The sequence below is a fragment of the Mycobacterium sp. NPDC003449 genome (genome assembly GCF_053588415.1).
Window position 1 is genome coordinate 1 of the sequence record NZ_JBSFPX010000003.1, and the last position, 55,830, is coordinate 55,830.

Annotated in this window: 59 protein-coding genes (1 of these 59 only partly in view); 26 read left to right on the forward strand and 33 right to left on the reverse strand. The window is 65.9% G+C overall.

Annotated elements, in window-relative coordinates:
• The 7 genes from lhgO to ACWDTP_RS01570 form a co-directional block, all read right to left on the reverse strand.
• Nucleotides 1–703: L-2-hydroxyglutarate oxidase (gene lhgO, locus ACWDTP_RS01540; RefSeq protein ID WP_450015868.1), on the reverse strand; the 703-nt coding region annotated here is incomplete at its 3' end.
• Between the two features lie 34 nt (nt 704–737).
• Entirely contained in the window at nt 738–1,874 is a 1,137-nt protein-coding gene (locus ACWDTP_RS01545; protein WP_450015870.1) for an Ldh family oxidoreductase, read from the reverse strand.
• The gene (locus ACWDTP_RS01550; RefSeq protein WP_450015872.1) at nt 1,871–3,214 is read right to left on the reverse strand and encodes an MFS transporter; all 1,344 of its coding nucleotides are present in this window, start codon (nt 3,212–3,214) and stop codon (nt 1,871–1,873) included. The genes ACWDTP_RS01545 and ACWDTP_RS01550 overlap by 4 nt, the downstream gene beginning before the upstream one ends.
• Before the next feature lie 76 nt (nt 3,215–3,290).
• The gene (locus ACWDTP_RS01555; protein ID WP_450015874.1) at nt 3,291–3,908 is read right to left on the reverse strand and encodes an RraA family protein; all 618 of its coding nucleotides are present in this window, start codon (nt 3,906–3,908) and stop codon (nt 3,291–3,293) included.
• Nucleotides 3,909–3,938: 30 nt separating this feature from the next.
• Complete coding sequence (locus ACWDTP_RS01560; RefSeq protein ID WP_450015876.1) at nt 3,939–4,943, reverse strand: tripartite tricarboxylate transporter substrate binding protein; 1,005 nt, start codon at nt 4,941–4,943, stop codon at nt 3,939–3,941.
• Nucleotides 4,944–4,976: 33 nt separating this feature from the next.
• Nucleotides 4,977–6,482 (reverse strand): tripartite tricarboxylate transporter permease, encoded by a 1,506-nt coding sequence (locus tag ACWDTP_RS01565; RefSeq protein WP_450015878.1) that lies wholly within the window; start codon nt 6,480–6,482, stop codon nt 4,977–4,979.
• A 5-nt stretch (nt 6,483–6,487) separates the two neighbouring features.
• Nucleotides 6,488–7,021 (reverse strand): tripartite tricarboxylate transporter TctB family protein, encoded by a 534-nt coding sequence (locus ACWDTP_RS01570; RefSeq protein ID WP_450015880.1) that lies wholly within the window; start codon nt 7,019–7,021, stop codon nt 6,488–6,490.
• 164 nt (nt 7,022–7,185) lie between these two features.
• On the opposite strand from ACWDTP_RS01570, the gene ACWDTP_RS01575 reads away from it, so the two are divergent.
• The gene (locus ACWDTP_RS01575; protein ID WP_450015882.1) at nt 7,186–8,172 is read left to right on the forward strand and encodes a phosphoglycerate dehydrogenase; all 987 of its coding nucleotides are present in this window, start codon (nt 7,186–7,188) and stop codon (nt 8,170–8,172) included.
• A 53-nt stretch (nt 8,173–8,225) separates the two neighbouring features.
• Nucleotides 8,226–8,960: an IclR family transcriptional regulator gene (locus ACWDTP_RS01580; RefSeq protein ID WP_450015884.1), complete on the forward strand. Its 735-nt coding sequence runs from the start codon at nt 8,226–8,228 to the stop codon at nt 8,958–8,960.
• 123 nt (nt 8,961–9,083) lie between these two features.
• Here ACWDTP_RS01580 and ACWDTP_RS01585 read toward each other — a convergent pair whose 3' ends face one another.
• Together ACWDTP_RS01585 and ACWDTP_RS01590 are read right to left on the reverse strand one after the other, a co-directional pair.
• The gene (locus ACWDTP_RS01585; protein WP_450015886.1) at nt 9,084–9,923 is read right to left on the reverse strand and encodes an SDR family NAD(P)-dependent oxidoreductase; all 840 of its coding nucleotides are present in this window, start codon (nt 9,921–9,923) and stop codon (nt 9,084–9,086) included.
• A complete protein-coding gene (locus tag ACWDTP_RS01590; protein ID WP_450015888.1) occupies nt 9,920–10,270 on the reverse strand; it encodes a nuclear transport factor 2 family protein in 351 nt (116 codons plus the stop codon). Before ACWDTP_RS01590 ends, ACWDTP_RS01585 begins: the two co-directional genes overlap by 4 nt.
• 142 nt (nt 10,271–10,412) lie before the next feature.
• On the opposite strand from ACWDTP_RS01590, the gene ACWDTP_RS01595 reads away from it, so the two are divergent.
• The 3 genes from ACWDTP_RS01595 to ACWDTP_RS01605 are packed head-to-tail and all read left to right on the forward strand — an operon-like array spanning nt 10,413 to nt 12,145.
• Nucleotides 10,413–11,240: a MerR family transcriptional regulator gene (locus tag ACWDTP_RS01595; protein WP_450015890.1), complete on the forward strand. Its 828-nt coding sequence runs from the start codon at nt 10,413–10,415 to the stop codon at nt 11,238–11,240.
• Nucleotides 11,241–11,294: 54 nt separating this feature from the next.
• Nucleotides 11,295–11,837, forward strand: coding sequence for a hypothetical protein (locus ACWDTP_RS01600; RefSeq protein WP_450015892.1), 543 nt, complete (start codon nt 11,295–11,297; stop codon nt 11,835–11,837).
• A complete protein-coding gene (locus tag ACWDTP_RS01605; RefSeq protein WP_450015894.1) occupies nt 11,831–12,145 on the forward strand; it encodes a hypothetical protein in 315 nt (104 codons plus the stop codon). The genes ACWDTP_RS01600 and ACWDTP_RS01605 overlap by 7 nt, the downstream gene beginning before the upstream one ends.
• Nucleotides 12,146–12,215: 70 nt before the next feature.
• Here the strand turns inward: ACWDTP_RS01605 and ACWDTP_RS01610 are convergent, their stop codons facing one another.
• From ACWDTP_RS01610 to ACWDTP_RS01640, 7 genes are read right to left on the reverse strand one after another with little or no spacing between them, the layout of a single operon-like run.
• On the reverse strand, nt 12,216–13,778 hold the full coding sequence (locus ACWDTP_RS01610) for an AMP-binding protein (protein ID WP_450015896.1): 1,563 nt from the start codon (nt 13,776–13,778) through the stop codon (nt 12,216–12,218).
• Between the two features lie 10 nt (nt 13,779–13,788).
• Nucleotides 13,789–15,393, reverse strand: a complete 1,605-nt coding sequence (locus ACWDTP_RS01615; protein WP_450015898.1) for a class I adenylate-forming enzyme family protein — start codon at nt 15,391–15,393, stop codon at nt 13,789–13,791.
• Entirely contained in the window at nt 15,386–16,183 is a 798-nt protein-coding gene (locus ACWDTP_RS01620) for a cyclase family protein (RefSeq protein ID WP_450015900.1), read from the reverse strand. The genes ACWDTP_RS01615 and ACWDTP_RS01620 overlap by 8 nt, the downstream gene beginning before the upstream one ends.
• A gap of 27 nt (nt 16,184–16,210) precedes the next feature.
• On the reverse strand, nt 16,211–17,170 hold the full coding sequence (locus tag ACWDTP_RS01625) for a fumarylacetoacetate hydrolase family protein (RefSeq protein WP_450015902.1): 960 nt from the start codon (nt 17,168–17,170) through the stop codon (nt 16,211–16,213).
• A 33-nt stretch (nt 17,171–17,203) separates the two neighbouring features.
• A complete protein-coding gene (locus ACWDTP_RS01630) occupies nt 17,204–18,241 on the reverse strand; it encodes an NAD(P)/FAD-dependent oxidoreductase (protein WP_450015904.1) in 1,038 nt (345 codons plus the stop codon).
• Nucleotides 18,234–18,467 (reverse strand): ferredoxin, encoded by a 234-nt coding sequence (locus ACWDTP_RS01635; RefSeq protein ID WP_450015906.1) that lies wholly within the window; start codon nt 18,465–18,467, stop codon nt 18,234–18,236. The genes ACWDTP_RS01630 and ACWDTP_RS01635 overlap by 8 nt, the downstream gene beginning before the upstream one ends.
• Nucleotides 18,464–19,714, reverse strand: a complete 1,251-nt coding sequence (locus ACWDTP_RS01640; RefSeq protein WP_450015908.1) for a cytochrome P450 — start codon at nt 19,712–19,714, stop codon at nt 18,464–18,466. The genes ACWDTP_RS01635 and ACWDTP_RS01640 overlap by 4 nt, the downstream gene beginning before the upstream one ends.
• Nucleotides 19,715–19,888: 174 nt before the next feature.
• Here ACWDTP_RS01640 and ACWDTP_RS01645 point away from each other — a divergent pair, with 174 nt between their 5' ends.
• Nucleotides 19,889–20,572, forward strand: a complete 684-nt coding sequence (locus ACWDTP_RS01645; RefSeq protein WP_450015910.1) for a TetR/AcrR family transcriptional regulator — start codon at nt 19,889–19,891, stop codon at nt 20,570–20,572.
• Nucleotides 20,573–20,820: 248 nt separating this feature from the next.
• On the opposite strand, the gene ACWDTP_RS01650 is transcribed toward ACWDTP_RS01645, so the two are convergent.
• Nucleotides 20,821–21,354 (reverse strand): TetR/AcrR family transcriptional regulator, encoded by a 534-nt coding sequence (locus ACWDTP_RS01650; RefSeq protein WP_450015912.1) that lies wholly within the window; start codon nt 21,352–21,354, stop codon nt 20,821–20,823.
• A 50-nt stretch (nt 21,355–21,404) separates the two neighbouring features.
• Here ACWDTP_RS01650 and ACWDTP_RS01655 point away from each other — a divergent pair, with 50 nt between their 5' ends.
• Nucleotides 21,405–22,157 (forward strand): SDR family NAD(P)-dependent oxidoreductase, encoded by a 753-nt coding sequence (locus ACWDTP_RS01655; protein WP_450015914.1) that lies wholly within the window; start codon nt 21,405–21,407, stop codon nt 22,155–22,157.
• An 8-nt stretch (nt 22,158–22,165) separates the two neighbouring features.
• Here the strand turns inward: ACWDTP_RS01655 and ACWDTP_RS01660 are convergent, their stop codons facing one another.
• The 4 genes from ACWDTP_RS01660 to ACWDTP_RS01675 all read right to left on the reverse strand — a co-directional run bounded on the left by ACWDTP_RS01660 (nt 22,166) and on the right by ACWDTP_RS01675 (nt 24,840).
• A complete protein-coding gene (locus ACWDTP_RS01660; protein WP_450015916.1) occupies nt 22,166–22,852 on the reverse strand; it encodes a class I SAM-dependent methyltransferase in 687 nt (228 codons plus the stop codon).
• Nucleotides 22,853–23,117: 265 nt separating this feature from the next.
• Nucleotides 23,118–23,273 (reverse strand): NAD(P)-binding domain-containing protein, encoded by a 156-nt coding sequence (locus tag ACWDTP_RS01665; protein ID WP_450015918.1) that lies wholly within the window; start codon nt 23,271–23,273, stop codon nt 23,118–23,120.
• Nucleotides 23,274–23,372: 99 nt separating this feature from the next.
• Nucleotides 23,373–24,140, reverse strand: coding sequence for an SDR family NAD(P)-dependent oxidoreductase (locus ACWDTP_RS01670; protein ID WP_450015920.1), 768 nt, complete (start codon nt 24,138–24,140; stop codon nt 23,373–23,375).
• A gap of 25 nt (nt 24,141–24,165) precedes the next feature.
• Nucleotides 24,166–24,840 (reverse strand): NADPH-dependent F420 reductase, encoded by a 675-nt coding sequence (locus ACWDTP_RS01675; protein ID WP_450015922.1) that lies wholly within the window; start codon nt 24,838–24,840, stop codon nt 24,166–24,168.
• A 194-nt stretch (nt 24,841–25,034) separates the two neighbouring features.
• On the opposite strand from ACWDTP_RS01675, the gene ACWDTP_RS01680 reads away from it, so the two are divergent.
• Nucleotides 25,035–25,451 (forward strand): nuclear transport factor 2 family protein, encoded by a 417-nt coding sequence (locus ACWDTP_RS01680; RefSeq protein ID WP_450015924.1) that lies wholly within the window; start codon nt 25,035–25,037, stop codon nt 25,449–25,451.
• A complete protein-coding gene (locus tag ACWDTP_RS01685) occupies nt 25,361–25,942 on the forward strand; it encodes a pyridoxamine 5'-phosphate oxidase family protein (RefSeq protein WP_450015926.1) in 582 nt (193 codons plus the stop codon). The genes ACWDTP_RS01680 and ACWDTP_RS01685 overlap by 91 nt, the downstream gene beginning before the upstream one ends.
• A gap of 74 nt (nt 25,943–26,016) precedes the next feature.
• On the opposite strand, the gene ACWDTP_RS01690 is transcribed toward ACWDTP_RS01685, so the two are convergent.
• The 4 genes from ACWDTP_RS01690 to ACWDTP_RS01705 are packed head-to-tail and all read right to left on the reverse strand — an operon-like array spanning nt 26,017 to nt 31,280.
• The gene (locus ACWDTP_RS01690) at nt 26,017–26,619 is read right to left on the reverse strand and encodes a TetR/AcrR family transcriptional regulator (RefSeq protein WP_450015928.1); all 603 of its coding nucleotides are present in this window, start codon (nt 26,617–26,619) and stop codon (nt 26,017–26,019) included.
• Nucleotides 26,620–26,660: 41 nt separating this feature from the next.
• Nucleotides 26,661–27,836: an acyl-CoA dehydrogenase family protein gene (locus ACWDTP_RS01695; protein WP_450015930.1), complete on the reverse strand. Its 1,176-nt coding sequence runs from the start codon at nt 27,834–27,836 to the stop codon at nt 26,661–26,663.
• A gap of 16 nt (nt 27,837–27,852) precedes the next feature.
• Nucleotides 27,853–29,892, reverse strand: a complete 2,040-nt coding sequence (locus tag ACWDTP_RS01700) for an acetate--CoA ligase family protein (RefSeq protein ID WP_450016095.1) — start codon at nt 29,890–29,892, stop codon at nt 27,853–27,855.
• The gene (locus ACWDTP_RS01705; RefSeq protein WP_450015932.1) at nt 29,889–31,280 is read right to left on the reverse strand and encodes a flavin monoamine oxidase family protein; all 1,392 of its coding nucleotides are present in this window, start codon (nt 31,278–31,280) and stop codon (nt 29,889–29,891) included. The genes ACWDTP_RS01700 and ACWDTP_RS01705 overlap by 4 nt, the downstream gene beginning before the upstream one ends.
• Before the next feature lie 129 nt (nt 31,281–31,409).
• On the opposite strand from ACWDTP_RS01705, the gene ACWDTP_RS01710 reads away from it, so the two are divergent.
• Both ACWDTP_RS01710 and ACWDTP_RS01715 read left to right on the forward strand, forming a co-directional pair.
• Nucleotides 31,410–31,574, forward strand: coding sequence for a hypothetical protein (locus ACWDTP_RS01710; protein ID WP_450015933.1), 165 nt, complete (start codon nt 31,410–31,412; stop codon nt 31,572–31,574).
• On the forward strand, nt 31,574–33,010 hold the full coding sequence (locus ACWDTP_RS01715) for a cytosine permease (RefSeq protein WP_450015935.1): 1,437 nt from the start codon (nt 31,574–31,576) through the stop codon (nt 33,008–33,010). Before ACWDTP_RS01710 ends, ACWDTP_RS01715 begins: the two co-directional genes overlap by 1 nt.
• Nucleotides 33,011–33,038: 28 nt before the next feature.
• On the opposite strand, the gene ACWDTP_RS01720 is transcribed toward ACWDTP_RS01715, so the two are convergent.
• Nucleotides 33,039–34,670: an Nramp family divalent metal transporter gene (locus tag ACWDTP_RS01720; protein WP_450015937.1), complete on the reverse strand. Its 1,632-nt coding sequence runs from the start codon at nt 34,668–34,670 to the stop codon at nt 33,039–33,041.
• Here ACWDTP_RS01720 and ACWDTP_RS01725 point away from each other — a divergent pair.
• The gene (locus ACWDTP_RS01725) at nt 34,624–35,343 is read left to right on the forward strand and encodes a ribonuclease activity regulator RraA (protein ID WP_450015939.1); all 720 of its coding nucleotides are present in this window, start codon (nt 34,624–34,626) and stop codon (nt 35,341–35,343) included. The genes ACWDTP_RS01720 and ACWDTP_RS01725 overlap by 47 nt on opposite strands.
• Before the next feature lies 1 nt (nt 35,344).
• Here ACWDTP_RS01725 and ACWDTP_RS01730 read toward each other — a convergent pair whose 3' ends face one another.
• Complete coding sequence (locus ACWDTP_RS01730; RefSeq protein ID WP_450015941.1) at nt 35,345–36,040, reverse strand: GntR family transcriptional regulator; 696 nt, start codon at nt 36,038–36,040, stop codon at nt 35,345–35,347.
• Nucleotides 36,041–36,171: 131 nt separating this feature from the next.
• On the opposite strand from ACWDTP_RS01730, the gene ACWDTP_RS01735 reads away from it, so the two are divergent.
• Nucleotides 36,172–37,863 carry a thiamine pyrophosphate-dependent enzyme gene (locus ACWDTP_RS01735; RefSeq protein WP_450015942.1) on the forward strand — a complete coding sequence of 564 codons (1,692 nt, stop codon included), beginning with the start codon at nt 36,172–36,174 and terminating at the stop codon, nt 37,861–37,863.
• A gap of 37 nt (nt 37,864–37,900) precedes the next feature.
• Here ACWDTP_RS01735 and ACWDTP_RS01740 read toward each other — a convergent pair whose 3' ends face one another.
• On the reverse strand, nt 37,901–39,232 hold the full coding sequence (locus tag ACWDTP_RS01740; protein ID WP_450015944.1) for a DoxX family protein: 1,332 nt from the start codon (nt 39,230–39,232) through the stop codon (nt 37,901–37,903).
• An 87-nt stretch (nt 39,233–39,319) separates the two neighbouring features.
• Between ACWDTP_RS01740 and ACWDTP_RS01745 the strand changes: the two genes are divergently transcribed.
• Together ACWDTP_RS01745 and ACWDTP_RS01750 are read left to right on the forward strand one after the other, a co-directional pair.
• Complete coding sequence (locus ACWDTP_RS01745; RefSeq protein ID WP_450015946.1) at nt 39,320–40,003, forward strand: response regulator transcription factor; 684 nt, start codon at nt 39,320–39,322, stop codon at nt 40,001–40,003.
• Nucleotides 39,996–41,096, forward strand: a complete 1,101-nt coding sequence (locus tag ACWDTP_RS01750; protein ID WP_450015948.1) for a sensor histidine kinase — start codon at nt 39,996–39,998, stop codon at nt 41,094–41,096. The genes ACWDTP_RS01745 and ACWDTP_RS01750 overlap by 8 nt, the downstream gene beginning before the upstream one ends.
• Here the strand turns inward: ACWDTP_RS01750 and ACWDTP_RS01755 are convergent.
• Genes ACWDTP_RS01755 through ACWDTP_RS01765 form a run of 3 tightly spaced genes read right to left on the reverse strand, consistent with a single transcriptional unit; the run spans nt 41,091 to nt 44,355 of the window.
• Nucleotides 41,091–42,377 (reverse strand): nucleoside permease, encoded by a 1,287-nt coding sequence (locus ACWDTP_RS01755; RefSeq protein WP_450015950.1) that lies wholly within the window; start codon nt 42,375–42,377, stop codon nt 41,091–41,093. The two genes, ACWDTP_RS01750 and ACWDTP_RS01755, sit on opposite strands and share 6 nt — an antisense overlap.
• 17 nt (nt 42,378–42,394) lie before the next feature.
• Complete coding sequence (locus ACWDTP_RS01760) at nt 42,395–43,315, reverse strand: sugar phosphate isomerase/epimerase family protein (protein ID WP_450015952.1); 921 nt, start codon at nt 43,313–43,315, stop codon at nt 42,395–42,397.
• The gene (locus ACWDTP_RS01765) at nt 43,312–44,355 is read right to left on the reverse strand and encodes a Gfo/Idh/MocA family protein (protein WP_450015954.1); all 1,044 of its coding nucleotides are present in this window, start codon (nt 44,353–44,355) and stop codon (nt 43,312–43,314) included. The genes ACWDTP_RS01760 and ACWDTP_RS01765 overlap by 4 nt, the downstream gene beginning before the upstream one ends.
• 153 nt (nt 44,356–44,508) lie before the next feature.
• Between ACWDTP_RS01765 and ACWDTP_RS01770 the strand changes: the two genes are divergently transcribed.
• From ACWDTP_RS01770 to ACWDTP_RS01795, 6 genes are all read left to right on the forward strand, one after another.
• Complete coding sequence (locus ACWDTP_RS01770; protein ID WP_450015956.1) at nt 44,509–44,964, forward strand: MarR family winged helix-turn-helix transcriptional regulator; 456 nt, start codon at nt 44,509–44,511, stop codon at nt 44,962–44,964.
• Between the two features lie 34 nt (nt 44,965–44,998).
• Complete coding sequence (locus ACWDTP_RS01775; protein ID WP_450015958.1) at nt 44,999–45,898, forward strand: LLM class F420-dependent oxidoreductase; 900 nt, start codon at nt 44,999–45,001, stop codon at nt 45,896–45,898.
• 35 nt (nt 45,899–45,933) lie between these two features.
• Nucleotides 45,934–46,833, forward strand: a complete 900-nt coding sequence (locus ACWDTP_RS01780) for a helix-turn-helix transcriptional regulator (protein WP_450015960.1) — start codon at nt 45,934–45,936, stop codon at nt 46,831–46,833.
• A 122-nt stretch (nt 46,834–46,955) separates the two neighbouring features.
• A complete protein-coding gene (locus ACWDTP_RS01785) occupies nt 46,956–47,363 on the forward strand; it encodes a VOC family protein (protein WP_450015962.1) in 408 nt (135 codons plus the stop codon).
• Nucleotides 47,360–48,382 (forward strand): saccharopine dehydrogenase family protein, encoded by a 1,023-nt coding sequence (locus ACWDTP_RS01790; protein WP_450015964.1) that lies wholly within the window; start codon nt 47,360–47,362, stop codon nt 48,380–48,382. The genes ACWDTP_RS01785 and ACWDTP_RS01790 overlap by 4 nt, the downstream gene beginning before the upstream one ends.
• An 84-nt stretch (nt 48,383–48,466) precedes the next feature.
• Entirely contained in the window at nt 48,467–49,519 is a 1,053-nt protein-coding gene (locus ACWDTP_RS01795; RefSeq protein WP_450015966.1) for a zinc-dependent alcohol dehydrogenase family protein, read from the forward strand.
• A 13-nt stretch (nt 49,520–49,532) separates the two neighbouring features.
• Here ACWDTP_RS01795 and ACWDTP_RS01800 read toward each other — a convergent pair whose 3' ends face one another.
• Nucleotides 49,533–49,955, reverse strand: a complete 423-nt coding sequence (locus ACWDTP_RS01800) for a nuclear transport factor 2 family protein (protein ID WP_450015968.1) — start codon at nt 49,953–49,955, stop codon at nt 49,533–49,535.
• Nucleotides 49,956–50,690: an SDR family NAD(P)-dependent oxidoreductase gene (locus ACWDTP_RS01805; protein ID WP_450015970.1), complete on the reverse strand. Its 735-nt coding sequence runs from the start codon at nt 50,688–50,690 to the stop codon at nt 49,956–49,958.
• Nucleotides 50,691–50,816: 126 nt separating this feature from the next.
• Between ACWDTP_RS01805 and ACWDTP_RS01810 the strand changes: the two genes are divergently transcribed.
• The 5 genes from ACWDTP_RS01810 to ACWDTP_RS01830 all read left to right on the forward strand — a co-directional run.
• Nucleotides 50,817–51,395 (forward strand): TetR/AcrR family transcriptional regulator, encoded by a 579-nt coding sequence (locus ACWDTP_RS01810; protein WP_450015972.1) that lies wholly within the window; start codon nt 50,817–50,819, stop codon nt 51,393–51,395.
• A gap of 110 nt (nt 51,396–51,505) precedes the next feature.
• Entirely contained in the window at nt 51,506–52,531 is a 1,026-nt protein-coding gene (locus ACWDTP_RS01815) for a coiled-coil domain-containing protein (protein ID WP_450015974.1), read from the forward strand.
• 107 nt (nt 52,532–52,638) lie between these two features.
• Nucleotides 52,639–53,487 (forward strand): HpcH/HpaI aldolase/citrate lyase family protein, encoded by an 849-nt coding sequence (locus ACWDTP_RS01820; protein ID WP_450015976.1) that lies wholly within the window; start codon nt 52,639–52,641, stop codon nt 53,485–53,487.
• Between the two features lie 278 nt (nt 53,488–53,765).
• The gene (locus ACWDTP_RS01825) at nt 53,766–55,058 is read left to right on the forward strand and encodes a cytochrome P450 (protein ID WP_450015978.1); all 1,293 of its coding nucleotides are present in this window, start codon (nt 53,766–53,768) and stop codon (nt 55,056–55,058) included.
• Nucleotides 55,055–55,830, forward strand: partial view of an NAD(P)/FAD-dependent oxidoreductase gene (locus tag ACWDTP_RS01830; RefSeq protein ID WP_450015980.1) — the 5' portion only. The gene runs 445 nt beyond the window's last position; only the first 776 of its 1,221 coding nucleotides appear in the window; the start codon lies at nt 55,055–55,057; its stop codon lies off the right edge, out of view. The genes ACWDTP_RS01825 and ACWDTP_RS01830 overlap by 4 nt, the downstream gene beginning before the upstream one ends.

Consider the following 55,830-nt stretch of genomic DNA (forward strand, 5'->3'; position numbering starts at 1 on the left):
CGGGTAGCGAGTAATACTCACCCCGGAACGGAACGATCTGGGTATCGATGTCGAGCCCCGCGACCTTGGCGATACGGTCGGCCTGAAGGCCGGCGCACGCGACGAGATGATCTGCCTCCCAGGTCGCGTCGTCGGTCTCGACAATGACCCTGTTCGGTTCCTCACGGATTCCTGTGACGGTTCTGCCGGTTTCGACGGCGCCCCCTGTGCTGACGATGCCGGCGGCAAGAGCGCGACTGATGAGCGAATAGTCGATGACGCTCGTGGCGGCGACTCTGATCGCGCCGAGACCACGGACATGGGGTTCGGCCGCCCGCAGTGCCGCAGGACTGAGCAATTCGACGTCGAGTCCATTGACCTCTGCCCGCTCGAATAGCGCACTCATGCGCTCCTTCTCGACGGGGTTGGTCGCTACCAGCAGCTTGCCCGTCGCCCGGTACGGGATTCCATGCTTGGTGGCGAAGTCCTTGGTCTCCTTCTCGCCCTGCTTGCACAGCTGTGCTTTCAGGCTGCCGGGGGTGTAGTAGATGCCGGAGTGTATGACACCGCTGTTGTGGCCGGTCTGATGCTGGGCGACAGCCGGTTCCTTCTCCAGGACCGTGACGGACGTGCCGGGTCGCGATTGCTGGATCTTGTAGGCCGTGGCGAGTCCGACGATGCCACCGCCGACGATGACGACGTCGGTGTGATCGGTTGTACTCATAGGTTTCATGCTCCGGGATGGTGGGCGGGAGATATCAGCGCGAAACCGGGTCCGTTCCGGCGAGGATGAACGGCACGTGGTGTCGGCGGCAGATCGCCTCGACCTCGTCGATCAGGGTCAGGGGTAGCGGGATGCCGAAGGCGCGACGCTCGCGCCGCGTCATCTCCTCTGGCTCACCAGGAACGAGGACCGGATGGGAGGGGTCGATGGGCGGCGTGGAGTGGAGCAACTCGACAAGGGCATCGATATCGTGAAGGAACTCGCCGTCATCGCGGAACGCCGAAGGGTCCAGGGCCAGGAAGAAGTGCCCGATGTCGTCGGTGGCTCCACTGTCTCTCAGCGGTGAGAATGCGGCTCCGCAGAGTGTCGCCGAGAGGATTTGGACCATGATCCCCAACCCGTAGCCCTTATGATTCGCCATGCTCTCGGTTCCGCCGAGGGCCGTCAAGCCCCCTTGCTGCTGCGAGGAGATCTGGGCGCGGGCCTGATGGGCATCCACGATCGAGTGCCCGGTGCCGTCGTGCACCCAGCCGACCGGAAGCGGCTTGTCCCTCAGTGCGTAAGCACGCACCTTGTTGCTGGCCACGGTGGATGTGGACATATCCAGCACAAGCGGCCACCCAGCACCGGTCGGAGCCGCGAACGCGAGTGGATTTGTGCCCAGCCGAGGAACGGCACCTCGGGAGGGCAGTACGGCGACGACCCGGGTGGTGGTGGACGCCAGGCATACCAGTCCCCGGTTTGCCGCGCGGGCGACGTAGTGTCCGACAGCACCGAAATGGTGTGAGTTGCGCACGGCGACAACGCCGGAACCGCATTTTTCAGCCTTATCGACGGCGATGTCGACGGCTCGGATGGCGGCGATGTGCCCAAGCCCGCCCTGCCCGTCGATGGTGGCGTGGGAGCCGCCTTCCTTGACGATCACAGGGTCGGCGTGGACGTTGAGCCCACCCGTCGCGAGCAGATTCTCGTATGCGGGAAGCATGGCGATGCCATGCGAATCGACACCAGCCAGATCGGTGTCGGTCATGACGTCGGCGACGAGGTTCGCCTGCTCAGCAGGCAGCCCCCAGCCCGTGAGCACTGTGTGGATCTGAGTGCGGACCATCTCCTCCGACACGAGGAGCGCCCGCGTGGAGTGGTCGAGTGGGGGCACGTGCCGGCCCGTCACGGAACGTGCCTGGCAACGGGCTGATCCGTGCGGCGCTGACGATACGCGGCGATCAGGAGGGTGACGATGCAGATGACGGTCAGCGCGAGCATCGGCGTCATCGCGAGCGCGAAACTGCCGGTGTGATCCTTGATCGCACCGATCACCCAGTTTCCCCCGGAGGCCGCCAGCGATCCGAGCGCGTTCACCATCGCGACACCTCCAACGGCTTCACGTTTGCTCATCCATTCGGTCGCCAGACCCCAGAACGGTCCCTTGGCCGCGTACGTACCGGCCAGGACAACGGACACCACGAGCAGGAAGACCGGGAACGAGACAACCAGGGGGATGAAGGCCAATCCCAAGGCTGCCACGATGATCGGCAGGACCGTGGACTTCACCCGCTCGGCCTTACGGTCTGAAATCCGCCCCCAGACGAGCATGGCGACGATGGCAACGGCGAACGGCAGCGCGTTGAACCAGCCGATCGCGGAATTGCTCAGGCCGAAGCTCTTGATCATCTGGGGCTGCCATAGCGATAAGCCTTGACTGAGGACGGCGGTGCTGGCGTAGACAAGCGAAAGCACGAGGATTTTCCTGCTCAGCAGCAGCTTGACAAGGGGGATGTGATCGTCGGCGACTTCGCGCTGCTGGGCCTGCATTTCTCGGTCGAGCCAGGCCAACTCCGAGGTGCCAAGCCATTTCGCATCCCTCGGCCGGGACGGGAGCAGGAAGAGGGCGGCGATGCCCAAGATGGTGGCCGGCACGCCCTCGATGATGAACAACCATTGCCACCCGCGCAGTCCGAGCAGGCCATCGAGCCCGAGGAGATATCCCGAGATCGGCGAACCGAGCACACTGGAGAGGGGAATCGCCATCGAGAACACTGCGAGCACCCGGGCGCGGTAGGACGGTGGGAACCAGAACGTCAGGTAGAGGATGACGCCGGGGAAGAACCCGGCTTCCGCCGCGCCGAGTAGGAAGCGCGCGACGCCGAACGATGTCGGCCCGACGACCAGAGCCATGCCGGCCGCAACAAGGCCCCAGGTGATCATGATGCGCGCGATCCAGATTCGCGCACCGACTTTGTCCATGATGAGGTTGCTGGGGACCTCGAACACGACGTACGCGATGAAGAAGATCGATGCACCCAGCCCGAACTGTGATGCGCTCAGCCCGATATCGTCGTTCATCTGCAGACTCGCGAAACCGACGTTGGACCTGTCGATGTAGGCGATGAGGTACGCGACGATCAGGAAGGGCAGCAGCCGTAGCGAGATCTTGCGGATGGTGGTCCGCTCGATCTCGGGCCGCGGGTCTTTGGTGCCCGGTTTGATCCCGGCCATGCGACCGCTCCTCATGAAACTCGGGTGGGGGGTGGCGTGCCCCGCAGGAGGATCGCTGCGAACTCTTCGAGAGTCGGCGTGTCCATTTTCGTCATCGGTGCTCGCCGGCGGCAGCGGGAATATTGCTCTCGTAGCGGCGACGGCGTTCGGCTTCGTCGATCTGGACGGCTTCGGCGGCCGCGGTGACCGTCTCGGCCATTGCGGTCGGGATGACGGCCACGCCGTCGCCGTCCCCGACGATCAGATCTCCCGGCAGCACGGCGACGCCGGCCACGGCGATCGGGACCTGGAGCCGGCCCGGCCCGTATTTGTATGGTCCGGCCGGGGTGATGGCGCGCGCGAACACGGGCATGCCGTAACCGTGCAGCCCCTCGGCGTCTCGCACGGCGCCGTCGATGACGAAACCAGCGATCCCCTTGGCGGCGGCCCTGGCGCCGATGAGTTCGCCGATCAGCGCGCGGCTGAGATCGCCGTGACCGTTGACGACGATGACATCGCCGGCGCTGCACTCCTCGAGGGCCTTGTGGATGAAGAGGTTGTCTCCGGATCGGGTCCATACGGTGAAGGCCGGGCCGACGACGCGGGCGCCAGGCCACACACTCTGCACGGAGGAGTCAAGCAGGCCGAGGCGTTCCATTCCGTCGCCGATGTTGGCCGCGGGGACCGTTCGCAGTCGTTCGATCAGTTGTCGGCGAGTGTCTTTGTTCATGAGGACCTTTCGTTCTCCGAGATCGGGTGGTCAGTCGTGGATGAGGTGAATGAGGTCTTTGAAGACCGCGGCTTGTTCGTCCCAGAATTTCTTGTAGTCGGCTGCGTTGAGGTACTCGGGTTGCAGACCGAGGTCTTTCATCTGGTCTTGGAATTCCTTGCGTTTCATCACTGTTCCGATGGCCTCCGACATCCGGTCGACAATGGCGTCGGGGGTGCCTGCCGGAAACGCGTAGCCGCGAGAGGAGCCCTGCACGACGTCGTATCCGCTCTCGACGGTCGTCGCGACGTCGGGAGCGAACGGGCTGCGCTGCTCCGACATCACCGCGAGGAGCCGGGCGCCTCCGCTTTTCAGGGTGGGTTGGACGTCACCGACGTTGCTCAGGAGCAGGTCGACGTTTCCACCGAGGAAGGCCGTTGCGCTGGCGGCGGCGCCGTCGGCGAAATGCACGGGTCGGATGTCTATGCCGGCGGCCTGGTTCAGCTCGGTCAATGCGAAGTGTTCGGTGGTTCCGATGCCCGTGGTGGTGGCCGTGATCTGTCCTGGTGTGGCCTTGGCGGCGGCAACGAGGTCGTTGAGGGTTTTGTAGGGGCTGTTGGGGGCGACGGCGATTGCGACCGGGTCGAACACCTGTAATGCGCTGGGCGCGAAGGAGTCGACGGTGTACTCGGCCTTGCGGGATTTGTCGAGCGCCGATACCAGGAGGCCGGGAATCGTGGTCAATCCGAAGAGGGAGCCGTCGGGAGCGGCCTCGGACAACGCGGTGTAGCCGATCTGCCCACCGGCGCCGGGTTTGTTCTCGACAACCACGGGTTGGCCGAGTTCTTTTTCCAGCTCTTTGGCCATCAGTCGGGCGCCGACGTCGGACCCGCCGCCGGGATCGAAGGCGACCAGCATGGTCACCGGACCGCTGGGGTAGTCGGCCGATTCGTCACCGCCGCCGGCGTTCTGGCTGCGCATGCCCGCACACCCGGCCGATAGCAATGTCACGGCGAAGGTGACGGCGACTGTGCGCCGAAACTTGCGCATATTCATGGGAACTCCTTCGATATGAGTGGGTGGAGCCGGTCAGCTCTCGATGTCCGAGGGCAGATTGGCGCGGCGCCGCAGGCGGGAGCCCGCGGCGGATGCGATGACGATGACCGCGGCGAGAATCAACATCGCCAAGGCAATGGGGCGGGTGAAGAACACCGAGGGATCCCCATTCGAGATCTGCATGCTCTGGCGCAGAGCGGACTCCAGCAGCGGCCCCAGCACGAGTGTGAGCACCAGCGGCGCCAATGGGAGACCGCAACGCCGGAACAGCAGACCGACGATCCCGAATCCGATCATGATGTACAGGTCGTAGACGCTGCGGTTCACTGCGAACGCCCCGACGATGATGAACACCAGGATCAGTCCCCGCAGTATCGGATAGGGGATGGCGAGCAGCCGCGTCCAAACGCCGACGAGCGGCACGTTGAGAATGACCAGAATGACGTTGCCGATGAGGAGGCTGGCGATCACCGTCCACACCAGCAACGGGTCGGTTTGAAACAGCGACGGGCCGGGGGTGAGGCCGTTGAGGAGGAAGGCGCCCATGAGCACCGCGATCGCCGGTGATGCCGGGACGCCGAGGGTGAACAGTGGGATGAATGCCGAGTTCGCGTGGGCGTTGTTCGCGGTCTCGGGTGCCGCGACGCCTTCGACGGCGCCGGTGCCGAGTTCTGCTCTGTGGCGACCCACCTTGCGTTCGACGCTGTAGGCCAGTAGCGAGGAGATGGTGCTGGTGACCCCGGGAATGACGCCGATGATGCCGCCGATCACGGTGCCGCGTCCCACTGCCGGTGCGGCGCGGCGGATCTCGGCTCGGGTGGGCAGCAGCTCGCGCAGCTTGGGGATTGGCGGCCGGGCGATACTGGTGGCCGACACGTGCAGTAATTCTCCGAGGCCGAACAGCCCCACCAGTACGGGAACGATGCTGATGCCGTCGAGCAGGTGCGGTGAGCCGAAGGTGAAGCGCGGCAAGCCCTCCACCGGGTCGATGCCCACCATGGCGATGAGCATGCCTACGGCCGCGGAGATCAGCCCGCCGGAGACGGATTTCCCGACCAGCCCGACCAGAAGCGCGACTCCGACGATGACGATGGCGAAAAACTCGGGCGGACCGACCATGAGTCCGAGTTTCGACAGCGGTTGCGCGGCGACGATGAGGCCCAGGGTGGCCACGGTACCGCCGATGAATGAGCCGAATCCGGCGATCGTCAGCGCCGCGCCCGCGCGGCCGCGCAGCGTCATCTGATAACCGTCAAGACAGGTGATGGCGGTCTCGCCTTCGCCGGGGATGTTCAGCAGGACGCTGGTGATGGTGCCGCCGTAGGAGGTGCCGTAGAAGATGGCCGCGAGCATGATGATCGCCGACGCCGGCTCCATGCCGAAGGTGACCGGTAGCAGGATCGCGATACCGGCGGTGGAGCCGATGCCGGGTAGCAGACCGAGTGCGGTGCCGATGAGGCATCCGATGAGCGCGTAGAGGAGATTTTCCGGCGTTGCGGCGGCGGCGAGGCCCGCGCCGAGTGAGGTGAGCAGGTCCATGAGTGCTACAACCCCAAGTTCGCGAGAAGCGGGATGGATGCCGTGGGCAGCGGGACGGCGAGTAGCAGGTCGAAGAGCGTGAAGACCCCGAAGCTACCGATCACCATGGTCGGGATCGTCACTCGCCAGCGTTGGTGTCCGAGCACGCGGAGGTGGAAGAACAGGAACGCCAGAACCGTGATCTGAAAACCCAGGATTTCCAACGACATTGCGGCTAGAACCAGGCTGGCGACGATCGCCGTGATGCTGCGGACGGAGTTGATGTCCTCGCCAGTCTCGACGCCTTGGGTGCTTTCGGTGGCATCGACACTCTCGCCGCGCCACTGACCGAGTCCCCACATGATCGCCGCCGCAGCGAGTACGACGGCCAGGCACAACGGGAAGAACCCCGGCCCTGGGCCGAGCGGGGTCCAATACCCCAACGAAAGGGTGCCGATCCCCGCCGCGACGGCGATCGCGAACAACACGGCGGCGACGACGACGCCTAGCCACGACCTCTGGGGGCCGGGAAGCTCGGCGGTGCGCGTGGTAGTGGTCACGGAGAACCTCAAGTCCATGGAAATGTTGCGGCGAAAACCTCATTGTGTGAGGCTATTACTCGTCTTATGATGCATTGAGGATGTGATTCAGGTCAAGCCTCGGTAGCGATGTGACCTCGATGATGCTCGATTCCGAAGCGTCGGCGAACAAGTGAAAGGCGACCATGACGACCGCACATGTCCTTCTGACCTCGGTGTTTCTCCGTCCGGGAGATGAGGTGGACCTCATGCTGCGCGCCGCCGGATGCACTACCAAGCACGCCCCCCTCACCGGGGGCCGGTCCGAGGAGGAACTCATCGAGTTGCTCACCGACGTCGACGCAGTGGTTGCCGCTTCGGATCCGTTCACAGCTTCGGTGCTGGCCGCAGCGCCGGCACTGCGCGTGATCGCTCGCACCGGCGTGGGATTCGACGCCATCGACGTCGACGCGGCCAGCGAGCGAGGCATCGTGGTGTGCAATGCGCCTGGCGTGAATCGTCAGTCGGTGGCGGAGTTGACGCTGGCGTTCCTGTTGATGTGCGCGCGGCACATCAACCCCGTTGTCGCCGACGTCCGGTCGGGTGGGTGGGGACGCCCGTCGGGTACCGAACTGGCGGGCACAACTCTGGGCGTTGTCGGGTTGGGGGCGATCGGCCGCGCCGTCGCGCATCTCGCGACGGCGTTCGGCATGCGTGTTCTGGCACACGACCAGGTCATCGACAACGCATACGTCGACGAGCACGGAATCGAGGTCGTGCCGCTCGAGCGGTTGCTCAACTTGTCGGACTTCGTCAGCCTGCACCTGTTCCTCGGGCCTCAGACGCATCACCTCATCGACGCCGAGAGATTGGCCTTGATGAAGCCGACCGCCTACCTGATCAACACCTCGCGCGGACCGATCGTCGACGAAGCCGCGCTGGTGGATGCGCTGCGCAACAACGTCATCGCCGGTGCCGCGCTCGACGTCGTGGAGGCAGAACCACTACCGCCGGACGCCCCGATTCGCACGCTGCCCAACGTCGTGCTCACCCCGCACATCGGAGGCTCGACCCGCCAGGCAAGAGACCGCTCCGGCCTCATCGCCGCTCGCTGTGTGATACAAGTTCTTCGAGGTGAACTACCGGAGAATGCCGTCAACGCGCCACGCTCCAAGGGCTACCAACAGGTCTGACGAGGGTCGGCGAGGAAGGAAACGAGGTGGCCGGGCCCGAACGACCGAGTAATATGCGGTCACTCGAACGGGCGATCGACGTGCTCGAAGTGCTCGACGCCAGCTCCCAGCCGCTGCGGATCTCGGAGATCGCACGACGCGCCGGTTTACACAGCGCCACCACACAACGCATCCTGCAGGTGCTGGAATCGCGCGGCCGCGTGGAGCGCGACGCCCACGGCGGGTATCGGGCAGGGCTGGCACTGCTCTTCGGCGCCCACGCCTACCTCGCCAGCAGCCCCTTGGTCGCCGCAGCAAGGCCCGTCCTGCAGGATCTTGCCACAGCGACCGGACTGACATCGTCGCTGTTCGCGCGCACGGGATTTGCCCGCGCGGTCATCGCGCGTATCGAAGGCAGTACACCGATGCGCTACGTGCTGCCGACCGGTGAACGCCTACCCCTCACCGTCGGCGCCGGGAAGATCTTGGCCGCCCACCTCAGCTCGGCCGATATCGCCGAGGCGCTCAAGGTGGAGGCCGACGTCAAACCCGCCATCGGACAACGCCCAACCGACGATGAGTTCCTTTCCGAGATGGAACAGATCCGCCGAGACGGTTACACCTACTCCCACCAGCAACGTGCGTTGGGCGTGGCATCGGTTGCGGCGCCGATCTTCGACAGGGCCGGCGAATGCGTTGCGGGCGTTCAGGTCGCCGGCGACATCCATGATCTCACCGAGGACCACGTGCCGAAGCTTGCCATCGAAGTCCGGCGAGCCGCCTCGGCCATCGCAGAGCGCATAACCTGATATCACCGGGGTGGACGGTACCCCACCACGTACCGCAGACCATCGCACATGGCCCCCCCGATACGGTCACCAGAAACCGGGATTCGTCCGGCGCCACGACGCTGTCACATCAATGGTGTTCGATTAGGCAGGGAAATCCACACTGCGAGAAAGAGTTTCGCTGGCCCGAACGTCGACCAGGTTCTGCTCCAGCGCATCGATCACGGCGTCGTATCCGCCACTGCCAAGGACCAGCCGACGGGGCGGCGGCTCCTGGGTCATCGCCGCTATCACCGCACGGGCACCGCGGCGCGGATCGCCGGGCTGCGCCCCGTCCATCTCAACGAAGGCGGCGCGGACCCGCTCCAGCATGTCGTGGTACACCGGAATCGCCTCCGCAACAGGCTCGTTCCCGAATCCGGCGTAGGCGTTCGTGCGGAACGCTCCCGGTTCGACCGTCAACACCGAGATACCCTGCTCGGCGACCTCGTCGCGCAGCGCATCGGTGACGGCTTCGACGGCGTACTTCGTCGCGCTGTAGTAGCCGAATCCGGGCGCCGCCACCAGCCCGGCCACCGAAGACACGTTGACGATCCACCCGCTCCCGCGGGCCCGCATCCCCGGCAGCACCGCACGCGTCACCGACAGCACCGCGAAGAAGTTCAGCTCGAACATCGCCCGCAACGAGGACTCGTCCATCCCCTCGATCGATCCATACCAACCGCGGCCGGCATTGTTGACCAGCACGTCGATACCACCGAAGCGCTCCTCGGCGGCACGCACCGCGCGCAGCACCTGGGCCGCGTCGGTGAGTTCCAGCGGCACGACGAGAACGCGGTCACCGTACTGCTCCGCCCACGCCCGCAACTCCTCGGGACGCCGGGAGGTGAGCACCACGCGGTCCCCGGTCTCCAACGCCGCCTCGGCGAACGCCACCCCGAAGCCGCCGGGCGTGCCCCCGGTGATGAACCATCTCCGGCTCATGGCTCGATCACCAGCCGACTGATCGACGCGCCGTCCAGCGTGAAGCGGAAGTGCAGGTCGGTGACCCCGCCCGGGAAGTTGCCCTGCAGGTGCTGCGAGACGTCGACGGTCGTCTCGGTCTGCCGGTCGAGTACTGCCGCGCCGGTGAACTCGGACGTATAGGTGTACTCGCTGCCCGAGGCGGCCAGCCAGGCCCCGATTTCGTCACGGCCCGCGTAGTCGCGGCCCTCGTCGGTCACCACGGCATCCGCGGTGAACGCGGCGAGCGCTCGGTCGTCCTCTCGATCGTCGAGCGCGGTCATGAACGTGTTTATGGTGTCCGGGAGTGCATCCCATTCGGTGGTCATGACTCCACGTTGGAGCTTCCCCTAAGGGGAGAGTCAACCCTGGGCCGGCGGCTCACGCCGCAGCGTTGACTCTCCCCCCAGGGGCAGACTGCACGATGGGCTTACCCGATAACGCGGGCGGTAGATCGCATAGGAGGACGCCATGGGCGCACAGGTCTCGATCGGTGACTTCGCCGTGATGACCAGCCTGAGCAGGAAGGCGCTACGGCACTACCACGACATCGGCATTCTCGAACCAGCCCACATCGACACCCACACCGGCTACCGCTTCTACGACACCGGCCAAGTCGATCATGCACACATCATCCGTCGGTTCCGATCTCTGGGCATGTCCATTCCCGATATCAAGGCGCTGCTGAGCACAGAAGACGCCGCGACCCGTACCGAGATCATCACCACCCATCTCGAACAGATGGAGATGCAGCTGCAGCACACTCGCGACACCGTCGGCGCGCTGCGCGAACTATTGACCCCCGTGCGCACCCCCGCCTACGTGGAGGTGCGCCACGAACCGCCGCTCGCCGTGTGGTCCATCGGTGCCATCATCGAGACTGCCGAGATCGACAGCTGGTTCGCAGCGACGCTGAAGAAACTACAAGATGCCGTTGCGACGGCGGGAAGGGAACCTTCCTCGGTCGTCCCGGGTGGCCTCTACGAGCGAGCACTATTCCTCGAATCACGTGGCAACACCACACTATTCGTCCCGGCTCCGCAATCCGCGGACCCTCCGGAAGGCGTCCGTGCCGAGGTCTTACCTCAGGCCGAATACGCGGTACTCACCCACTCCGGCGGTCACGACGGCATCGACCGCAGCTACGGGGCCCTGGGAATATACGCAAACGAGCATCTGATCAGCCACCGAGGACCGATTCGCGAACACTACATCGGTGGAACGCCCTCGGAACCAACGACGTTCACCGCCACAGAAATCTGTTGGCCAATTTTCAGCACCACCCGACCGCCAGACTGAACGCAGTCCTCGGCCAGTTCATGGCGGCGCGCCAACCCAAAGGAAACAACTGACGTGTACGAGCGGTTCGGCACTTACGGAGCACGGCTCAATCCCGCACTGGGCGATGTACCCCGTATCGAATACGCGCCCCAGCTCGAAGAGTTGGGCTATCAGACGATCTGGGTGGGAATCGGTGCAGACCCCGTGGGCGACATGAACCTGCTTGAGCAGATGATCGCCGCGACCAGACATGCCATCATCGCGAGCGCAATCATCAACATGTGGCAGGACGACGCCCGCAGCATCGCCCATCACTATCACCGGATCGTCGACCGTTACGGACCTCGCCTGCTGCTCGGCATCGGTCTCGGCCACCCTGAAAGCCGTGGCGCCTACGACAGGCCCTACGAACGGATGGTCCACTTTGTCGACGCACTCCTGGACGGCGGAGTGCCGGGCGAAGCGATCGTCATCGGCGCCCTGGGAACCAACACGCTCACCCTGGCCAGGGAAAAGACATTGGGCGCGCACCCCTATCTCACCGTGCCAGCGCACACGCGACATGCCCGAGAAACACTGGGTGCTTTCCTGGCCCCGAACACAAGGTCGTGCTGACCGAGGACGATCACGAGGCGCGAAGGATCGGCCGTCCCGCCGTCCAGAATCCCTACCTCGGCTTGCGGAACTACACCAACAACCTTATGCGGCACGGGTTCACCAAAGCGGACGTCGACGGATCAGGCAGTGACGCACTCATCGGCGCCCTGGTGGCCCACGGCTCCCCGAAAACGATTTACACCCGGATCGGCGCCCATCTCACGGCCGGCGCCAGCCACATCGGCATCCAGGTTTTCGCCGAAGACCCCTCCGCCTCACCTGTGCCGGCCTTCCGGTCCTTGGCCGAGCACCGCCCCGGCCGGTGAGACTTCGGATCTGCCGTAGTTCACGCGTTGTGATCAGCGAGTCATGGCGAACCGACAGGCAGCGGGCCAACTATTTCCGGAGCAGATAGCGCTGGACCTTGCCGCTCGGCGTCTTCGGGAGTTCGTCGACGAAGTGCACCGTCCGCGGATAGGCATGTGCGGCGTACCTCTTCTTGACCATCTGCTGGAGTTCGGCCGCCAGATCCGCATCACCGCTGCCCGTGTCCGCGAGGACCACATAGGCCTCGACGACTTCACCGCGCATCTCGTCGGGCCTTCCGACGACCGCGACGTCGACCACCGCGGGATGACGGATCAGTACGCTCTCGATGTCGAATGGGCCGATGCGGTAGCCGGCCATGATGATCACGTCGTCATCGCGGGCCTGGAAGTAGAAGTTGCCGTCCGGCTCCTGCCGGCCTGCGTCGCCCGTGAGATACCAGCGACCATCCGCGCTGTAGCGTTCGCGGGTCTGATTTTCGGCGTCGAGGTAGCCGCGGAACCACATCAGCGGGCTCGCCATCGCGTCGAGCGCGATCTCGCCATCGTGAACCGCCGCCCTGAATCCGGGCATGGGTTGGCCCATCGAACCGGGCTCCAAGTCCCGCCGAACCGATGGTTCCCAGTGGTTGTTGATGACCATCCCGTGCTCAGTCTGGCCGTAGTGGTCGCGGACCTCCGTCCCCAGCGCGGGTTTCGCCCATTCCACCACGTCGGGCGTGAGCGGTTCGCCCGCCGATGATGCACACCGCAGCCGGAGTTGTGGCATGGGGCCAGATTTGGCGAGGGCACGGTACACCGTCGGGGCCGCCGCGAAGTTGGTGACGCCGAGCTCGGCGAGGACCTGGGTGGTCCACTCAGGCGAGAAGCCCTCCCGTACGAGAATGTTCGCGCGTCCGGCCGCGAGTGGTCCGAGCACGCCGTAATAGAGGCCATACGCCCACCCTGGATCGGCGGCGTTCCAGTACACGTCCTCAGACGTCACGTCGAGTCCGTACCGCAGGTAAGCGGTGAACGCCGCGAGCGCCCGCAGTGGCACGGGAACCCCCTTGGGCGGCCCGGTTGTCCCGCTGGTGAACAGCAGGATCAGCTCGCCGTCTCCGCCTACCGCAACCGATGTGGCGAGAGGATGGTTGGCTGCGATGAGGTCGTCGAAATCGGCGCCGGTCACCAGACGCTCCACGGGCAAGCCGTCGAGCTTGTGTTCTTGCGACGGCTCGGTGACCACCAACGTGGCGCCTGCCGCGCGCAAGCGCATGTCGATCGCTGCCGGGGCGAAGGCGGTGAACAACGGGATGTAGACGGCACCGAGTCGAGCCACGGCGAGTAGCGTGAGCACGAGCTCACTGCGCTTGCTCATCAGAACACCGACGCGCGACCCCCGGGTGACACCGAGCTCGGCGAGCCCGGTCGCAAGGCGCGCGGACCTCTGTGCCAGTTCGCCATAGGTGAGTTGGCGGGTCTCGAGATATCCGTCGTCGGTCCTCCACACTGTGGTGAAGGCGACCTGCTGGGGATCGTGCGCGTCGACGAGGAGCTCTGCCGCGTTCGCGTCGGCGGCTCCGAAGACTTCGTTGAGCCGCCGGATGACTCCCTCGGCATCGGCGTCGAATCCCGGTGGCGTGCTGTCCATTACTGGCCTTTCATACAGGAAGATGAGGCTTGGCGGCGGTGGTGTCTCCGGGCGACGCGGTGTCGGCACCGATTCGGAAGCGCCGCACTTTGCCCACGCTGGTGCGGGGGAGTTCGTCGATGAAATGCCACTCCACCGGGCGGGCCGCCGGCGACAATTGTCGGCGCGCCCAATCCGACAGTTCGCTCGCCGTAGGAGGATTCGCGGGGTCCTTCGGTACGACGTAGGCCACGGGAACAACATCCCGGATGGGATCGGCACGGGCGATCACCGCAGCCTCGAAGATGCCGGGCGCGGACGTGAGTTGGCCTTCGATCTCCGCGAGGCTCACGTTCTCGCCCGCGACCTTGATGATGTCATCGACCCGGCCGACGAACCTGAGATCGCCGGCCTCGTCGGAAGCGACCAGATCACCCGTCGCGAACCAAACGTCCCCGGCTTCGAGGGGATCGAAGGCGCGGTCGGTGGCCGCCGCGTCGTCGAGATAGCACGCGAACAGGTCCGCGCCGGGAGTTCCGCGGATCAGGAGTTCGCCAGCCTGCCCGACTGCCGCGTCTTGGCCGGTGCCCGGCACCCGGACCCGCAGTTGCCGACCACGTGGTGGCCGACCGATAACGTTGTGGCGGTACGGCTTCTCCATGTCGCAGCAGGCGACCGCGAGCGTCTCCGTCATGCCGTACAGCTGCCGGGGCCGGGTACCCACCAGTTGGGCAAAATCGGTGTAATGGTTCGCACTGAGATTCTGTGCGAACCAAACGTGTTCGAGATCCAGTGGCTCCTGTTCAGATGACGTACGTGCCAAGATCATCCGGATCGGCGCGGCGAACAAGCTGGCGTGGGTCACCTGGAGGGCGCGGGCTCCGGCAGTCCAGCCGGAGGCCGTGAACGCCGCTGTCAATGCGATACTGGCGCCGACCGCGATCGCACTGGCAAAGCAGTAATACTGCGCGTTCGCATGGAAGATCGGCAGTGTCACATACCATCTGTGCTCGGTGTCCACCGCCGACAGTTCGGCCATCACCCGTGCCGCGCTCACGTAGTTCGCCTGTGTCAGCACAACGCCCTTGGGGGTTCCGGTGGTGCCGGAGGTGAACATCACCGCCAACCGGTCCGCGGGTCCGACGGCGGTAGACTTCGGCACCCGCGAATCGGTGAGCAATACACCGTCGGGAAGTACGTCGGCGGCGGTTTCGGTGAGTTCGATGATCGTCGGGATCAGCCCGGACATGCCCTCGAGGTAGGTGCCGGCGCGGGAGTCGCCACAGATACCGACCCTGGGATGCGTGCGCTGGGCCTGCCGGCGCAAATCACCCGGCGCGGCTGCCGGATCGGCCGGCACCATCCACGCGCCCAGTCGAGCAAGTGCCAGCCAGATCGCGACGAACCCCGGGCAATTGCGCAATGCCAGGTGCACGCAGTCGCCCTCCCTGACCCCGTCACCGGACAGCCTTGCTGCCGTCCGCGCCACGATGTCGTCGAACTCGCGATACGTCCACGTGGTGGGCCGGGCCCCGGGATGGGCGAACACCAAGAACGTCGAGTCGGCATGCTCGGCGACGCACTCGTCCCATAGCTCGCCGAAGGTCTTTCGCGCGTCCCCCGTCTGCTCAGTCATCGAGGAACGCCACCACTCTGGCGGGGGCGGCGCTGGCCATATACAGGCGCAACGGGAAGAAGCCCACCATGAATCCGTGCAATGGCAGCTGATCGAGGTTGGTCATCTGCTGGACGATGAACGCTTCACGCTGGGCGATAGCGAAGTGGGCGTCCCAGATTTCTGCCGGGTTCCCGGTCTCCTCGTATGCCTTCTTCATCACCGGGAACGGACGGTCCCAGCCCATCGCATCGGTGCCGAGGATAGTGGCTCCCAGCCCAGTCAGATGCAGTGTGCCCTCCGCGGTCATCCCTGGATACTGGAAAAACTCGGGATCCGAAACGTCATAGCGCTCCTGGCCGGTCCGGAGGAGAACCGCGTCGCCCGGTTCTATCGGACGCCCGGCGGCCTCGATGGCAGCGTCGAGCGCGTCGACCTGGATCGGCTGGTTGGGCTGGACCCAATCTCGGACATCGAGCACGATCCCCGGACGGTACAGTTCCTCGAGGGTGACGTCGGTGATGGTGCGGGCCGGCTTGCCCTCACACAGATTGCCACTGTGCAGGGGAGCGTCGACATGGGTGTTGCAATGGCTGCTCATGGTGATGTGGTCCTCACCCCAGCCCTCGCCATTGGGCAATTCGTCTGTGCTGCAACCGAAAACCGATGTGACGTGTTTCAAGCCGACCGATTCCGGCGGCCCGTAGGTGATATCGGGCCCTAGCACGACTCGCAGGGTTTCGTATCCGGGCGGAACCTCAATGCCGGGCGCGGGCTTCATGAGTCTCGAGAGTTCGACGAGTTTGGTCATGATGGTCTCCTGGCGGTCGTGGGCCGACTATGTGTAGGACAGGGTGTTGGTGAGGGTGCCGAGACGCTCGATCTCCAGCTCGACAACGGCTCCGTCACCGAGGGACCGGCCGAGCTCGAATCCGCTACCGCTCAGCACCGTGCCGCTGCCGAGGATGTCCCCTGGGTAAAGGTTCTTGCCGCGGCTGAGATGGGCGATGGCGAACTCGAAGGAATGGGTCATCGACGACGAGTTGCCCCGAGACCATTCCTCGCCGTTGACTCTGGCGATCATCTCCAGCGAGTAGGGATCGCCGACTTCATCGGCGGTGACGAGGTACGGGCCGAGTGTGTTGCTGCCATCGAAGTCCTTTCCTTCGGCGGGGCCCAGCGTCGACTTCATCACTTCGCTCTGTACATCACGCGCGCTCCAATCGTTGAAGATGCAGTACCCGAAAATATGTTGGCGTGCTGTGCGTTCAGGTATGTCGCGGCCTCCGGTGCCGAGGACCGCCGCGAACTCGAGTTCGTAGTCGACCGATTTCGACGTGGGTGGGGCGACTATCGTCTGGCCGGGACCGCTCACGGACAGGTGGTCGCCGTTGTAGTAGACGAACTGTTTCGTCAGCACATCGGGGAGGTCGCATTCGCCTGCGGTGAGCATGCGTTGGTACTCGGCCTCGGGGTCGGGCGCTGCGGCGGCGCGTTTGCGGGCCAGGGCGTGGAATGCAGGTTGAATGTGCTCGGTGAACAGGGTGCAGTCGCGCAGACGAACCGGTGCGGGTATCGGAGCGAGCAGTTCCGCTGCGCCCAGTTCGACGACGGACTCCGGTGGCGGATCGGCGTGGGCGGTGCGCACAGCGTCCCAGACCCGTGGTCCTGCGGCAACGATGTCGGCGACGGCGGAGAACTCGTCGCCGAGCGCAGACCGGAGGTCGAGGATGTGCTGGTCGTCGAGGAGAACTGCTGCGGCAGCCCGGCCATTCTTACGGTAGCTGAGGTACTTCACGATGTTCCTTGGGTAGGCGTGGTGGCGGTGGCATCAGCGTGCTCCTACCGCGGGGGCGGGCATCGCACGATCGGTCGAGTGACCGCCGAACAATGGTTCGGCCGGATCGAGTAACCGGCAGGCGTTGCTGACCGCGGTTGCGGCTTCGCCGAATCCGACTGCGATGAGTGGCACTTTGCCTGGGTGAGTCGTGATGTCGCCGGCGGCGAAAATCCTCGGTGCGATCGTGCTCATGGTGGAGTCCACCGGGATATGTCGATTGTCTGATATCCCGAGGTCCCAGGTGAGCAGCGGCCCCAATGCGGCGGTGAATCCCAACGCCGCGATCACGCGATGACAGGGCACCGTCATGGAATTGCCGGAATCGCGATGGATAGTCACCGATTCCAAGTCGGTGCCGTATCTGCTGCCGACGATCTTGGAACGGGTCAGCAAACGGATACCTGCCTGTCGGGCCGACGCTACGCTGTGTTCGTGGGCCCTGAAGTCGGCACGGCGGTGCACCACCGTCACCGAATTCGCGATGGGGTATAACGTCAGTGCCCAGTCGAGTGCGCTGTCGCCGCCGCCGACGATCACGGCGTCCCGTCCCTGAAATTGAGTCGGAGCGGTGACGAAATGTGCGACGTCGTGATCCTTCAGCCCGGTGCCTGAGGGCAGGGGGCGTGGCGTGAAACCGCCGACGCCGGACGCGATGATCACGGCGCCGGCGTCGATCACGGTTCCCTGATCGGTGTGTATGCGCACGCCGCTCGGCTGGTTTCCGTCGCCATGCTCGATGCTCTCTGCGCGTTCGCCGAGCACATACTGAGGGTCGAACTGCGAGGCCTGCAGTTCGAGCCCGGCGATGAGCTCACGACCGGGTATGGCGGGAAATCCGGCGACGTCGTGGATAGCCTTCTCCGGGTACATCGCCGTCACCTGGCCCCCGACCACCGGCAGGGCGTCGATAACGGCCACTGTTCGAGAACGGAATCCGGCGTAATAGGCGGCGAAGAGACCGACCGGGCCCGCGCCGATGACGGCGATGTCGGCGGCGACATGTCTCGGTGCGGATGTGGCTTCAGGCAAGGGAGTCTCCCGATTCGTCGGTGACCTCGATCAACCCCAAGGGACACGCGTCGTGGGCGCGTAACGCGTTGCCGAGTTCGGTCATCGGAGGCCAGGCGTCGCGCACGTGTACCCAACCGTTGGAATCGAGTTCGAACAGACTGGGCGCTGCGGCGACACATCCGCCGCTGCCCGCGCACTGATCGCGTCGTGCGGAGATGTGGATCGCAGTGGAATTTTCGGTCACAGGATCACCGGCCTCGTCTCCCATCCGCGCGCCACGGCGTTACTGGTGCGCCGCCGCGGCGGTGTGTTTCCCGCGCGGAGGTTGGGGAACGTATCGAGCACGTAGTCGAAGACGACGCGGCCCTCCAGTCGGCCCAGTGGTGCGCCCACGCAGAAGTGGATGCCGTGGTAGAAGGCGAGGTGCCGGTTCGCGCTGCGGTCAATACGAAACTCGTTGGGCGAGTCGAATACTCGCGGATCACGGTTCGCCGCCGGCAGGCAGGGTGAGAGGATCGAACCGGCCGGTATGGTTGTCTCGCCCACCTGCACCTCGTTGACGGCTTTGCGAAGCAGCAGGTGAAGTGGCGGGTCGAGGCGCAGGATCTCTTCGATCGCCGTCGGCAACTTGCTGCGGTCCGTGCGGACCTCGTCGAGAATGTGGGGGTTGTCGAAGAAGTGAGTGAGACCCGTACCGATCAGCGTGGTGGTGGTCTCGTTCCCTGCGACCAGCAACAGCGCGAGCTGCGAGACCAATTCGGCGTCGGACAGGTGGTCACCGGAGAGCGTTTCGGTGCGAATCAGTTCGCTGATGAGATCGTCCTTCGGCCGGACTGTCCGCTCCGCGATGAGTTCGCTGAGATAGTCGAAGAGCTCCAGTGACGCCGTGATTGCTCGATCCCGTTGTGGGCCTTGCACAACGGGATCAAACGTCGAGGCAAACCCATAAGACCACTCACGGAACTTGGCGCGCGCTTCGTCGGGCACGCCGAGGATCGCGGCGATCACGGCGACCGGTACGTCGGCCGCAAAGCCGGGCATGATGTCGAACTCTTCGCCGACGGGATACCGGCTGATCAAGTTCTCGGTCACCTGGCGGATCTTGGGCTCCCATGCGGAGATCGCAGCCGGGGTGAAGACATGACGGAACGTCGAGCGAATTCGTGTGTGCACCTGCGGGTCAGAGAACATGAACAGGCGCGACGCGGCGTCGAGAAAACGCAGGTGTTCGGGCTGATCGGGGTCGTGCCAACTGGGTGCGGAGTCGTAGAAGATGTCGCTGGAGAACTGGCGGTAGTCGCTGCCAAGGAGCCGCGCGTCCGCGTAGCGGCACACGAGGTAGGTCTGCAATGGGGCACACCAGTGAACTCCGTCATCAATTTCACGGAGCTCGTCGTAGGCAGGGAACGGATCTTGCATCTGTCCGCCGAACAACTCGGCGAAGAGGCCTGCAGCGCGCTGGTTCACAGAGGGGGCTGGGGCTGTGGTCAATGTCTGCTCCATCGGAGTCGCAACGAGTGGCTCAAGTCGTGAGCTCGGTCGAGTATGCGACGCATCACGCTTCTAGTCAACAGGGTGTGGACATGTGAGCACGGTGCGATGAACAAGGTGCCGATGCCGTCGGCGACGTAGTGCAGAACTTTGACGGCTAGGCTGCGTGGGGACATGAGTGACGACGGCAAACCCACCCAGGCGGCCACCCGTCCCCAAGCCAAAACTGGAAACTCCAAGCGTCGACGGCACCGTTCAAATGCGCCCCGACAGGGCGATCAGCGCCGAGAGCTCATCCTCGACAGCTTTGAGGAGATACTCCGGACGACCCCGATTGCCGAGGTCTCGATGGACGCCATCGCCAAGGCATCCTCACTGCACCGGACCAGCGTCTATTTCTACTTTGTGAGCAAGGCCGACGCCCTGGACGCCCTGATCGCTCGCGCAACCGACGAAATGCGGACCGCGATGTACGGGCGAACTTCCGACGAGTCGATGGCCGAGTTCACGACCCGGATCGTCGCCGCAGCACTCACGGGATGGCGACGGCATCGCCAGACATTCGCCGCAGCCGTCGAACTCTCGTCGCATCTGGGAGTCGGAGCTGACAAGTGGCGCGAGGTGATGCGCGACTTCGCCGGTACGTTGGGCGACGCGATACTGCAGGGCAAGTCCGACACCAACACCGCCGAGGCATACCAGCGAGGCGAAATCGTGTGCTGGATGGTGGAGCGCAACCTGTACTTTCTCTTCACCGGCGATCACGATGCCGCGGCAGAGAACTCGCTGGCGCAAGGTCTGGCTCGCGCCGCCTACGCGGTGCTGGCGGACGAGGGCTCGGATGTCGGTGGTGCGTGACCGGCTGCCGTGGCCGGGCCGCGTCTAAAGCTCGACAACACCCTCGGTTCGCGGTCAAAGTAGCCCCGAGGCACACCGCACTTGCCTCGACCCACCAAATCTGCAAACGTGATCCACGGCGGGGCGACCTCTTCTGCCGGCCCCAGGGTCTGGCTACACCTCAGCGCCAACGAGCGCCTCGAGGCACCCCGCCCCAAACACCCTTCGGTGATTGTCAAAGCTCGTGGCTCCGTTCAGGCGGGTGGCGATCAGGCCGGGTCGAGCAGTCGGGCGAGGAAGTCTGCCGCGGATGAGCCGTCGGTCTGCGCGAGCGCAGGCAGTTCGAGGAAGTGCCTGGCGATCGTGATGCCGAGGATGCTCGCCACGACGAGCTCGGCGCGAAGCTCGGCATCCTGCTGCGTCGAGGTCGCAGCCAGGACGTCGGCGCGGTCTTGCAGATAGTCGCGCATGACGCGCGCGGCCTCCGGCGAGGTCAGCATGGAGCGCATCAGGGCCCGAGTGGCCGGCGCGAGCCGGTGCAGCCGGTCCTCCAGCACCAGGCCGAGATGCTGGCGCACCTCCCCGCGGTCGAGTTTGTCGGTCGGCTGGACGGCGAGTGCGAACAGTGCCTGCTTGGTTCCGTAGTGCTGAAGGACGAGGGATGGATCCACGCCCGCGCGCCGTGCGATGCCACGAATGGTCGCGCCGTCGACGCCGTGGTCACCGAACTCCTGCTGTGCCGCCGACAGGATCTTCGATGCGGTCAGGGCCCGGCGATCGGCGCGGGTTCGAGGTTCGGCCATGAGTTCACTCTACAAATGATGAGCGAGGGGTATCGTTGACTCAACAAGTGATGAGCCAACCGGGCTCGGCGGAGGAGAACGACATGCAGGAACAGGTGCAGGGCGAGAGCGGTCACCGATCGGTGCTGGTGATCGGTGCGTCCCGGGGGTTGGGTGAGGCGGTCGTCGAGGAGTATGTGACGCGTGGCGCGCAGGTCGTCGGCACCGTGCGTGGCACGAGGACGACACCGCTGCACGACTACGCGCGACGTGCGGACGGGCGGGTCGAGATCGAGCAGGTCGACATCGACGAATCGGCCGAACTCGACGCTCTCGCCCGGCGCCTGACCGGCCGCACGTTCGATCTGCTGTTCGTCGTGGCGGGCATCTCGCTGGCGCCGAGGGAGGCGATCGCAACCGACATCGCGAATGAAGATTTCGAGCGGATGATGCTGACCAACGCGTTGAGCGTGATGCGCACCGTCGAGCGTCTGCAGGTGCTGGTGAGCCCGACCGGCACGATCGCGGTCATGTCCTCCGGCCAGGGCAGCATCACGAACAACACCTCTGGCGGATTCGAGGTGTACCGGGCGACGAAGTCTGCGCTGAATCAGCTGATGCGAAGCTTTGCCGCCCGCCATGCCGGCGATTCCCGTGCGCTGCTCCTGACGGCGCCCGGCTGGGTCAAGACCGACCTGGGTGGTCCCAAGGCCGCGCTCGAGGTGTCCGAAAGCATCCCGGCGCTGGTTGACACGGTCGAAGCGCAGCGAGGCGTGCCCGGTCTGCAGTACCTCGACCGGCACGGGGCGACGATCCCGTGGTGACGGCTGAACTACGCGTAGCCGACCCACCCTCGGAAGTTGAACGCCAAGAAGAAGTCTGTGACGTCGGTGAAGCCGGCCTCCTCGAGGATGGCGCGGTCCTCCTCGGGTGACAACACGGGGACGTCGGATTCGATTGCGACACGCGCCTTCTGCGCAACCGCGGGATCGATGCCCGTTGCGACGAGGTACGCCACATGCCGGTCTATCCAGGTGCGTCGTTCAGCCTCGTCGCGGTGCGCGATGCTGAGATGCATCACGACGAACGGGGCCCCGGGCGTCAACCGGCGCCGCACCTCGGACACCGTACGCAGCCGTTCGTCGGCTGTAAGGAAGTGCAACGTCAGCAGGCTGGTCGCAGCACCGAAGGGGCCAAGCGGCGCGTCGTCGATGTAGCCGTTGTGCATCGACACCCGCGACGCGTGTGATCCCAGGGTCTGTACCGCAAGATCCAACATCGCGGCCGATGGGTCGACCGCATCGAAGGTCCACCTTGGATGAGTCTCCGCGAGTGCCTTCGTCTCCAGTCCGCCGCCGGCCCCGAGTACCAGCACCCTGGTGTCAGTCGGAGCGTGTTCCTCGATGAGGACGCCGACCAGGCGGTGGATGTCGGCCAGCGCGGGCACCATCTGCCCGGCGCGCTCGGCGTACATAGCGATATGGGCGGGATCGTCGAATGGGTTCGGTGGTGTGGTCACGCCACGATGGTCGGCGCCCGAGGTCGAAGATGGCAAGAGAACTTGCCATCTGGGCAATATGCCGTCACGCGCTGACACATCGCCGCGATGGACGCGGCGGTGTGTCAGCCATCTGTGGAGGCGTTTCGGCGGTGATTCCGCTGTCCGCCAGGAAGTTATCTGTTGACGGTGTTGCCGCTCGCATGGTCCATGAAGATAGCGACGTGGGCCGGCGGCATTCCGGCCAGCGTTCCGCCGATCGGCGACGGGCGTTCGGCGTTGGCGATCATTGTGCGCGCGGGCCGAGAGCCTCGACCAGATCGGCAATGGATTCCGGTCCTCGCGAGTTGCTGAGCACGACGTCGTAGCCCGCGTCGATGGCGAGGCGGGCTGTCGCGCCGCCGACCAGGCCGGAGCCGATGATTCCGATGGTGTGCGTCATTGCGGAGTTCTCGTTTCTGAGTGGCGACGGCGGGACCGTCGGGTTTGATGTCGTTGACTGCGGCGCGCTGCTGCCGGAACCGCCGCTGGTGCAGGACGGTCAGAGCTTGTAGCCGCCGCTGGCCTCGATCACCTGTGCGGTCACCAACTGGGCTTCTTCGGAGGCCAGGAAGGCGACCAATGCCGCGATTTCGGAGGCCTCGCCGAAGCGTCCCAACGCGGTGTCCGACTCGATAGCGGTGACCATGTCGGCGTTCTCGCGGACGGCGGCGTTCATGTCGGTCCTGGTCCAGCCGGGGGCCACCGCGTTCACGGTGATGCGGCGCGGTCCGAGTTCCATCGCGAGCGAATGGGTCAAGTTGTTGATGCTGGCCTTGGCCATGGAGTAGACGGGCACCGCCTGCATCGGACGCGTGGCCGCGGCGGAGGAGACGTTGATGATGCGTCCGCCGTCGGCGATCCGGGTCAGCGCCGATTGGACGAGGAAGAAGGGCGCACGGACGTGGACCGCGAACATCGTGTCCCAGCTCTGCGGTGTCGTGTCGGTCAGGCCGCCCCAACCGGAGTTCCCGGCATTGTTGATCAGCAGGTCGAGCGTGTTGCTTCCGTTGCGCCGAGTGAGTTCACCGTCGAGTTGCCCGAACAGATTCGGGATGGAGTCGGCATCCACGAGGTCGGCGTGCAGTGCGAAGGCGCTGCCGCCGGCTTTTTCGATCGCCCTGACGGTTTCGTCCGCGCCGGACTTGCTCTCGTTGTAGGTGAGCGCGACGACCGCACCGTCCTGCGCGAGACGTTCTGCGATCGCGCGGCCGATGCCTCGCGAGCCTCCGGTGACGAGGGCGGTCTTTCCGGTCAGTGGTCGTGACATTTTCAATACCTCCATAAGGTGTGTGCTAGCCCTGGGTGCCGGCGGCGGGGACGGTCAGGATGGCCGGCGCAAAACGGCCGAGGTCTCCGCCGAAGTGGTTGTCCCCGATGTAATGGGTCAGCAGACCGAGCTGTTCGATGCTGCGTGCCGCGACCAGGGGGCCCGCGTCGATCGCCGGGAATCCGGCGTCCTCGGCCAGCTGGGCTACCGTCTTCTTCGCCGCGGCGTTGGCACCGGCGATGAATACCGATGGTGTTGCCGGGGAGCCGGCCCACCGCCGGTTGTCGAGGAGATCCGAGGGCATCGTGTTGAACGCCTTGACTACCCGCGCGTCCGGGAGTCGGCGTTGCAATTCCTCGGTGGTCGACGACTGTGCCATGAAAGCCTTGTCGTGGCTGTGTTCGAAGTCCGCGCTGACCTGCAGGGGGTTCATGGTCTCGATGACCACCTTCCCCGACAACGGCCCGACCGCTTCGAGGACGGCATCAAGTCGCGGCCAATACACCGAGAACAGGACGACCTCGCCGAAGTCGGCGGCCTCGGCGAGGGTGCCGCGCTGGACCTGCGGATGGGCCTCGACGAACGCGTCGAGCTTGTCCTGTCGCCCTTCCTTTGCGAGGAACAGTTCGTGACCTGCTGCGAGCCAGGCCCGCGACAGCGTCCGTCCGATGTTGCCCGCGTTCACTACGCCGATGCGCATGGGGGGTGTTTCCTTTCGCCGAAAGCATGTTCGTTAGACGGTCAGTATGATCAATGTGGCGGCTCGCCGATAAATTCCCGTGGCGCGGGAATCAATCAGCCGGCAGATGCATTGAGCAGACTGCCAGTCTCCCGAATAAGGTAGGTCGGGGAACCATCTACCGGTGCAACACCGGATGATCGAAGGAGAACGAATTGGCCACCAGCGAAGTACCCACCGGTTTGACGGCTCTGCTGGACGCATTGCACAACCACGACGCCGGTCGCGCCGGTGACCATCTCGCCGACGACATCGTGCTCAAGAGCCCCATCTTCGCCGAACCCTTCATCGGACGCGATACCGCCTTGGCTGTCATAGGCCACTTGTTGAATGCTGTCGACGATTTCGACTCCACCGATGTCATCGGCGGGCCCGAGACGTTCGCGGTCGTGCTCAAACTGCGGGCCGGTGACGCCGAGCTCGAAGGAGTGGACATCGTGCACGTCAACGCCGAGGGCAAGATCGACGCGATGACGGTTCAGTGGCGGCCGCTACCGGCGATCGTCGCCGTCCAGAAGCGCCTCGCGCCGGCCGTGGGCGTACCGGCGCTGTCTCTCACCGAAGCGAGCTGAGTACCCAAATCACCACTACACCAACACCAAGGCGATCCTTGACTTACAACCTGCACCCAGAGGCCCGAGCACTCATTGAGTCGCGGCCGCCTGCCCATCTGATCACCATGCGGCCGAACGGTCGTCCACACGTGTCTTTCATCTGGATCGACGTGACCGACGAGGGGCAGATCCAATTCGCGACGCCACCGTGGCGGATCAAGGGCAAGAATCTCGCGAACGATCCCGAGTGCATCCTGTCGATCCAAGACAACCAGAAGAACAGCAACGGCTTGCTCCGGCACCTTCTCATCGAGGGCGTCGCATCGATCGACGATGATCCCCGACACGGCCGGGAGTTCCTGGACCAACTCTTCTACAAGTACACCGGCGGACCCAACACCGAGCCGGACGACGGAGGACAGCTCCTCATCACGGTCGACATCACCCGCGTGTCCGGTGTCGGCCCATGGCACACGGGTAGAACGACGTCGATCGGGACGCCGATCTGACGAGCCTGGCCGGCTCCGGCGGATCCGCGATCTCGATGATGTGGCTGACGAAGCCGCGTCGCGCTGTGGACGACTCAGGCCTTCTCGAGCGTCAATGAGTTGTCGATGAAGTCATCGCAGATCCGCCGCATCAGGTCGAGCGGCATGCCGGGCGATTTCAGCACCACTTGGACCGCGAGGCCGTCGAGCAGGCCGATGAGCATGTTCGCCTGCACCTCCGGATCGCCGTCGCGGGTCAACCCCTCGTGCTGTGCGTTCTTCAGCACCTCGGCTACGACATCACGCCACTGGCCGTACAGGCGGTCGTTGATCTCCTGCAGCACGGGATCGCGGCTGCCTTCGGCCCACAGCGCCAGCCAGACCTTCCAGGCGCGCACCGACTGTTCGTCGTTGGGGAGGTAGGACTCGACGAGGTCGTGCAGGATCGCCACGCCGTCCTTCCCGGATGCCAGCAGCTTCTGACGCCGGGCCAGCGAGTCCGCCAGGTTGTACTCGAACGCGGCGGCGATGACTTCCCGCTTGGTTTCGAAGTAGTAGTGGACGGTTCCCGAGCTCACACCGGCTTCCTTGGCGACGTCGGAGAGCCGGAGGGCGGGGATGCCGACCGAGGCGATCACGGCGCAGGCCGCGGCGAGGATCTGGGGCCGACGCTCGGCTTCCACACTTGGGCGCGGCATGCTCCGATGGTACAAGCAGATAACCGGCCGACCGGTTAACCCTACCGGCGTTGGCCCAGATTGCGGGAGATCACCAGCCGCATGATGTCGGAGGTGCCCTCTTCGATCTCCTCCAGCTTGACGTCGCGCATCCACTGCTCGACCGGGTACTCGCGCGAATAGCCCCAGCCGCCAAGCGTCTGCACGGCAGCGTGGGTGACAAACATGGCGGTCTCAGACGCGGTGAGCTTGGCCATCGCGGCGATCCCGCGAGCCGGGGCGCCGCTGTCGATGACACGCGCGGCGTGCAGCGTCAGCAATCGCGCGGCCTCGATTCGGGTGGCCATGTCCGCCAACCGAAATGCCACGGCCTGGTGCTCGATGATGGGCACGCCGAACTGCTTTCGCGTCTGCGCGTATTCGAGGGCGTATTCGTAGGCGGCCCGCGCCGCACCCACCGCGGCAGCGCCGAGCACCACGCGGGAGATGTCGAACGTCCCCATCAAGCCGTAGAACCCCTGCCCCTCGTCACCCAACCGGTCATCGATGGGCACGAAGACGTCGTCGAGGAAGATCTCGCGGCACACGATGGCGCGCTGACCCATCTTCTTCATCGGCTCGCCGAACGAGAGCCCTTCGGCGTCCTTGCCGACGAGGAACGCGGTGATGCCCCCCGACCGCTTGGAGGGATCGGTCTTGGCGAAGATCACGTACTGCGCGGCGGTACCGGCATTGGAGATCCACGCCTTCTGCCCGGTGATCCGGTACCCGCCCTCGACCCGGCAGGCGGTGGTGACGATGGAAGCGGCGTCCGACCCGGATTCGGGCTCAGTGGTCGCCAGTGCGGTCATGACCGCTTCCGGACCGGTGAGCGGCGTCAGCCAGCGCTTCTTTTGCTCCTCGGTGCCGAGCACCATGATCGGGTCGGAAAAGAAGCCGTTGGAGCACACCAGGTTTCCGATGCCGGGGTCGCCCCAGCACAGCTCTTCTTGGACCAAACACTGGGTGAAGACGTCGGTGAAGCCACCGCCCCCGTACTCCTCCGGGATCATGAAGTCGGTGATGCCGACCGCCGCAGCCTTCGCGAAGATGTCCACCGGCGTGACCGTGTCGGCCTCGTCGACTTCACGACCGCGCGGGCGGATTTCCCTGGCCGCAAAATCGTGGCACAGATCGATGATCTGGCGCTGCTCGTCGGTGAGCGGCCAGGCCGGAATATTGGTGGTCTCTGCGACCATGACTATCTCCTTCGGGTTAATGCGATGAATCGGTGTAGATGGACTTGCCGACCACCAGTGCGTCGACGGCCAGCACACCGGAGGTGGTGGCCCGCACCGGATTAAGTTCGATCTCGCTGATGTCCGGCCGCGCCGCGATGAGCTGGGAAACCGCCATGACAGCCGCGGTCAGGGCGTCGACGTCCACTGGCGCCCGCCCACGCCACCCGTGCAGTAGCGGCGCCATCCGCAGGCCCTCCAGCATCGCTGTCGCCGTAGTCGGACTGACCGGCGCGCATTCCATCCGGATGTCGCGTAGCACCTCCGTTTCGGTCCCGCCGGCACCGACGACCACGACCGGACCCAAGTGCGGATCACGGCGCGCGGCGATCAGCACCTCGACGGCGTCGGGCCGCTGATCCTGTTCCTCGACGACGTACTCGCCGTCCCCGAGTCGGGCCCGCATGTCGTCGAACGCGGCGTGCAGATCGGCGCGGTCGCGCAGGTTGACCCGCACCCCGCTGACCTCGCTCTTATGTTCCAACCAGCCAGCTTTCAGCACCAGTGGGGCCCGGAGGCCGTCGGCGGCGGCGTCCAGTCCGGCGCTGTCGCGCACCACCGCGCCCGGTGGAAATGACACCCCCGCGTCAGAGAGCACGGCGCGGGCAGACCAGTAGCCGGGTTCGACCACGGCGGTGGTGGATTCGCGGACCGCGGCCACAGGCGTCGGCGTGGATTCCGACAGTGCCGCGACCACCCGCATGGCGGCCTCAATCCGGCCGTAGGTCGGGACGCCGTGGTCCCACAGTGCCCGTGCCGTCACCGAATCGGGCGCCATCGTGTGGACGAGGACAGGAAGTCCCGCGGTGCTGGCGATGGCACCCAGCTTCCGAGCGACGGCGACTTCCGCATCAGTCATGTCGGGGACGTCCTGCGAATAACAGCCGAAGTAGCCCGTCATCACGACGGCATCGACATCAGCTGCGGCGCAGACATGTTCGACCACCGCTGCGTAATTACCGAGATCCTGCTCGCCTGCGCCTGCGAGATCAACCGGGTTGCTGCAGGCGGCGCCGGTAGGCAGCTGGTCGTCTAGGCGATCGGAGAGTGACACCGGGAACTGCGGCACAGTCAGCCCAGCGGCGGCCGCGACGTCGGCGGCGATACCGCTCTGCCCGCCGCTGTCCCCGACGATGGCCACCCGGCGGCCACGCGACGCCGGGAGCGCGAGGAATCCGCGGGCGACGTCGACCAGCTCCGCGGGCGTCGCAACGCGGACCACACCGGCGGCTCGGCACGCGGCGTCGAGGACGTCCAGCGGCGAGGTCAACGACCCGGTGTGCGTGCGTGCCAGCCGCGAACTCGCCGTGCTGGCACCCACAGTGAGTAGCACGGTGGGCTTGCCCGCCGCCCGCAGCGTGGCCAGGGCACCGAACAGTGCCTCGCCATTGGTGAAGCTCTCCAGGTAGAGGGCGACGACGCGGGTGTCGTCGTGGTCCGCCAGATCGATCAGCACTTCCGTTGCCGTGACATCGGTTTGGTTGCCTATGGACACGAAGCGCGACACCCCGAGGCCGTGACGCCGGCCGATCGCCATCAGCTCCGATCCGAGCTGCCCGCTCTGGGAGACAATCGCCATTTGCCCCGGTGTCGGCGCTCCCCACATCAACCGCAACTCGTGGGCGGCGTCGTAGATCCCGAGGCTGTTGGTCCCGATGAGCCGGGCACCGCCTGAGGTGATCCGGGCCGCGAGACCGGTATCGTCGGCCACCCCGGCGGTGATGCCGAGGAAGCCGCGCGTGCCGCGCGCCAGCGCCTCGTCGACGACCAGGTCGACGTGGCCGGCCGGCACGCACAGCGCGACCAGCTCGGGCGCCTCAGGAAGTTCGGAAATGCTTGCTGCGCAGGGCTGACCGAGCACGGCCGTGGCGCGTCGGTTGACCAGGTGCACGGTCCTGCGGTGGGCGCCTGCGAGTGCGCCGGACGCCAGCCAGTAGCCCCACTTGGCGGGGTCCTCGGACGCGCCGACGACGGCGACCGACGACGGGTCGCTGAAGACTCGGAGATCGGTTATCAGGGGAGTTCCGCCTTGACCTCGGCGGCAGCGCGCTGACCCGACGCGATGGCGCCGTCGATGTAGCCGTTCCAGACGTTCGACGTCTCGGTGCCCGCCCAGTGGATGGGCCCGCAAGCGGTGCGCCACCCCTCCCGGCCGTGCTCGAACCAGACGCCCGGCGCCGGATTCGCCGCGTACCCGCCGCACGCCCATGGGTCCTGCGGCCAGATCTTCTCGGTGTAGTGCGACGGCGCAGCGGCTGCGTCGCCGAAAAGCGCTGTCAGGGTGGCGAGTATGTCAGCTTGTCGCTCATCCGGTGACAGTGCGGCCCACCGCCGTTGACGGTCGGCGTAAACGAAGGAGACCAGGACGCCGGCGCTGCCATCCTCGGGGGAGTTGTCGAACACCACGCCGACGGAGTGCTCGCCGTATACTGTGGCCTCGCCGGAGTGGCCCGCGCTTCGCCAGAACGGGGTGGCGTAGACCGTGTGGACCTTCGCGACGTCACCCATGGGATTGCGTTCCATCCACCGGTTGCGGGCCTGGGGGAGCGGCGGCGTGAACCGGATCCGCACGGCGGCGCCCGGCGAGGCCGCGACGACGACACGCTGGGCCCGCACCCGACCCCGTGCGGTGTCGACGAGTACGTCACCGTCGTCGAGGGTGTGGATGTCGCGGACCGCGGCGTTCAGGTGGACCACCTCGCCCAGGTGGGTCGCCATGGCTAGTGCCACCGACTGCGCTCCCGCGGTGAATCGTCGCTCCTGGGCGCAGCCCTCGGTCTCCATCAGCTGGTCGAATCCGCCCGCGGCTGCGACGTAGAACAGGAAGTGAAACAGCGAGATGTCCCGCGGTTCGACGGTCCACACTCCCTGCACGGCCAGGGCCATACGGGTCCTGGCATCCTCGTCGGACACTTCGCGGTCCAGGTATGACTGGACAGTCTGGCTGTCCCACTGCAAGAGCTGCTGCGCCGCAGTTGGATTCTCCAGGTCGATGGTGGCGGCCAGGGTGTCGATGGCTTCGGCAGCCGCTACGTACTCGGTGACTCCCGGACCGTCGACCGGACCGGCATCACGGAACGGCCTGCATACGCCGTCGGTCCACAGTTCGAGGTGGCTGCCGGTGTTGTAGGTCGGAAAGGTCGTGCACCCGAAGCGCTCCGCGGCCTCCAGCAGGCGCTTCTGGGTCGGGCCCACCCACTGCCCGCCGTGGTCGATGACCAGTCCCGAGCCGACGTCGAGTTGCTCGGACAGTGTCCGGCCGCCGACGCGATCTGAGCCCTCCAGCACGACGACGTCGATCCCGGCGTCGTGCAGCTCCAGAGCCGCGGACAGGCCGGCGTATCCGGCGCCGACGACCACCACGGCCGCCGATGCAGGCAGTGGCCCAAGGGAAAAGCGGGTCATGAGCAGCGATCTTATAATAACTGGCGCACCAGTCAAGTATTTTCGGTGATGCGGCCGATGCTATTGACAGGATGTGGCTTCCACCACACACTCTTTCTAAACTGGCCCGCCGATCAGAAATGGGTAACCGTGCAATCAACGCCACTGGATCAGCAGTTCGAGGACCGTCTGTCCCTGATCGAATCCGGGGATGCGGGGTTGACCACCGTGCCGGACCTGCCGCTTCGCGACTTCCTCCTGGCTGTCGCGGCGCTGATCGTCGCCGTCATCGCGCTGACGTGGTGGGCGTACTGATGACCGAGACCGCCCGCCGGGGACTCCAGGCCAGTGATACCTGCGTCGACGCGACCCTGACCGATCTACCTCTGCTTCCCCGTGAGCGGATCTGGGGCTTCTGGCAGCACTCCTCGGTCAACGTCGGCCTCGCGATTGCCACGTGGGCCTTCCTGCAGGGTGCGGCGGTGGCGTACTACGTCGGTCTCGCCCAAGCCATCGCCACCATCGTCATCGGCTACGGAATCAGCGTGCTCGCAGTCGCTCTCGCGCCGTGCCTGCCGTCGGTCAAGTACGGCATCGAGCAGTTCATCGGTGTACGGAGCACCTTCGGTGAGGTCGGAGCGCGAGTGGTCATGATCGCGGTGTCGACGGTGCTCGCCGCAGCATGGTCCGCGGTGCTGGCGATCATGTTTGGTCACGGTCTGGTGGTCGTCGCCAATCAGCTGCTCGGCATCGAACTGTCTCAGACCGGCGCGGCGGCAAGCATTCTGGGACTCGCTGCGATCGTGGTGTCGGCGCTGATCCTGGTTCGCGGACCGGTCTCGGTCGAAATCGTGTGCCGCATGCTGGCGCCCTTGCTGATGGCCGTCCTGATCGGCATTCTGGTCATCGTCTTCACCGGTAACACCTGGGGCGAACTCGTCGCGCTCGCGCCACTGGGTGGAGCGGCCGGGGACAACCATCTGAATTTCATGCTCGCCGTCGAATTGAGCATCGCGGGTGGCTTCGCCTGGTGGCCCAACCTCGGCAACCTTGCCCGCCTGACGCGCAGTTCGCGAGCGGCGTTCTGGCCCAACTGGGTTGGTGTCTTCGGCGCGTCGGTGATCGCCGCGGTGGTCGGATCGATCGCGGCGCTGTCGCTGCAACTCGACGAGCCCACCCAGTGGTTCATCCCACTGGCAGGCGTCGTTCTGGGCATGGTGGCGCTGGTGATCGTGTGCTTCGCGAACATCACCGCGATCCTGTCTCAGGGATACGCGTCGATGGTTGCGCTCAAGGGCGGCGGTGGGCGCTTCTTCCACTCGCTCGCCTGGCCGTGGCTGGTCGCCGCCATCCTCGGCCCGGCCGCAATCCTGGTGTTCTTTCCCGCTGCGGTCTACGACAACTACGGGCGTTTCCTGTCGTGGGGGGCGATCGTCTTGGCGCCGCTGTGCGCCGTGCAGATCGTCGACTACTTCATCCTGCGCCGCCGCGTCCTCAGCGTTCGGGACCTGTTCCTGCCCGCGGATCAGTCGGCCTACGGCTACTGGAAGGGCGTCAACTACGTGGCGTTCGCCTCGGTTGCGGTTGGCGCGGTGACATATTCGCTGCTGCTCAACCCGGTCACCTACGAACCCAGTGAGCTCTTCCGCTACACGACGGCATCAGTGCCCCCCTTCCTGATTGCCGGCGTGACCCATTACGTCCTGACGCGGACCGTCGTGCAGCGCCTCGGCATGGGCGGATACGCCTGAGCCCGCGCCGAGTGGAGAGTGCAATTCGTCATCCGTTGACGAGTGAACTGAAGTCGACCACGGCGGCCGACAGGCCTTGGTAAGCGGCGACCGCCACGAAGATCGTGATGATGCCCAGAGCGATGTTCAGTGGCCACTTGTTCACGTGAGCGCCCATGATGTCGCGGCGGTTGAGCATGAACAGCAAACCGATGGTGATCACCAGAAGGAATGGCGCGGTGAGCACATGCGAGACCACGGTGAGCACGATGAAGCCCGGCGCGCCGGGAAGTGACCAGACGACGGCCATCAAACCCCAGAAGATCATCACCTTGTAGAACGGATCCTTGCCCGGATCGTCGCCATAGCGGTCGATCCGGCCGGGCCGGGTCACCTGCAGTGCCTCGACCGCCATCTTGCTCAGTGCGAAGATCGAACTGCTGACGGTCGTCCACGCCGCGCCCAGCAGGCCGAGGTAGAACAGGTACGGGCCGACGGGGCCGATCACGCTACCCAGCGCATCCGCGATGTCGGCGGGCTTCTCGATGCCGGAGCCGTCACCGAAGATCACTTCCGCGCCGACCGCCCAGATGCTGACTCCGAGGAAGAGCACCACGATGATGCCGAAAAGAAGGTCGTATTGCTGAACCCGGCGGTGCGCCGGAGTGGTCCACCCCTTCTCCCGCAGGAACTGGGGGTAGAACAGGTTGGCCATCGAACCCAGCGTCGCCAACACCAGGCTAGAGGCGATGAGAGAGGAGTCGAAAAGGCCTTCCTGGGGTGGAAGGTCGAACGCGAACCCGCGAACCATTGCGCCCCAGTCGATCCCCACCAGGGCGACAGTGAGGACGAACGTCGCCGCCATCACCGCGAGAATCACCTTGAACATCTTCTCGATCACCGAGTAGACGCCTTTGAAGGTGACGACGAAGACCGACGCCGCCCCTATCAACGTCCACACGAACGGTGAGAGCCCGCCGAACAGGCCCTCGAGCGCGATGCCGACGCCGCTGAGGGTGAACGCGAGCAGGATGTGGGTGTAGATGACGAACGAGACGAGCATCAGGTATCCGAAAACTCGGTTGGTTCTTGCGAATCCACGTACCAGGCTCGGGTCGCGCTGCACGTTGAAGATGGGGTACTTGCCGAGCGCGTTGACGAACACAAAGCGCAGCACCAGCGTCAGCGGCAGTACCCAAAGCAGCGCGTACCCGTAATTGGCGCCGGCGACCGAGTTGTCGATCAGATCGCCCGTGCCCACCCAACTCAGCGCCACCACAATGCCCGGCCCGAACGATTTGAGGTAGCTGAGGAAGCTGCCGGCCACTGGTGCCGGCGCCACTTTGTCGTCGGCGATCGCCTTCGGTACAGGGATGCCGAGGTCGTCGACCGGGCCCGGGGTGACGCGATCGGTGTTGTGGGGAGTTGCATCGGCGTTGTGGTCCGCCTGCGGCATTCGGTCCTCCTCGGGTGAACGGTGGGTGCCTACGTCTGCGACAGGGTGACGACAGTCACACGCTACGGTATATTGGTATACCAGAATGTCAATGGTGTCGCGCGGAACGACGAAATGCTGCCGCCAGGAAGACCCGTGGCGCGCCACACGACGGACAAAGCCTGTGGAGGAGCACTGCATGACCAACGAGACCGGGCAGGACGGCTGGAACGCGACCCGCGCCATGCTGGCCAGCGTCAGCACTGCCACCATCACCACGCAGCTGATGGACCGCGGGTTGCGTTCGGCGTTCCTGATGGGACCGCGCCCGCTCAACCAAACCGCTCAACGGATGGTGGGACCGGCGTTCACGCTGCGCTACATCCCGGCCCGCGAGGACATCGACGTACTGAGTGTCTTCACCGACTACGACCATCCGCAGCGTCGCGCCGTCGAGACGGCACCCGCGGGCTCGGTGCTGGTGATGGACAGCCGCGGGCAGAGCAAAGCCGCTTCGCTGGGCAACATTCTGGCCACCCGGTTCATGGTGCGCGGCGGCGCCGGGATTGTCACCGATGGAGCGGTGCGCGATCTCAAAGGGTTTCAGACCATGGCGATGCCCACCTTTGCCTCCGGCGCCTCGCCCACCACCAACCTCGCGCAACACCACGCCGTGGACCTCGACGTGCCGATCGGCTGCGGGGAGGTCGCGGTTTATCCCGGTGACGTGATCGTCGGCGACGGCGACGGCGTGGTCTGCGTGCCCGCTCACCTCGCCGACGAGGTGGCTCGCGACGCCGTCGAGCAGGAGCGACTCGAGGAGTTCGTTCTTGCGCGCATCGAATCAGGGCTGCCGCTGCGCGGAACCTATCCGCCAGACCCCGCCACTCGAGCCGAATATGACCGCAGCCGTACGTGATTCAGACGACGGTCGGGTCGTCGTCTGATGCTCGTACCCGATCGATGGAGGCATTGATGTGCTCTCGCAACAACCGCTCGGCGCCCTCGGCGTCACCAGCGGTCACTGCGCGCAGGATTGCGCCGTGCTCCTCGTGCTCGGCCGCGGCGGTGGGGCTCATCTCCCAGAAGATCTGCAACACGGCCAGAGCGGTGAGGTCCTGCAGAGCGTCGAGGGTGGAGACCACCAGAGGGTTGTGGCAGTGCCGGTAGAGCGCCCAGTGGAATTTGCGGTTCTCCATCGCCATCGCCGACCATTCCCCGGCCTGCAGAAGCTCGGTGGCCCGCCGGTGCGCGCTCACGGCGTCCGGCACCGGTACCTCCCGACGCGCCACCGTCCCCACGGCCCAGGGCTCAAGCAGCACCCGCTGTTCGTAGACGTGTCGTGCGTCGGTGCGGGTCATATCGCGCACCCGCACTCCGCGGTTGCGCGTCGTGGTGATCAGACCGGAGTTGTCGAGTTGGATGAACGCCTCGCGCACCGGGGTCTTCGACACACCCAACTGCTCGGCGATACGTCGCTCGACGAGCACGTCGTCGGCCCGGATACGGCCGGCGAGAATCGCTTCCCGCAACGATGCCGCGACCAGATCGGCCTGGCTGGTGGCGCGCCCGAGTGCGGGCAGGGCACCGCCGGAGGGCGAGTCGGTCAGCGACATGATCGTTGGTATACCACAACACCACACCCGACATCTGCTAGGAGACGCGTGAACCCGACTTCGCTGATGCGCGAGCGGCTGCGCTCTGTGGTGGCCATTCCGAAGATTCTCTCGGCGCGGGAATGTCAGCGATGAGCGCGAGCAGGCTGGCCGGGCACGCGGTGGTGGAGCAGCTCGTGGCACTCGGCGCAGACCGGGCGTTCGGGGTGCCGGGTGAGAGCTACCTCGCGGTGCTCGACGGGTTGCACGACCACGTGGAAGAGTTCCCGTTCGTCGTGGCTAGGCAGGAGGGCGGGGCGGCCATGATGGCGGCCGCCCACGGCCAGCTCACCGGCCGGCCGGGTATCGCGATGGTGACCCGGGGTCCGGGTGCCACCAACGCCAGCATCGGTGTCCATGTGGCCTCCCAGGACAGCAGCCCGATGCTGTTGCTGGTCGGCCAGGTGCCCACGACGCAGCTCGGCACCCGCGCCTTCCAGGAGGTCGATTATGGCCAGATGTTCGGTGGTCTGGCCAAGGGGGTCGTCGAGCTTGACCACGCCGACCGGGTCTGCGAGCAGGTCGCCCGCGCCTGGACTCTCGCCATGGCCGGCGACCCCGGTCCGGTCGTGGTGGTGATGCCCGAGGACGTGCTCTCGACTCCGACGAACTGTGCGTTGCGTCCCGGGCCGGCCCCGGCCGCTTCCGCCACCGCTGGAGTCGAGCAGATCCGGGCTGCCCTCGCGCAGGCTCGGCGCCCGCTGATCGTGGTCTCCGGCAATGCGTGGTCTCGCGGCGGCCGCGACGCGCTCCGCGAACTCGCGGAGCAATCCGCCCTCCCGGTCGCCACCGCCACGCGTCGCCAGGACATCCTCGACAACCGCAGCGACGTGTACGTCGGCACCATCGGGCTACAGACCACCCCGGGTCTGGCGAGTCTCGCCAGCGAGGCCGACATCGTGCTGCTGCTCGGCACCCGTCCGGACGGGCTGACCGCCGAGGACGGCGAGTGGCTCACCGCGACTGCCGCGGGTCGGCGACTGTTGCACGTCTATCCCGATCCGGATGTTCTCGGCAGCGTGTATCGCGCCGACGTGGCGGTGGCGGCTCGGCCCGACGACGTCGCGCGGGCACTGTCAGCCTCGTTGGCCGCTTCCCCGCTTCCTGCGAGTGACGAGCGGGCTGGATGGTGCAAGCTGTTGCGCGAGAACCGGATTGCTGTGCGCACCGCGCAGGTGGGCCCGCGCCACCCGGCGGCTTTCATGGCCGCGCTGGCTGCACAGGTGACGCCCGATGCCGTGATGACCGCCGGGGCAGGTCTCTACACCGGATGGCATCAGCAGCACCGCGACTACATCGCGTACCCCTCGCAGGTGGCCAGTCACTCCGGAAGCATGGGCTACGGGCTGCCCGCCGCGATCGCCGCAGCCTTTGCCCTGCCTTCGCGGGAGGTGGTCGCGTTCGCCGGCGATGGCTGCTTCTTGATGAACGGTCAGGAACTCTCGACCGCTGTGCGCTACGGCCTGGGGATCACCGTCGTGGTGGTGTCCAACGGCGGGTACGGCACCATTCGCCGACACCAGGAGCGCCGGTTCCCCGGACGTGCGAGCGGCACAGACTTGGAGAACCCGGACTTTGCCGCACTCGCGCGTGCGCACGGCGCGTGGGCCGCAACCGTACGTACGCCCGCCGAGTTCGGTGCGGCACTAGGTGCCAGACCTGCCGGCGAGGTTTGTCTGATCGAGGTGGACCTGCCGGACTCGATCAGTCGAGATGGCCCGCCACGCTTGCGTGATCGAGGACTGGCCCTATCCGAACCCGACGACGTGGCCCGCTCGGGATAGCGATGTGCAAAGAGCAGTGCCAAGTCGATTCCTAAAATCAGCCGAAGTACGCGTAGTCCTGCACCCAGTGGAATCCGCGGCTGCGCAACGTGAAGCTGTTCGGATCCAGCCGTTCCAGGGTGATCGCCACCGGACGGTCACGCAGTTTCCCGTGTAGTAACAGCCGGTCCGGGGTGGGTTGCTCGACGGTCAGCGTCGCGAGGGGCCGCCGGGGCCCGCCCTGCCCGCCGGTTGTGTCTGCCATCCTGGTGAGCTCCAGCTGGCGTGCAGAGCGGAAGTCGGAGCGCAGCGGCACCAGTTCACCATTCATCTGTTGGTAGGTTGCTGCGCCCGGATCATCGAAAACAAGACGTTGCCAGCGATTTTCGTCGGTAATGAGCGGCGGAACCGGGTGCCCGTCGAGGACAAATTCCCGTACGTCCCAGATTCCGTACAGTTCGGACTTCGGGCTGGCGGCGCCGTACTGATCCTGCCAGACCACCCAGCGGTCAAAGCCGGCACCGAACGCGACCCAGAAGCCGACGGCCACCAGAACCCAGGCCGCGATACGGTTCCTCCGGTCGTCGGTGAACAGTGCGGGTTGGGTCAGCGCCTCGCATGCGCGTTGCAACACAAACAGATTGACCAATGGGCGCAGGTACGGCGCGAGCAGGACCAGGCTGATGAACAGCAGGTGCGCCGAGAGCAGCTTCTCCGGTACGTCGAACGTCATGTTCATCAGGAGAACCTGAGTCATGCTCGCCAGGCTCAGTGCGGCGCCGAGCACCGCGGTCCGCGGCACGAACAACAGCAGCCCGACCACGACTTCCACAGCGCCCAAGGCCATCTCATACGGATAGGAACTGCCAACCTGTAGCCAAAGCACCGACATGGGACTGAAGCTGCCGTAGGGCTGCAACAGCTGTGCCAACGTGGGGCCGGGCATCTGGGTGGGGATCAGCTTGGCGAATCCGAACGACAGCATTTGCCCACCCAGGCACAGCCGAAGGAACAGCGTGAACCACGCCAGTAGCCGAGGGTGGGAGGTGCGACGGTCGACGGCAGTCCACACCGCGGTGGCCACCACCGCGGCAATCAGGATGCAGAACACCAGTACCCAGATGGCCGTCTGGTCTCCGGCTCCGGAGTCCTTGTGCAGTACCGCATCGACCCCGAAGAATGTCCTGCCCACCCAGCCGGTGACGGGGTCGGTCAGGGACACGATCCACGGCCCGTTGCGGATCCAGCGGCCAACGACGCCAAGCAGCTCGAACGGTATATACGTGGTGAGCGTGCAATACAGGCCGAAATAGACGACGCAGAATCGGAACGCGGTCAGCGACAGCGGACGCCAGCTCGCCCCGGTGGCACCCGTGGTCAGACATGGCATGGCTGCCAGTCAAGGCCCGGGGGTGTTCCCAGCGCGTATGCGATTTTCGATATGACGGCGATATGCGCCGCCTCGTAGCTTGAGAGCATGCGTGTATTGGTGGTCGAGGACGAACCCCTCCTGGCGGAAGCCGTCCGCGATGGTCTGCGTCTGGAAGCGATCGCCGCCGACATTGCCGGGGACGGCGACACCGCTCTGCAACTGTTGAGCATCAACGCCTACGACATCGCCGTCCTCGACCGCGACATCCCCGGGCCCTCCGGTGACGAGATCGCCGAGCGCATCGTCGCCTCCGGCAGCGGCACGCCGATCCTGATGCTCACCGCAGCCGACCGGCTCGACGACAAGGCCTCCGGGTTCGGGCTCGGCGCCGACGACTACCTTACCAAGCCCTTCGACCTCCAAGAGCTCGTCCTGCGCCTGCGAGCACTCGACCGCAGGCGCGCCAACCACAGACCACCCGTGCGGGAGATCGCGAGCCTGCGGCTGGATCCGTTCCGCCGTGAGGTCCTTCGCGACGGCCGCTATGTCGTGCTCACCCGGAAACAGTTCGCGGTCCTCGAAGTCCTCGTCGCTGCCGAGGGCGGTGTCATCAGCGCCGAAGAGCTGCTGGAACGTGCGTGGGATGAGAACGCCGACCCGTTCACCAACGCCGTGCGTATCACCGTCTCGGCGCTGCGCAAACGGCTCGGTGAACCCTGGATCATCGCCACCGTGGCCGGTGTCGGCTACCGCATCGACACCGAACACGACGGAGGCGACCATGGATAGGGCCCCTGGGATGAGTGTCCGCCTCAAACTCACCCTCAGCTACGCCGGGTTCCTCATGTTCGCCGGCGCCCTACTGCTCGCCGCCGTGTGGCTGTTCCTGCTGCGCTACGTCCCCGACCGGATGAAGATCATCCCCGGAAGCACGGACACGATGACTGATGGGGTGTTTCCCATCCAGTCCAACCTCCTGCGTGCGTTCGCTCCGGCGGCGGCCGCGGTGCTGGCATTGCTGCTGGTGTTCGGTCTCGTCGGCGGGTGGCTTCTCGCCGGCCGGATGCTCAAGCCCCTGGCGCGTATCACCGAAGCCACCCGGGCAGCCACCAATGGATCACTCTCGCACCGGATCCGGCTACCGGGCCGCAAAGATGAATTCCGTGAACTCGCCGACACTTTCGACACCATGCTCGAACGGCTCGACGCACACGTCGCCGAACAGCGGAGATTCGCGGCCAACGCTTCGCACGAACTGCGCACTCCGCTGGCGATCACACAGACCCTGCTCGACGTCGCCCGCAACGACCCCCACCGCGACACCGGTGAACTGCTCGACCGGCTGTACGCCGTCAACACCCGAGCGATCGAGCTCACCGAAGCACTGCTGCTGCTCAGCCGCGCAGACCAACGATCCTTCACCTCAGAACCCGTCGACCTGTCCCTCTTCGCCGAGGACGCCACCGAAACGCTCCTGCCCCTCGCCGAAGAACGCGGCGTCACCCTCGAGACCTCCGGCGACGTCGCCCCGACCACCGGCTCACCCGCGCTGCTGCTGCAGATGACGACGAACCTGGTGCACAACGCGATCGTGCACAACCTGCCAGAACAGGGCACCGTGTGGGTCACCACCAGTGTTCGCCCCGACACCGTGGTGCTCACCGTCGAAAGCACTGGCGCGACGCTCTCCCCACAAATGGTGTCCACCCTCATCGAGCCGTTTCAACGCGGTACCGAACGCATCCACACCAGCCACTCGGGTCTCGGCCTCGGCCTGGCGATCGTCAACAGCATCACCCGGGCGCACGACGGAACCCTCACCCTCACGCCCCGAACCGACGGTGGGCTCCGGGTCACGGTGCAATTACCCGCCCGGTTATGAAACGCCTGGCGAATCCTCCTGCAGGACAGTCATTCCAGGCGCGGTCGCTTGTTCTCCGCGCCGGTCCTTGAACAGGATGAGGAACAACACCATCACCACACCGGCGATGGCGGCGGGAACGATCCAAATCTGGGTCCAGTCGTGGCCGTCGGCGGTGGCGAAGCGGTCGACGATGGGGCCGGCCGCGAGCGAGCCGATCAGAATGCCCACGCCGTACGTGGCCAGGGTGATCATCCCCTGGGCCGCGCTGCGGACTCGTTCTCCCGCGAACTTGTCGGTGTAGATCTGTCCGGCGACGAAGAAGAAGTCGTAGCAGATCCCGTGCAGGACGATGCCGAGCAGGAGCAGCCAGAACAGGCTGCCCGAGTCGCCGAAGGCGAAGAAGGCGTACCGCAACGCCCAGGCGGCCATCCCGATGGCCAGTGTGATTTTCACGCCGAGCCGCATCAGCAGGAACGGCAACAGCAGTAGAAACAGCACCTCGGACACCTGCCCGAGCGACTGCACCGCGGCCGCGGACCGGACCCCTTCCTCGTTGAGGAAGAGGTTGGTGAAGTTGTAGTAGAAGGCGAGGGGAATGCAGATCGCGATCGAGGAGAGGAAGAACACCAGGTAAGAACGGTGTTTGAGCAGAGCGATCGCATCGAGCCCGAGGATGTCGCGGATGGTGACCTTCTCGCCGCGCCGAGTCGGTGGGGTGGCGGGCAGCACGAAAAAGCTGAACAGGCCGAGGATCAGCGAGGCGACGGCGGCCATCCTGAAGGTCTGGGTGAGCTGCCCCTGCTGTTCCCAGCTCAACCAGCCGATGATCACCCCGGCGACGATCCATCCGATGGAGCCGAGCACCCGCACCGCAGGGAACTGCTTCTCCGGATTGCCCATCTGCCGGAACGACACGGAGTTCACCAGGGCCAGCGTCGGCATGTACACGATCATGTAGGCGAGGATCACGGGGAAGAACGCCCCGAAGGTCGACATCGTCGACGCCCAGAACAGCAGCGCGGCGCCGACGAAATGCAATATGCCCAGCAGCTTCTGGGCAGAGAAGAACTGATCGGCGATGAGCCCGATGATGAACGGTGCCGCGATGGCGCCCAGCGACTGGGTCAGATACGCCAGGCTGATCTGGCTCCCGGAGGCGGAAAGGGTTGTCGCGAGGAAGGTGCCCATGGTGACGAACCAGGCGCCCCATACGAAGAACTCGAGGAACATCATCGTGGAGAGCTTCAGGCGTGTCGACATATCGATCGTCTGCCCGGCCCGCCCGGTCTGCGCCGGCATAGGTGTATGCCTCTTTCTCAAGCCACGATCAGGGGCCGCAGGGTGCGGTGCGCGACACGCAATCCGGTCTCGATGCGCTCCTCGGTGCCGCCCCACACCGGGTCCTCGTGCTCGACGGACAGCACGCCGTCGAAACCGCCCTCGTAGAGGACGTCGACCAGGCGCGGCCAGTCAACCTGGCCGAGGCCGGGCACCCGGTAGCGCCACCAGCCGACGTCCCACGGGTCCTCCCGGACCACGGCCTTGCCCGGCCAGCCGTACCGGTTGCGCTTCTCCGGGAACAGCTGCACGTCCTTGGCCTGCGCGTGCGGGATCCGGTCCACGTAGGGCGTGACGGCTTCGACCGGGTCGATTCCCATCCACACCAGGTGCGACGGGTCGAAGTTCAGATACAGCCCCAGCGAGAACATCCATTCCCACAGCTCCGGCGAGTAGGCGAGATTTCCTGGATAGCCGTCGGGATGCCAGCCCTCCATCACGCAGTTCTCGATGATCAGTTTGACGCCGTTCTCCCCGGCCCGATCCACCAGCGGCGCGAACACTTCCTCAGCGGCGCGCAGGTTCTCGGCGACCGTCTCACCGGGGTGGCGACCGACGAAAGTCCCCACCGTTGGGCACCCGAGCAGGGCGGCGGCGTCGATCAGGGCGGCGATGTGGTCGTTGACGGCCTTGCGTTCCGCAGGGTCGGGGTGCAGGTTGTTGTCGTAGTAGGCCAGGGAGGACAACGCCAGCCCGTGGCGGTCGAACAGCGCGCTGACGTCGTCGGCCTCGCGTTGCCCGAATTCGTCGACCTTCAGGTGGGTGGCGGTGAACGGACGTGCGCCAAGGTCGGGCCAGGCAGCGACCTCCAAGGCCTCGAAGCCGTTCCCCGCGGCCCACGCCGCGATGTCGGCCAGTGAGCGGTCGGGCAGGCAGGCGGTCAGGAATCCGAGTTTCATGAGGGCACCTCCACCCAGGTCGACGATTCGGACGAGGCGATCACGGCGTCCACCAGCACGGCTGCCCGCAGGCCGTCGGCGAACGTGGGCAGCCCGTCGGGAGTGGATCCGCCGATCGCGGCATAGGTGTCCGCGACGAAGGCGTTGAAGCAATCCTGGTAGCCCTGCGGGTGCCCCGCAGGGAGCAGCGAGTAGCGCGCCGCCGCCGCGGACGCCGCGGGCGACCCGCGGTGCAGCGCGAGATTTCCGTCCAGACTGCCAACCGACAGGGTCTCGGGGGATTCCTGGTCGAAGCCGTATGCGGCGTCGGCACCGTCGAGGGAGAACCGCAAGGCGTTGCGCTGCCCGATCGCGGTCTGGCTGACCAGCATTGAGCCGGACGCCCCGGCATCGGTGCAGAACAGCACGGTGGTCGTCGTTCCCTCGCCGGCGGTGCGGGCCAGCAGCCGGGTTATCCGATGTCCGGTCGTGAATTCGACCAGATCGCACCAGTGCACCCCGATGTCGGCGAACGCCCGGTACGCTCCGCCTTCCGCGGCGTCCCCGCGCCAGCCGGCGGGAGCACCGCCGGCCTGCCAGTCCTGCAGATAGGCGCCGTGCAGCAGGTGCAGGGGCCCGGCCTCCCCGGCGGCGATGCGGGCGCGGGCCTCGCGCACCGCCGGGTAGAACCGGTAGACGAACGGGACCGTCGCCACCCGGCCGCCGGCCGCGGCACCTAGCGAACGTGCATCGGAAAGGGTTGTTGCCAGGGGCTTTTCGCACACCACCGGCTTGCCGGCGGCGAGCGCCCGGTGTGCCAACGGCGCGTGCAACGTGTTGGGTGTGCAGATGTGCACCACATCGACGTCGTCGGCGTCGATCAGTTCCTCACCGGTGCCGGCCGGCGCCGCGGCACCCAGCCGCTCTGCGGCCGCGGCCGAACGCTCCGCCGTTGACGCCGCGACCCGCGTCACCACCGCACCGGCGGCCCGCACGGCGTTGGCGTGCACCGCGCCGATGAACCCGGCCCCAATGATCCCCGCTCGCAGCTGAGCCGCCATCCAGCACCACTTCTTTCGCCCAGAGCTCGTGGCCGTCGTTACCCGCTGAGATTAACTTGCGATCGCAACGAGAGCGTCCGATTCGCGTCGATCGAGTGCGTTGGCCGCCGTCCGGGCCCGCCTGGCATATGGAGTGCTATTCTTTAGTGCACTATGGAATCGCGAACTAGGGAACAGGGTGCGGTTGGTCGGGACGAACTGGGTAGGCAGCTGTCCTTCGCGCTGTACGGCGCGGCCAACCGTATGGTCCGCCTGCACAAGCCTTTTCTGGAACCGCTGGGTCTGACGTTCCCGCAGTATCTGGCGATGCTGGCCCTGCTCGACGGTGCGCCGCAGACCGTCGGTGCGCTCGGCGCCCGCCTGGACATGGACGCCGGCACCATCACCCCGTTGGTGAAACGCCTGGAAGCCGCGGGAATGGTCACCCGGGTGCGCGATCGCGCCGACGAGCGGCGGGTGCTGGTCGACCTGACAGACCGGGGTCGTGCACTGGAAAAAGAGGTGCGCGGTGTCAACGCCAAAATCAAATCCGCCTGCCAACTGACCTGGGACGCCATCGATGAGCTACGGCGCACCCTCGATGAGCTCGCTCACCCCTCGGCCGACTGATCGCTACCCGACCAACTTCTCAGATGGAGCATTCATGACGAAAGCTATTGCGGACATTCAATTCCCGAGCCGCGTCGGTGTCTGGTGGAACAGCGAATCCTGGCCCATCCGCGACGCACAGGACATCGCCCGCGAAATTGAGGCACTGGGTTTCGGCTCACTGTTCATGCCCGAAGGCGGCGGTAAAGACGCGCTCGTCGAGTCTGCGGCCTTCCTGGCCGCCACCGATCGACTCGTCGTCGGCACCGGCATCGCCAACATCCACTTCCGGATACCCACCCCCGCCGAAACCGGTGCCCGCACCCTCGCGGCACTGCATCCCGGACGGTTCGTTCTCGGCCTCGGCGTCAGCCACGCACCCTTCGTGGAAGAGAACATGAAGGGTTCCTACCGCAAGCCGCTGGCCACGATGCGCACCTATCTGGAGCGGATGAACGCGGTGCCCGCGGAGATCGAAACAGGTGCCCGCCCCGCCCGGGTGCTGGCAGCCCTGGGCCCGAAGATGATCGAACTGTCCGCCGAACTCGCCGACGGGGCCCACCCCTACTGTGTTACGCCGGAACACACCGCGACGGCTCGGGCCATCCTCGGCCCCGACAAGTGGTTGATACCGGAGCAGGTGGTGGCCATCGGCGGCGATGCCGAGGACCAACTCCGGCGGGCCCGCACCTACGTCGGGTTCCACCTGGAACTGCAGAACTACCGAAACTCACTGTTGCGCCAGGGTTTCGACGAGTCCGACCTCGAGGCCGGAGGGTCCGACCGGCTCACCCGGGCGCTGATCGGCATGGGAAGCGCCGAACAGGCCGCCACCGCCCTCACCGCACACCTCGACGCCGGCGCCGACCACGTCGTCGTCCAGATCCTCGGCGACGGAGCCGGCGCGGACCCGCGGCCGGCGCTACGTGAACTCGCCGCAGTGCTGCAGCTGTGAAGACCACATGACACGTTGGCGGGCAGAGACTTTCGGTGGCGGCGGCAGGCTGCCTTGCAGTCCGTGGTGTGAGGCGTAGCGTCTATACGATGGCGGTGCAGGAAAACTCCAGCGATCTGGGTTCGTTTTTGCGAGCTCAACGGGCGCGTATCGCCCCGCAGGATGTTGGTTTGCCGGCCACGCCGGGCCGGCGGGTCGCGGGATTGCGGCGTGAAGAGGTCGCGGTGCTGTCCGGGGTGAGCGCGGATTACTACGCCCGGTTGGAACAGGGACGTGAGCGCAGCCCGTCGGCGCCGGTGTTGGATTCGGTCTGTGAGGCGTTGCGGATGTCGCCGGATGCGCGTGATCATGCGTTTCGGCTGGCGCAGTTGGCCCCACGGGTGGGTAGGGACACCGAGGTGATCAGCCCGGAGCTGCTGCAGACGATGGACGCGTTCCGGCACACCGCAGCGTATGTGAAGAATGCTGCTTTTCGCGTGCTGATCGCCAATCCTATTGCGGCGGCGATGATCGCACCGTTGCAGCGGCGCAATAGCTCTGTGCTGGCGGCGATCTTCGTGGATCCGGCCGCGCGGGAATATTACGTGAATTGGGATGAGGTGGCTCGCGCGGCGGTCAGTGCGCTGAGGTTGTCGGAAGGCTTCGTCCCGGCCATCCCCGAGGTCGAGGAGTTGGTGCAGCGGCTCTACCGGCGCAGCGAAGATTTCCGGGGTCTCTGGGATGACCAGCGGGTGGCCGGGTTGTCGGCGACCCACAAGACGATCCGCCACCCCGACGTGGGTGTCCTCGAGTTGAGCTTTCAGACCTTCGACGTCAACAACGCGCCCGGCCAGCAGTTGACGGTGGCCACGGCGGCGCCGGGTTCGGCGAGTGCTGACGCCTTGAACCTGTTGGGGTCGTTGGGCGCGACGCGCCGTCAGGAGCACGCCCGGTAGCCGCGTAGCTGATCCTAGGTGTGGCGCACCCAGGAAGTGCGGCCCTTCTTCATCCGCTCCGTGCGGCGTTGACTGGTGGCCACCCCCGTCGTCGCGCCATACGCCAGCACAGGAGAACCCGCATGCTCGACCACGTATTTCTGACCGTCCGTGACCCGAAGGTGTCGATCGCGTTCTACGCCGCCGCCCTGGCCCCTCTGGGCATCACGACCCGACTGGACTACGACGGTAATGACGGCCCGCCGGGACACCCCGACCTCTACGGATTGGGTGACACCGACACCGGGCGGATGATCTTCTGGCTGCGCCAAGGCGCTGCCGACGGCGGTGCCGCGCACGTCGGGTTCGTCGCCGACAGCCAGGCCGAAGTGGACGCCGCCTACGCGGCGGCGATCGCCGCCGGCGGCAGTGACAACGGCGCGCCCGGTGCCCGGTTGCACTACGACCCGCGCTACTACGCCGCCAACGTGCTCGACCCCGACGGCTACAGCCTGGAGTTCGTCTACAAGAGCTGGCAGCACCGACCATGACCGCTGTATTGCTCTATGGCGCAACGGGTTATACCGGCATCATGGTCGCCGAGCACGCCACCAAGCTGGGTCTGCGGCCGGTGCTGGCCGGCCGCAGCGTCGACGCGCTGCGCGGGCTGGCGGCGCGACTGGACTGCCCGTACGTGGTGTTCGATGTCGACGATCGGGCCGCGGCCGAGGCCGCACTGTCAGGCATGACGGTGCTGCTGAACTGCGCGGGGCCCTACCTGCGGACGGCGCGACCGCTGATGCAGGCGGCGATCGCTACCGGTGTGCACTATCTTGACATAGCTGCCGAACTGGACAGCTACCGGCTGGCGGAGGGTTACAACGCCGCGGCCACTGAGGCGGGCGTGATGCTGTTGCCGGGTAGCGGGGGCAGCGTCGCCATGCTGGGTTGTCTGGCCGGCCACACCGCCGACCGGGTCCCTGATCCGCAGCGGGTCCGGGTGGCCTTGCACGTAGCGGGATCGATGTCGCGAGGCTCGGCGATCAGCGCCGGTGAGAACCTCACCACGGACACCCTGCACCGGGTGCACGGGTCTCTGGTGGCCCGTGACCCGGCAGCGGTCGAGTTGTTCGACTTCGGGTTCGGCGCAGTGCCGTGCTCACCTGTCACGCTGCCGGATCTGGTCACCCTCTGGCGATCCACCGGGATCGGGAACATCGACACCTACGTGTACGCCTCCGGGGACGCCTTTCCCGGTGCTGACGTAGCCGGCCTGCCGGACGGCCCCAGTGCGCAGCAGCGGGATATCGACCGCTATCACGCCGTCGCCGAGGTCACCGGAGGCGGTCAGGTGGCGCGTTCGGTCCTCGACACCGTCAACGGTTACACCTTCACCTCATCGGCAGCCGCCCACGCCGCCGGCCGAGTCCTCGACGGTCAACACAGGCCGGGATTCCGCACGCCCGCCGAGGTTTTCGGCATCGGATTCGCCGAGACGATCGCCGACACCCGCATCACCGACCTTGAAGGGAATGGCGCCCATGAACGCGGCACAGCGCTTCTTCGCTGACCTCGACCACGGTGACATCGAGGCGGCATTGGCCGCGTGGCCGGCGACGCCGCATTTACCCGAACCGACCGCAAGGAAACGATGATGGCGAAGACGATGGCAGGCAACGCAACTCAAGGGACCGGGTCCGGTGCAGGGATGCGCCGGGTGCAGTTCACCCGGCTGGGGGGACCGGAAGTCCTCGAGTTGATACCGCTGGACCTGGGGCCGCTGGCGGCCGGGCAGGTGCGGGTGAAGATCCACACGATCGGCCTGAACCGGTTCGAGGCGCTGTTTCGTCGCGATCAGTACGTGCTCTCGCCGGCGCTGCCCTCGGGGCTGGGCGTCGAGGCGGTCGGCACGGTCACCGATACCGGCAGCGGAGTGGCCGCGTACGCGGTCGGGGACCGGGTGGCTGTCCTGCCGATCCAGTCCCCAGTGGTCGGTACTGGCACCTACGCCACCCATGCCGACGTTCCCGTGGAGGCACTCGTGCACGTCTCCGCCGATGCCTCCGACGAGGAGGAAGCCGCCACCTGGATGGCCGGCATGCAGGCCTACACCCTGGCCACCAAAGTGCCGATCGGCCCAGGGGACACCGTGATCGTCACCGCGGGCACGTCTTCGGTGGGGACCGCCCTGATTCAGATCGCCCACGACTTCGGCGCCTCCGTCATCGCCACCACCCGCACCGCCGGACGCAAACCCGAACTGCTGTCCTTGGGTGCCGATTTCGCGATCGCGACCGACGAAGAAGACCTCCCAGCGCAGGTTGCCTCGTTCACCGGCGGACGCGGCGCCACCGTGGTCTACGACACCGTGGGCGGGGCGCTGCTGCCCGCGCTGGTCGCGGCCACCGCCCCGTTCGGTCACGTGCTCGCCTACGGCGCACAGACCTCACCCGACATCCGCGCCGCCCGCGTGGACCTGCCGCTCGTCGCGCTGGACCGCAAATCGGTGTCATTCGTCGACCTGTTCGAAATGGTCGAATTCCCCGACCGTCTCGCTGCCGCCAAGCAGTACATCGCCGACGCCCGCGCCCGCGGCGCGCTCACCATCAACATCGACCGCGTGCTGGCCTTGGATGACGTCGCCGAAGCCCACCGCATCCTCGAAACCGGGCGTCTGGCGGGGAAAGTCATCCTCCGCGTCACCTGAACCGCACCGCGGCTCATCGACCGGTGCGAAGTTCCCAAGGCGGCATGCCGAGGAGACCCGCGAGGTGCCGCTGCATCTGCACACCGGACGGCAGCGGGCGCCACCATATGGTCACCTCGGCGATCTTGCCGTCCGCGTCGAGCAGGATGTAGTCCATCCCGTTGACCACGGTGTCGGCGATCTGCAGCCGGAAGTACGCGGCGTGGTGTGTCGGGCCGCTGAGGATTTCGGAGTAGGTGAGGTCGGTCGCCACCGTGCCGACCGCCCGGATGGCTTGCAGGACTGCCTCGCGGCCGGTGAGCGGCTCATCGCCGAGCGGGCCATACAGCACCACGTCCTCGGCGAGGATGGCCGAAAGGGCGTCTTTGTCTGCGCCGCCGTGCATGGCATCGACGAACAATTCCACGGTGTCGCGGTGCGCGGCGAATGTGGTCACTCAGATCACCGTCGTTCCGCCGTCGACCACCAGCTCCTGGCCGTTGACGTAGCTGGAGTCGTCCGAGGCGAGAAACAACGCGGCCGACGCGATCTCCTCGGGGCGGCCCGATTCCCGCCGCGGGATCACCGACTCGAACTGCGCCTTGGTCTCGTCGTCCATCACCTGCTCCAGAGCCGGCGTGGCGACCTGGCCGGGGGTCAGCACGTTCACCCGGATCTTGCGATCCCGCAACTCCGCGACCCACACCCGGGCGTAGGCGGACAACACGGCCTTGCTGCCCGCGTACACACTCCAATTCGGGTAGCCCCGCAGCGATGCGTTGGACCCGGTCATCAAGATCGAGCCGCCATCGTTGAACAGCGGCAACGCCTTCTGGACCGTGAACAGCGTGCCGCGCGCGTTCAGCCAGAACGCGTCATGGAAGTCCTCCTCGGTGATCTCGCCGAGCCGGCTCTGCCTGCCCACCCCGGCACTCGCCCACAACACGTCGATCGCGCCCTTCTCCCGCTTGACCGTGTCGAACAGACGGTCCAGATCCTCCAGCTCGGCCGAATCACCCTGCACGCCGGTCACATTCCGTCCGATCAGTTCGACGGCCTGGTCCAGCGCGTCCTTCCGTCGGCCCGAGATGAAGACGTGAGCCCCTTCGTCAACGAACAACTTGGCGCCGGCCAGCGCCATCCCGCTGGTCGCACCGGTGATCACCGCGACCTTGCCATCAAGCTTTCCCACGATCACTCCATTCATTCGACAGTGCCGATGTTATGTACACCGATCTGTGTGGTTAACGTATCGGACAGTCACCGGAGAGGCAAGCTATGTACACCGACTCGTACCAAACTGGGCTACGCTGGCCGTATGACGGAGTTGGAGAAGGGGCCGAGGGGCCTGCGCCGCGGCCGGGGCGCACGCGAACGCATCCTCGGCGCTTCACGACAGCTGTTCCGTGATCAAGGCATCAACAGCACCGGCCTGGACCAGCTCTGCGCGACGGCCCAGGTGTCCAAGCGCACGTTTTACCAGCACTTCACCGGCAAGGACGAGCTGATCGCCGAACACCTACGCCGATTCGATCCCGACATCCTGCCCGAGGTGTTCGACCGCACCGACCTCACACCTCGCGAACGGCTGCTCGCCGCCTTCGACATTCATGCGCCGCTGTGCCCGTTCATCGCGGCGGCTGTCGAAATCCACGATCCGGGCCACCCGGCGCGCGTCCACGCCCGCGACTACAAGTTGGCCTTCGCCGCGCGGTTCACCGAAACCGCGCGCGAGGCCGGCGCCACCGACCCCGAGCAGCTCGGCGAACAGTTGGCGCTGCTCCTGGATGGCGCTTCGGCCCGCAACCGAGTCCTCGATGCCGACACCTTCGCCATCGCCGCCGCCATCGCAGTCGTCCTCATCGACAACGCGATCCCCACGGCACGCTGCACCTGACGTCCGTGTCAGTACAACTAGACATCGTCCATGCCAGTTCGTAGCCTGGCCGGGACCATAGATCGCCGGGCCAGGATCGGTCCTCGCAGCGAAGGATCGTGAGAATCCGTATGACCTGGGTGCGCCATACACTGCGGCGAGCAGTGTGCGGCGCGGCGGTTGCGGTCCTAGTGCCGGGGATGTCGATGGGTGCGGTGCTGGCTGACCCTGCGGCCGACGCACTGTCCAGGCTCAACGAGCTATCCCGCCAGGCGGTGCAGAGTCGCGAGGCCGTCACCACCGTCCAACGCGATGTCGACGCCAGGGTGGCCGCCCAGACGACGGCCGAAGACCGTCACCGTACCGACCTGGAAGCCCTTGCGGTCGCGAACTCGGAGCTTGAGCCGTACCAGGCCGCGGCCAATCGACTGGCGGCGATGACCTATATGAGTGGCCGCGAAGGCCAGGAGTCGGCGGTGCTGACCGCGGCCTCGCCGCAACAACTGATCGACAAGTTGTCGTTGCAGCAGGTCGTTGCCGCCGAGACGGCCGATCAGATGAAGGGCTTTCTGTCGACGCGTGAGCGCGCGGCCGCCGCCGCCGCGACCTCCGAGAAATCGGCCGCCGCCGCTCGCGCCGCGGCCGAGCAGGCCTCCGCGGTGCGCGCCGATCTGCAGGCCAAACTGAAGGAACTGCTGCGCCAGATCGCCGAGGCGGAGGCCCAGTACGCGAGGCTGACACCGCAACAGCAGGCGGCGGTCGACACCGCGGCGCCTCGCGCCGCTGCCGGGGCGGATATCCCGGAGTCGTTGCCCGTCGGCGTCGCGAACGAGGCCGGGTTGCAGCCCAACACCATCGTGGCCGCCAGGGCCGTCAGCGCACAGTTTCCCCAGATCGCCGATATCGACGGGGTTCGGCCGGACTCGAAGCCGTGGCATCCCAGCGGGCTGGCAATCGACATCATGATTCCCGACCCGGAAAGCTCGGAGGGCATCGCGCTCGGCAACGAGATTCTCGCGTTCGCGATGAGCAATGCGGCCCGGTTCGGGCTGCAGGATGTGATCTGGCGGGGCACGTACTACACGCCGGCGGGTCCGCAGGCATCGGGCTACGGCCACTTCGACCACGTGCACATCACCACGACGCCACGCGACTGACCGCCGAGTCGCACGCAGCGTTCTCGTGAACATAATGTGCGCAACCTGGCGGTGACGTCCCAGCGACAGGACGATGGAGCTGACATCGTCGAGTGAGAGGCCGGAGCGTGGTTTCACCGCAGGTTGCCGAGCGCATTCGCAAGCCGCACTGGTCCCTGGCCCGGACGTGGCTGTTGCAACCGGGGGTCCCGGGCGGCGGCGAAGCGTTCGACGCCGCGGTCTCCGGTAGCGCCGACGCCGTTGTCCTCGATATCGAGGACGGACTGCCGGATGCGCTGAAAACTGCCGGCCGCCAATCGGTGGCGCAGTGGCTGACCGCCGATGGGCACGGGTGGGTCCGGATCAACTGCGTGAGTGCGCGGGGGTGGTCGGCGGATCTGGAGGCGCTGGCCGAAGTTCCCGGGCTGGCCGGGGTGATGCTGGCCAAGACCGAGTCCGCCGATGACGTCGCCGAGACGATCGCGCGGCTACCTGCCGGGACACCACTGGTGGCGTTGATCGAGTCGGCACTCGGCATCGAGTCGGCGCTGGACATCGCACGGGCAGCGGGATGTTCGCGAATCGCTTTCGGGGTCGGGGACTTTCGCCGTGATACCGGGATGAGCGATGATCCTGCCGTGCTGGCTTATGCGAGGGCCAGACTGGTGATCGCGAGTCGGGCTGCGCGGCTGCCCGCCCCCATCGATGGACCGACACTGCGGACCTCGTCGAACCACTTGGCCCGCGAAACGGCAGTGGCCAAAGCCGCGGGGATGACCGGGCGGCTGTGCCTGGATGTCGCGCACGCCGAGACGATCAACAGTGTGCTGAGTCCGTCGCCGATGGAGATCGACGAGGCGCGTCGAACGCTGGTGCGTCTGGATGCCCCGGCCGGTCCTTACGACGGGAGTGTCGGGCCGACCCGGGCCCGCGCCGAAGCGGTCCTCGATCTCGCCGCCAAACTCGGCCTCGGCTGACCGCCGAGGGCAATCGCGTTAATACCGCTTGCAGCGGACATAGTGGCGGGGAGCGCCGTCACTCACGGGGACACCCGCTACCGAGCTACTGCGTGCGTCAGCATCTTCAGTTGCCGTGTTCGGCAGCAGCGCGCGCTGTTCTGCTGCATTTCGGCAATGAACTGTTGTGTTGTGGCCGGCACACTGGCACCACGCGAGGGCAACATCCGGCCACACGACCTGTTCGGATTCCCCGCAAGCAACCACACGCGGCAAAGGACCCATGAGGAGGCACCTCGATGATCGTGCCGACGCCGACGCCGACGGCGATCGAGCAGTTGCCGACGATCGCGGACTATCTATCGCACGACGCGTGGGACGCCGACGTGATCGCCGCCGCTGAGCGACTGTTTGACGCGCAGGCCGAACTTCTGGGCGACGGTGACGGCGGGATCATCGCACTGCGATACACCGACATCCGTGGGTTGGCGGAGAACGCACTCGTCGGAAGCGCGCCGGTGGACTTCCTGACCGGCCGGGCCGCGGAGCGGCTACGCCGGGCGGGACTGGATCCCGCCCCGGCGCTGGTCGAGAACCCCTTCACGGCATTCCTGCGCAATCAGATCTTCACGACCAACCCGCCGGCGCACAACCACCTCCGCCGGATCATCGCGCGACGGCTGATGCCGCGGGCTGTGCAACAGTTCCTTCCCGCGGCTCAGCGGGTCGCCAGCGAGGTTGTCGCCACTATGGGGGATGGTCGGTCCTGTGACTTTATCCGGGACGTCGCGGGACGCTACGTCACTCGATTTTGGACCGACCAGCTCGGCGTTCCTGACGAGGAGTCCGCGCTGATACAACGGTGCATGGAAGAGATGAACCGAATGTTTCTCTTCGCTCCGACTTCCGACGATGCCGAACGGGTTCGGTCGGCTTCCGACACCTACATGAAGGTGGTCGGCGAGGCGGTGACGCGAACATGGCGTACCGGCGAGAACGCGTTGTTGTCCGCGCTGGCAATCGACCTTGAGGCCGCCGATGATCCGGCTGCTCCGGAGGATCTGGGAAAACTGGTAGCTTCCAATTTCTTTGACGGCTTCCATACCGTCGGAGTCGCTTTGTCGAATGTCTTCTTCCACTTGCTGACGAACCCTGCCGCCTACCACAAGGTGCGTGCGGATGCGGCGCTGGTTCCGCAGGCATTCAGCGAGGGCATCCGCCTCGGCGCGCCGTTGACGATGACGACGCGTGTGACCCTCGATGTGCTCGACTACCACGGATTGGACATCCCGACCGGCACCCCGATCACCATGATCTGGGCGGCCGGCAACCGCGACCCTAGGGTCTTCGACGGTCCGGCCATCTACCAGCTGGAACGCCCCGTCCACACCAACACCACATTCGGCGGCGGTGCACACATCTGCCCGGGACGAACCGCGGCGCGAATGCTGAGCGAGGTTGCATTGGGTGTACTGACGTCGCCCGACATAGATGTCGAGCTCACCGCCGACACCTACCACTGGACACCAGGGAGTGCAATACGCCATCTCGAAGCCATGCCGGTGACGATTCATCGAAGCAACTCTGCATGACGAATGCGGAAACCGCCGTAGTCGTGGGTGCAGGTCAAGCAGGGTCTGAGCTGTCGATCTCGCTGCGGCAGAACGGTTTTACGGGCCGCATCGTGCTCATCGGGGATGAACAGCACATACCGTATCAACGACCGCCGTTGTCCAAAGCGGCGCTCAAAGGCGCGGCCACTGCACACGATGTCAGAGTGCGAAGCCCCGAGGCATACTCCGCAAGCGGCATAGAGCTGGCTCTCGGAAACCCGGTGTCTGACATCGATCTGGAGACCCGCAGCGTCGTACTCGAGAACGGAGCACAGTTGGGATACGCCAAACTGGCGTTCACCACGGGCGGGCGTCCCCGCGTCCTGGCGCTCGGGGACAATGCACTCGCGGCGTCGCTGTACGCGCTCGACGATGCGGCCGCAGTACGCGAACACCTTCTGCCCGGGCGTCGAATCGTGGTTGTAGGTGGCGGTTTCATCGGCTTGGAGGTCGCTGCGGTGGCCGCCAAAGCGGGTGCGGCCGTGACCGTTGTCGAAGCTGCGGACCGCATCATGGGGCGCACCAGTCCTCCGGTGATCTCAGACTTCTTCACGTCGGTACATCGCGCGCACGGGGTCGTCGTGCGCACCGGCGCCACGCTGTCCTCTGCCACACCCTCGCGGGACGGACGTGTGGAGGCCCGGCTCGGCGATGGCACGACGATCAACGCCGACCTGGTACTTGCCGGAATAGGGCAGATTCCCAACGACGAACTGGCCCGCGCCGCAGGACTCGAGGTCGCCGACGGCAT

Coding starts and splice junctions, on each gene's coding strand:
- ACWDTP_RS01550 (WP_450015872.1), bottom strand. CDS start 3,214: ATGAGGAGCGGTCGCATGGCCGGGATCAAACCGGGCACCAAAGACCCG.
- ACWDTP_RS01555 (WP_450015874.1), bottom strand. CDS start 3,908: ATGAACAAAGACACTCGCCGACAACTGATCGAACGACTGCGAACGGTC.
- ACWDTP_RS01560 (WP_450015876.1), bottom strand. CDS start 4,943: ATGAATATGCGCAAGTTTCGGCGCACAGTCGCCGTCACCTTCGCCGTG.
- ACWDTP_RS01565 (WP_450015878.1), bottom strand. CDS start 6,482: ATGGACCTGCTCACCTCACTCGGCGCGGGCCTCGCCGCCGCCGCAACG.
- ACWDTP_RS01575 (WP_450015882.1), top strand. CDS start 7,186: ATGACGACCGCACATGTCCTTCTGACCTCGGTGTTTCTCCGTCCGGGA.
- ACWDTP_RS01580 (WP_450015884.1), top strand. CDS start 8,226: ATGCGGTCACTCGAACGGGCGATCGACGTGCTCGAAGTGCTCGACGCC.
- ACWDTP_RS01585 (WP_450015886.1), bottom strand. CDS start 9,923: ATGAGCCGGAGATGGTTCATCACCGGGGGCACGCCCGGCGGCTTCGGG.
- ACWDTP_RS01590 (WP_450015888.1), bottom strand. CDS start 10,270: ATGACCACCGAATGGGATGCACTCCCGGACACCATAAACACGTTCATG.
- ACWDTP_RS01595 (WP_450015890.1), top strand. CDS start 10,413: ATGGGCGCACAGGTCTCGATCGGTGACTTCGCCGTGATGACCAGCCTG.
- ACWDTP_RS01610 (WP_450015896.1), bottom strand. CDS start 13,778: ATGGACAGCACGCCACCGGGATTCGACGCCGATGCCGAGGGAGTCATC.
- ACWDTP_RS01615 (WP_450015898.1), bottom strand. CDS start 15,393: ATGACTGAGCAGACGGGGGACGCGCGAAAGACCTTCGGCGAGCTATGG.
- ACWDTP_RS01620 (WP_450015900.1), bottom strand. CDS start 16,183: ATGACCAAACTCGTCGAACTCTCGAGACTCATGAAGCCCGCGCCCGGC.
- ACWDTP_RS01645 (WP_450015910.1), top strand. CDS start 19,889: ATGAGTGACGACGGCAAACCCACCCAGGCGGCCACCCGTCCCCAAGCC.
- ACWDTP_RS01650 (WP_450015912.1), bottom strand. CDS start 21,354: ATGGCCGAACCTCGAACCCGCGCCGATCGCCGGGCCCTGACCGCATCG.
- ACWDTP_RS01655 (WP_450015914.1), top strand. CDS start 21,405: ATGAGCCAACCGGGCTCGGCGGAGGAGAACGACATGCAGGAACAGGTG.
- ACWDTP_RS01665 (WP_450015918.1), bottom strand. CDS start 23,273: ATGACGCACACCATCGGAATCATCGGCTCCGGCCTGGTCGGCGGCGCG.
- ACWDTP_RS01670 (WP_450015920.1), bottom strand. CDS start 24,140: ATGTCACGACCACTGACCGGAAAGACCGCCCTCGTCACCGGAGGCTCG.
- ACWDTP_RS01675 (WP_450015922.1), bottom strand. CDS start 24,840: ATGCGCATCGGCGTAGTGAACGCGGGCAACATCGGACGGACGCTGTCG.
- ACWDTP_RS01690 (WP_450015928.1), bottom strand. CDS start 26,619: ATGCCGCGCCCAAGTGTGGAAGCCGAGCGTCGGCCCCAGATCCTCGCC.
- ACWDTP_RS01695 (WP_450015930.1), bottom strand. CDS start 27,836: ATGGTCGCAGAGACCACCAATATTCCGGCCTGGCCGCTCACCGACGAG.
- ACWDTP_RS01705 (WP_450015932.1), bottom strand. CDS start 31,280: ATGACCCGCTTTTCCCTTGGGCCACTGCCTGCATCGGCGGCCGTGGTG.
- ACWDTP_RS01715 (WP_450015935.1), top strand. CDS start 31,574: ATGACCGAGACCGCCCGCCGGGGACTCCAGGCCAGTGATACCTGCGTC.
- ACWDTP_RS01725 (WP_450015939.1), top strand. CDS start 34,624: ATGACCAACGAGACCGGGCAGGACGGCTGGAACGCGACCCGCGCCATG.
- ACWDTP_RS01720 (WP_450015937.1), bottom strand. CDS start 34,670: ATGGCGCGGGTCGCGTTCCAGCCGTCCTGCCCGGTCTCGTTGGTCATG.
- ACWDTP_RS01730 (WP_450015941.1), bottom strand. CDS start 36,040: ATGTCGCTGACCGACTCGCCCTCCGGCGGTGCCCTGCCCGCACTCGGG.
- ACWDTP_RS01735 (WP_450015942.1), top strand. CDS start 36,172: ATGAGCGCGAGCAGGCTGGCCGGGCACGCGGTGGTGGAGCAGCTCGTG.
- ACWDTP_RS01740 (WP_450015944.1), bottom strand. CDS start 39,232: ATGCCATGTCTGACCACGGGTGCCACCGGGGCGAGCTGGCGTCCGCTG.
- ACWDTP_RS01745 (WP_450015946.1), top strand. CDS start 39,320: ATGCGTGTATTGGTGGTCGAGGACGAACCCCTCCTGGCGGAAGCCGTC.
- ACWDTP_RS01750 (WP_450015948.1), top strand. CDS start 39,996: ATGGATAGGGCCCCTGGGATGAGTGTCCGCCTCAAACTCACCCTCAGC.
- ACWDTP_RS01755 (WP_450015950.1), bottom strand. CDS start 42,377: ATGCCGGCGCAGACCGGGCGGGCCGGGCAGACGATCGATATGTCGACA.
- ACWDTP_RS01760 (WP_450015952.1), bottom strand. CDS start 43,315: ATGAAACTCGGATTCCTGACCGCCTGCCTGCCCGACCGCTCACTGGCC.
- ACWDTP_RS01765 (WP_450015954.1), bottom strand. CDS start 44,355: ATGGCGGCTCAGCTGCGAGCGGGGATCATTGGGGCCGGGTTCATCGGC.
- ACWDTP_RS01770 (WP_450015956.1), top strand. CDS start 44,509: ATGGAATCGCGAACTAGGGAACAGGGTGCGGTTGGTCGGGACGAACTG.
- ACWDTP_RS01775 (WP_450015958.1), top strand. CDS start 44,999: ATGACGAAAGCTATTGCGGACATTCAATTCCCGAGCCGCGTCGGTGTC.
- ACWDTP_RS01785 (WP_450015962.1), top strand. CDS start 46,956: ATGCTCGACCACGTATTTCTGACCGTCCGTGACCCGAAGGTGTCGATC.
- ACWDTP_RS01790 (WP_450015964.1), top strand. CDS start 47,360: ATGACCGCTGTATTGCTCTATGGCGCAACGGGTTATACCGGCATCATG.
- ACWDTP_RS01795 (WP_450015966.1), top strand. CDS start 48,467: ATGGCGAAGACGATGGCAGGCAACGCAACTCAAGGGACCGGGTCCGGT.
- ACWDTP_RS01810 (WP_450015972.1), top strand. CDS start 50,817: ATGACGGAGTTGGAGAAGGGGCCGAGGGGCCTGCGCCGCGGCCGGGGC.
- ACWDTP_RS01815 (WP_450015974.1), top strand. CDS start 51,506: ATGACCTGGGTGCGCCATACACTGCGGCGAGCAGTGTGCGGCGCGGCG.
- ACWDTP_RS01825 (WP_450015978.1), top strand. CDS start 53,766: ATGATCGTGCCGACGCCGACGCCGACGGCGATCGAGCAGTTGCCGACG.